This window comes from Actinocrinis sp., assembly GCF_035938995.1.
Taxonomy (GTDB): Bacteria; Actinomycetota; Actinomycetes; order Streptomycetales; family Catenulisporaceae; genus DASZGI01.
Genome location: NZ_DASZGI010000038.1, coordinates 1 through 56,933 on the forward strand (window position 1 = coordinate 1; position 56,933 = coordinate 56,933).

Consider the following 56,933-nt stretch of genomic DNA (forward strand, 5'->3'; position numbering starts at 1 on the left):
CCAGGGCGACTAGACGTGAAGATCAAGATCGAGCGGCCCGATGCCGAGGCCGCACGCGACATCTTCTCCAAGTACGTGCTCTCCGACCTGCCGCTGCACCCCGACGACCTGGCGGAGCACGGCGGCGTCGCGAACGCCACGGTGGCCGAGATGATCCAGCGCGTGGTCGAGCGCATGTACTCCGAGACCGAGGAAAACAGGTTCCTTGAGGTCACCTATGCCAACGGTGACAAGGAGGTGCTCTACTTCCGCGACTTCAACTCCGGCGCGATGATCCAGAACATCGTGGACCGGGCGAAGAAGATGGCCATCAAGGAGTTCCTCGAGACCGGCCAGAAGGGCCTGCGGGTGAGCCACCTGCTGGCCGCGTGCGTGGACGAGTTCAGCGAGAACGAGGACCTGCCGAACACCACGAACCCGGACGACTGGGCCCGCATCTCCGGCAAGAAGGGCGAGCGGATCGTGTTCATCCGCACCCTGGTCTCCGGCAAGAAGGGCGCCGAGACCGGCCGGTCGATCGACACCGTCAGCAACACCGGGCAGTACCTGTAGGCCGGCGGAGGCGGGTGAACTGGCGCGGATAGCCCGAACGGACGTCAACTGGGTCCGCACGGCGCGGCGGGCGTGGCATGAATGTGACACGACCGCCGCGGCCGGAGCCGCAACGGCACGGAAGAAGTGGGCTGTGCGTATGAACAGGACAGAGCATATGAACTCTGCTCAGCACCTGTGAGTCCGGCCGTGTCGCCGCGTCACATCCGTTGCCGACGTGGGACAACGGCGTTCTGCGTCGGCCCCAGTAGGGAGAACTCGTGCAGTTTCCTGGTCCCGAACATCCCTCGCTCGGCTTAGGCTTGTCGTCATGAGCGTACGGCGTGTAATGGGCAGTGAGACCGAGTACGGCATCTCCGTTCCGGGCCATCCGAACGCGAACGCGATGCTGACCTCGTCGCAGATCGTGAACGCCTACGCGACCGCGATGCACCGCGCGCGGCGGGCCCGCTGGGACTTCGAGGAGGAGAACCCGCTGCGCGACGCCCGCGGGTTCGATCTGGCGCGGGAACTGGCCGACGCGAGCCAGCTGACCGACGAGGACTCCGGCCTGGCGAACGTCATCCTGACCAACGGCGCGCGGCTTTACGTCGACCACGCGCACCCCGAGTACTCCACCCCCGAGGTGACCAACCCGCGCGACGCGGTGATCTGGGACAAGGCCGGCGAGTGGATCATGGCGGAGGCGGCGCGCCACGCGGCGACCGTCCCCGGCTCGCTGCCGATCAACCTCTACAAGAACAACACGGACAACAAAGGCGCCTCCTACGGCTCGCATGAGAACTACCTGATGGCGCGGACCACCCCGTTCGCGGACATCGTGCGGCACCTGACGCCGTTCTTCGTCAGCCGGCAGGTGGTGGCCGGCGCCGGCCGCGTCGGCATCGGCCAGGACGGGCGCACGCACGGTTTCCAGATCTCGCAGCGGGCGGACTACTTCGAGGTCGAAGTCGGCCTGGAGACCACCCTCAAGCGGCCGATCATCAACACCCGGGACGAGCCGCACGCCGATCCGGAGCGCTACCGCCGCCTGCACGTGATCATCGGTGACGCGAACCTCTCCGAGGTGTCCATGTACCTCAAGATGGGCACCACCTCGCTGGTCCTCGCGATGATCGAGGACCGGTTCATGTCCGTGGACTTCTCGGTGGACCAGCCGGTGCGCACCCTGCACGAGGTCAGCCACGACCCGTCCCTCAAGCACCTGGTCACCCTGCGCTCCGGGCGCAAGCTGACCGCCGTGCAGCTCCAGATGGAGTACTTCGAGCAGGCCCGCAAGTACGTCGAGGACAAGTACGGCACCGATGTGGACGAGATCACCCGGGACGTGCTGGACCGCTGGGAGTCGGTCCTCGGCCGGCTGGAGACCGACCCGATGTCGCTGAACCGGGAGCTGGACTGGGTCGCCAAGCTGGAGATCCTCGAGGGATACCGCAAGCGCGACGGCATCGACTGGGACAACGCCCGGCTCCACCTGGTCGACCTCCAGTACGCCGACGTGCGCCCCGCCAAGGGCTTGTACCAGCGCCTGGCGGCCCGGGGCCGCTTCGAGCGCATCACCAGCGACGAGCAGATCCGCGCGGCCGTGGACCAGCCGCCCGCGGACACCCGCGCCTACTTCCGCGGCCGCTGCCTCGACAAGTACGCCGACTCGGTGGCCGCCGCCTCCTGGGACTCGGTCATCTTCGACCTGCCGGACCGCGAGTCACTCCAGCGGGTGCCGACGCTCGACCCGCTGCGCGGCACCAAGCAGCACGTCGAGGCGCTGATCGACCGCTGCCGCACCGCCGCCGACCTGGTGCGCGAGATCACCGGCAGCTGAAACCCCACCGCCGTGTTCGCCCTGCGCGTCCGAACGTGTGAACCGTGCACGCGCGGGGAAGCTGTGATCAAAGGCCGGGGCCCCGCCCGGACGGTGTCTATTCGACGCCGTTTGTCGGGACCGCGGCGTAGTGTCTGATCAACAGGCCTCCAGGCCCGGCTCGGGCCGGGAGGCGTTGCATATTGCCTGGCAGGAAAGGGCGGGTAGTCACCGTGGCGACTAAGGACACCGGCGGGCAGGAGCGCGCCTCCAAGCAGACACAGGACGCTGAGGACGAATTCGTCGACGAGACCTCGGAACTGAGGGACCGTCACGCGAAGCTGTCCGAGGACGTCGACGACGTGCTGGACGAGATCGACGAGGTTCTGGAGACGGACGCGGAGAGCTTCGTGCGGGGCTTCGTGCAAAAGGGTGGCCAGTAAATAGCCTCTGGCCTGTAGAAATAACAGAAGCTAATTCGAAGGCTGATGAGCGGGGGGTGAACATGGAAGGCCTTGCGGAGAAGCGCCGCCGGGACCGTGCGGCGGTCAAACCGCTCGAGGAGTTCGTCGTCTCCGGAAGGGCCGGAGGGCGCGGCACGCACCGCAAGCCCTGCCAGAACGCCCGCACCCCCGAAAGTCGCCAGAGGCTGCATGGAGGGCCGCGGGAGTACGACCCGAAGCGGCGTTACGGGATCGGTACCGAGGACGTCGAGCGCATACTCGCGGCGCAGGAGAACAAGTGCCTGATCTGTGATAAGCCGGATCCTGAGCATGTGGACCGCTCACACAAGGCGGGTAAGGTACGGGTCATCCTGTGCTTCAACCGCAACAGGGACTCGGCAACTTCCGGGATGACGTGCGCGTTCTGGTGCGCGCCGCCGACTATCTGATGAGAGGGAGCTCGTGGAGCGGCAAGGGATTGGAAGGAATCCAGGTCGGGACCGGGCGGCCGGCACCGGCCTGATGGGCACGCCCTTCATGAGTTCCGGGACGTCCTCGTTCACCGAGTTCCTCGCCGACTACAACCCCGAGTACCTGCCGGGGCGGCGGATGGACGCGCTGGGCGTGCCGGGCGGAGGCGGCGGCGGTGGTCTCGCGGCCGAGGTGCCGCACGGGACCACGATCGTGGCGATGACGTTTCCCGGCGGGGTCCTGATGGCCGGCGACCGCCGGGCGACCGCGGGCAACCTGATCGCGCAGCGGGACATCCAGAAGGTCTTCCCCGCCGACGAGTACTCGCTCGTGGGGATCGCGGGCACGGCGGGCATCGCGGTGGAGATGGTCAAACTCTTCCAGGTGGAGCTGGAGCACTACGAGAAGATCGAGGGCGTCGAGCTGTCCCTCGACGGCAAGGCCAACCGGCTGGCCACGATGATCCGCGGCAACCTCGGGCTGGCGATGCAGGGCCTGGCCGTGGTGCCGCTGTTCGCCGGCTACGACCTGGAGACCGGCGCCGGCCGGATCTTCAGCTACGACCCGGTCGGCGGCCAGTACGAGGAGCACAACTTCTACTCGGTCGGCTCCGGCTCGATGTTCGCCCGCGGCGCGCTCAAGAAGCTCTATCGCGCCGACCTGGACCAGGTCGGCGCCGCGACCGCCGCCATCCAGGCCCTGTACGACGCCGCGGACGACGACTCGGCCACCGGCGGACCCGACACCACCCGCAAGATCTACCCGATCGTCGCGGTCGTCACCGAGGACGGCTACCGGCGCCTGCCCGAGGAAGAGGTCTCCGAACTCGTCCACGAGATCGTGGACGCCCGTCACCGCCAGCCCGAGGGCCCCCAGGCCCCGCTGCGCTAGCCCCGTCCGCCTGACGACTTCTTTAACGACGAGGAATCGATGACCACCCCGTTCTACGTGTCGCCCGAGCAGTTGATGAAGGACCGGGCCGACTACGTTCGCAAGAACATCGCGCGCGGCGGCTCGGTGGCGGTGCTCAACTACGACGGCGGCATCCTGTTCGTCGCCGAGAACCGCTCGCGGGTGCTGCACAAGATCAGCGAGATCTACGACCGGGTCGGCTTTGCCGCCGCCGGCAAGTACAACGAGTTCGAGAATCTGCGCCAGGCGGGCGTCCGGCTGGCCGACACCCGCGGTTATCTGTACGACCGGCGCGACGTGTCCGCGCTGGGGCTGGCGAATGCTTACGCGCAGACGCTCGGCACGATCTTCTCCGAGCAGGTCGGCAAGCCCTACGAGGTCGAGCTGGTGATCGCGGAGGTCGGGGACACCGCCGACCGGGACCAGATCTACCGGCTGACCTACGACGGCGCGGTCTTCGACGAGTCCGGCTTCGTGGTCATCGGCGGCCCGGCGGAGGCGGTCAGCGGGGTGCTGAAGAACACGTACGCCGAGGGCGCGAGCCTGGGCGAGGCGGTGCGCACCGCGGTGGCCGCGCTGGGCCGGGACGGCAACGAGACCAGGCAGCTGGAGCCGTCCCAGCTCGAGGTCGCGGTGCTGGACCGCAGCCGCAAGCAGGACCGCAAGTTCCGGCGGCTGATCGGCACCCAGCTGGCCGGACTGCTGGCCGACGAGCCGGGCGCCGAGGCGGCGCTCGCCGAGAACGGCGACGGACACGGCTCGGAGGCCGACAGCGGTGCCGCGGCCGGGTCGCAGGGCGATCTGCTCGACGACGTCGATGAGGCGCTGGACGGCGAGGACGGCACCGAAAGCTAAGAAGAAAGGGTCGCGCCAGCGCGGACAGTGTTCGAACAACGCGCGGCGGGATAAGTACCGGATGAGAGTCCACACACTCCCCTAGGGACTTAAGGCGGTGGGGAACCGATGGACCGTCGGATCTTCGGACTAGAGAACGAGTACGGCGTCACCTGCACCTTCCGGGGACAGCGGCGGCTGTCCCCGGACGAGGTGGCCCGGTACCTCTTCCGCCGTGTGGTCTCCTGGGGTCGCTCCTCGAACGTGTTCCTGCGCAACGGCGCCCGGCTCTACCTGGACGTCGGCTCCCACCCGGAGTACGCCACCCCGGAGTGCGACTCCATCGAGGAACTGGTCGTCCACGACAAGGCGGGCGAGCGGATCCTCGAGGGCCTGCTCGTGGACGCCGAGCGGCGGCTGCACGAGGAGGGCATCGCCGGGGACGTCTACCTGTTCAAGAACAACACCGACTCGGCGGGCAACTCGTACGGGTGCCATGAGAACTACCTGGTGACGCGACATGGGGAGTTCTCGCGGCTCGCGGACGTGCTGATCCCGTTCCTGGTCACCCGCCAGCTGATCTGCGGCGCGGGCAAGGTGCTGCCGACGCCGCGGGGCGCGGTCTACTGCGTGAGCCAGCGCGCCGAGCACATCTGGGAGGGCGTCTCCTCGGCGACCACCAGGTCCCGGCCCATCATCAACACCCGGGACGAGCCGCACGCCGACGCCGAGCGGTACCGGCGGCTGCACGTCATCGTGGGCGACTCGAACATGAGCGAGACCACGATGATGCTCAAGGTCGGGGCGACCGACCTGGTGCTGCGGATGGTCGAGGCCGGCCTGGTGATGCGGGACCTGACGCTGGAGAACCCGATCCGGGCGATCCGCGAGGTTTCCCACGACCTGACCGGGCAGCGGCGCATCCGGCTGGCCAACGGCCGCGAGGTGTCCGCGCTGGAGATCCAGCGGGAGTACCTGACGAAGGCGGCCGACTTCGCCGACCGGCGGGACCTGCGCACCGACTCGGTGGCCCGGGTGCTGGACCTGTGGGAGCGCACCCTGGACGCGATCGAGCTCGGCGACCTGGCGAAGATCGAGCGGGAGATCGACTGGGTCATCAAGTACCAGCTCATCCAGCGCTACCAGGAGAAGTACGACCTGCCGATCTCCCACCCGCGCATAGCGCAGCTGGACCTGGCCTACCACGACATCAGCCGGCGGCGCGGGCTCTACTACCTGCTGGAACGGCGCGGGATGGTCGAGCGCACCGCGCGGGACCTGGACATCTTCGCGGCCAAGTCGGTGCCGCCGCAGAACACCCGGGCCAAGCTGCGCGGCGAGTTTATCAAGCGGGCGCAGGAGCAGCGGCGCGACTTCACCGTGGACTGGGTGCACCTGAAGCTGAACGACCAAGCACAGCGCACGGTGCTGTGCAAGGACCCGTTCCGGTCGGTCGACGAACGTGTGGAGAAACTCATCGCGTCGATGTAGCCGCCTTGTAGGGTGGGGGCCGTGCTTCGACAGGCTCGGCTTCTCAGCGGTGTGACGGTGCTCGCGGCGGTGTGCGCGGCGGGATGTAGCTCATCGGGCTCCAGCACGCCTCCGTCCTCCCCGCTGCCGCAGGTGACCGGTGCGGTCGGCCAGCGCGCCGAGATCACGCTGCCTGCCGGGGCCACCGCGCCCACGAAGCTGGAGACCCACGTGCTCGTCCAGGGCAGCGGTGCGGCGCTGGCGTCGGGCGAGCTGGTCGCGGTGGACTACACGGTCATGAACTGGACCGGCGCCAAGATGCTCGGCGACACCTACTCCAAGGACGGCGGCAAGACGCCGAACCAGCCGCAGGTGGTCACGCTCGGCTCCGGAAGCCTGCTGCCGGCCTGGAACTCGGCGCTGAACGGCGCACGGGTCGGCAGCCGCATCGAGGTGGTCGCGCCACCGTCCGCGGCGTTCGGCAGCCAGGGAAGTACGCAATACGGCGTCGGGCCGACCGACGTGCTGGTGTTCGTGCTCGACGTGGACGGCGCTTACCAGCCGACCGCCGACATCACCGGAAAGCAGGGCGTGCAAAGCGATCCGTCGCTGCCCAAGGTGACGGGGGACCCCGGTTCAGGCAGTCCGACCGTCACGATCCCGGTGGGTGTCAAGCCGCCGGCGAACCTTGTAGCGGACACGCTCATTCACGGGACCGGCGAGACGGTGGCCGCTGGCAAGACCCTGATCCTTCAGTACACGGGAGTGGACTGGAATACGGGCACCACCTTCGATTCCTCGTTCACCCGCGGCCAGGCGTTCAGCACGGTGATCGGGGCCGGGAAGGTGATTGCGGGCTGGGACACCGGCCTGGTGGGCAAGCACGTGGGCGACCGGGTGCTGCTCGTCATCCCGCCGGCGCAGGGGTACGGCCCGGCGGGCGGCCAGAAGTCGGCCGGGATCGGCCCGGACGACACCCTCGTCTTCGTCGTCGACATAGTCGACGCGATCTAGCCAGCCGAAGCCCGCTCCGCACGACCGGACCGGCGCGTGCGGAGCGGGCTCATGCCTCACTTCACGCCGAGCAGGTCCACCACGAAGATCAGCGTCTCGCCGGGCTTGATCACCGGCGGCGCGCCCCGGTCGCCGTAGGCCAGGTGCGCGGGGATGGTCAGCCGGCGGCGGCCGCCCACCTTCATCCCGGCCACCCCGCGGTCCCACCCCTTGATGACCCGGCCCTTGCCGAGCGGGAACTGGAACGGGGAGTTGCGGCTCCAGGAGGAGTCGAACTCCTCGCCGCTGGAGTGCGACACCCCGACGTAGTGCACGGTGACGTTGTGGCCGTCCGCGGCCTCCGCCCCGTCGCCCTCCCAGATGTCGGCGACCTCCAGGTCCGCCGGGGGCGGCCCTTCGGGGAAGTCGACCTCAGGCTTCTCCAATGCCATGGCGCGATCCTCTCGTGACGTCCTTGCCAACCGTCTACCCTGCCACAGCTCGGGCCGGGTGCGTGCGGCAGGTCACGAGATCAAGCTCGCGGCCAGCCTTCCGGCCGCGGCGGCGGCGAGGAAATTCGCCCGATCGGCGACCGGTCCGCGGCCCATCGTGGAGAGCGGCACCGGGCTCGCGGCGAGCGCTTCATCGAGGCCGGTGCAGTCGACACGGTGCAGCGTGTGGCGGGGCTTGAGGATCTCGGCCTGCGCGCGCACCCCGTCCCAGAACTCGCCGGGCTCGGCGGGGACCGCGAGATCCGCGGAGGCGAGGGCGACCCGGCCGTAAGCGGTGACGCTGTGGTGGCTCAGCCCTCGGTGGCGCTCGCGGGCGTCGGCCTCGGAGATCCGCAGGGCGCCGACTGGGCGGCCGTCGAGCGCCGCGGCGGCGTTGACCGCCTCACCGCAGGAGACTCCGGAGAAACCCCAGCGGGTGCCGGTGCCGAGGTTGCCCGGGCCCTGGGTGATGATCGTGACGTCGGCCTCGAGGATGAGGCGCGCGGCGAGCAGCCCGGTATGGGTGGTCACCGTTTCGAGGTCACCGCCGAGCGCCTGACCGACCGTCACGGAACCGGCGAGCCAGCCGGCGTCGCGCAGTCCGGCCACAGTTCGGGAGAACCACAGCGGCAGCGCGCCGCCGTCCGTCATGACATAGGCGATGCGCGTTCCGAGGCGGTCGGCGAGGATCGCGGCACAGATGGCGGGTAGCGCCGAGTGCAGGTCCGCGGTGACCACGGGCATCCCGCCGAGGGAATCGGCCTCGCGCAGCGCTTCGTGGTGGGGCGAGTCCTGCTCATCGGCGCCGAGCACGATCGCCTGCAGCGGCGTGTAGCGGGCTTTGACCAAGTGGCCGGGACCGGGCGGCGGGTCGGCCGGGAGCCGGTCGGGGAGCGCGACGACCATCGCGTAACCGCCGGTGCCCAGGCCCATCGTCTGCGCCGTCACGTTCAGCAGGACCCGGTCGCCCACGCGCGGCTCGCCCGTCAGTTCCGGGTATGCCAGCGCCTTGGTGGGGGAGCCGTCGACGTCGACGGTCAACTCCTGCGCGCCGCGCCAGGCCCGTCCGAGGGCGGCGACCCGCCCCTCCCGCCAACTGATCACGGCTGCCTCTCGCCCGGGGAAAACGGCTGCCACACACGCCTGTGAAAAGAGGCTGCCCGACTCCTTGGAAAGACAACAGTGTAGGCCGCCGAGACCGACGCCCGTCCCGTATTGTGGCGTTTCTAAACCGCGCTGCGGCGTCGCGAAACCGGGGCCGGAAGCAGTAGCGTCGGACACGCGACAGCGGTACGGGGCGTACGGCGGCGGGCCGGGCGCTGACGGCGAGGAGGGAACCGGGGATGCCTGCGAGCAAGACGGAACGGCTGGTCAACCTGGTGATCTGCCTGCTCGCCTCGCGCACCTACGTGACGAAGGAGCGGCTGCGCTCCACCCTGGAGCCGTACCGCAACTGCCCCACCGACGAGGCCTTCGAGCGCATGTTCGAGCGGGACAAGGAGGAACTGCGGGAACTCGGCATCCCCCTCGAAGTGGGCACCGTCAGCGCGCTGTTCGAGGACGAGGTCGGATACCGCATCGCTCCGGGGGAGTACGCGCTGCCGGACCTGCACCTGGAGCCGGACGAGGCCGCCGCGCTCGGTGTGGCCGCCCGGTTCTGGCAGCAGGCGACGATGGCGCAGGCCGCCTCCTCCGCGCTGCTCAAGCTCAAGGCCGCCGGGATCGACGTCGGCGGCGGCGCCGCGCCGCTGGGGATCGAGCCCCGGGTGCGCGCCGAGGCTCCCGCCTTCGAGCCCTTGCTGGAGGCGGTGTACGAACGGCAGGTCGTCCGGTTCCCGTATCGCCGGCCGGGGGCGGAGGTGCGGCTGCGCGAGGTCGAGCCGTGGACCATCGACTCCTGGCGCGGCCGTTGGTACCTGGCCGGTTTCGACCTGGACCGGGACGACGCCCGGGTCTTCCGGTTGGACCGGATCACCGGGCCGGTCATGCTGACCGGGCGCGCGCCGTCGCATAAGGTGCCTGATCGGCTGGACGTGCGGGCGCAGGTGGACGCTTATGCCCGCAGCAGCACGGACCTCGGGCCGGCGATCCTGAAGGTGCGCGCGGGGACCTGTTTCTATCTGCGCCGCAGTGCCGTCTCGGTGACTGAGGGCGAGGACGGCTGGGACACGGTGATCGTCACTGCGCGTGGCGACACGGCGGGATGGCTGGCGGAGTACGGCGCGGACGTCGTCGTGATCGACCCGCCCGCGTTGCGGGACGCGGTCGTCGCGGGGCTGCGCGCGGTCGCCACCGGCGGGGCCGGGAACGGCGGCTCCGGCTCTGGTTCTGGTTCTTCGGTGGCGAGATTATCCGCAGGCGCCCGATCGGGGCCGCCGCGCGCGGGCAATGCGGCACAGCAGGAGTCCGGGCGGCTGGGGGTGGCCTCGTGAGCACCGCGGTGGCGCAGGTCGAGCGCCTGCTGAACCTCGTGCCGTATCTGATGCGGCATCCGGGCAGCACCGTCACCGAGGTTGCCGAGGAGTTCGGGGTCGCGCCGAAGCAGATCGCCAAGGATCTCAATGTCCTGTGGTTCTGCGGGCTGCCCGGCGGGTTCGCCGACGACCTGATGGAGGCGCACGTCGAGGAGGGCGGCGCGATCCACCTCGACAACGTGGCCGGCCCGATCGGGCGGCCGCTGCGGCTGTCCACCCGCGAGGCGGTGGCGCTGCTGGTGGCACTGCGGGCGCTCGCGCAGGTGCCCGGGCTCGCCGACCGGGACGCGCTGAACCGGGCGCTGGCCAAGCTGGAGGACGTCACCGGCGAGGCGGCGCGGGTGGCCGAGCGGCTCTCGGTCGAGTTCGAGGTCGGCGATGTGGTGCTTCAGGAGGCCCAGCGCGCCTTAGCCGAGGGCCGTCTGGTGCACCTGCGCTACTACGTCCCCTCGCGCGACGAGGTCACCGAGCGGGACGTCGACCCGATGCGCATCGTGCTGCTGTCGGGGCGGGCCTACCTCGAGGGCTGGTGCCGCTCCTCCGAGGCGGTGCGGGTCTTCCGGCTGGACCGGGTCGTGGGCATCGACGTGCTCGACAAGCCTGCGGAGCCTCCGGCGGACGCGCCCGTGATGGACCTGACCGAGCACTCGCCCGGCTCGGCGCTGCGGGTGGACGAGGACGATCCGCTGGTGACCTTGGAGCTGGCCGCGTCGGCGCGCTGGGTGCCCGAGTACTATCCCTGTGAATCGTCCCAGGAGATCGAGGGCGGCGCGCTGCGCGTGCGTCTTAGGGCCGCGGATCCCGAGCGCATCCTGCGCCTGATGCTGCGTCTCGGCGGCGCGGCGCGCGTGGTCGCGCCCGAGGAGTTCGCCGCTCAGGTACGCAGGACCGCCGCAGAGGCGCTGGCGGCGTATGAATCGGCGCCGCAGGAGACAGGGGCCGCGGCGCGGTGACATACGCCGACGCGGGGCCGCCACAGGCACGGGTGCGTTGCGACGCGTGCGGTCCGCGCGTACTCCCGCTGTCCGCGGTGCGGCTGCTGCACCGGGGCGAGCACTCGGTGTACCTGTTCACCTGCGATCAGTGCGGGCAGCGCAACCGGCGCCCCGCCGACGCCGCGCTTCGGGCTGCCCTCCGCAGCGCGGGAGCTGCGGAACTGAGGGTGCACAGCGCGGCGGACAGCTGATACCGCAGGCTGAGGAACGCGAGCCCTTGGCGCGGCTTGTCGCGACCGTCAGCGACTCCCGGTCGGCGCCGACGAGTTGTCATGACCCGGTAATGTCGTCACCCGTGACGACGTGGTGGATTGTGGGCATCGCCCTGGGTGCGGCCTCGCTCGCGGCGATCGGCTACTTCTCGTTCGGCGTGTTCCTCGCGGTGAAGGGCCTGGCGAAGGAGATCAAGCGGTCCGGAACCAGGCTGGCCGAGGCGGCGGGACCGGTCCAGGACGGCCTGGCCGGGCTCGGCGCCGGCCGGGAAGACCGCGCCGGATCCTCCGGTGCGCACCGTTGACAACAGCTCCGACCTGCTGAAACCTTAAGGCGGCGCGGTGGGCCGACGGCCCCCGCATCGACTGACGCGTAGAAGGGCGCTACACGATGGGCCGGGCAGAATCGTTGGTCCTGATCGTCGTGCTCGGGGCGCTGGTCTTCGGCTGGCGGCGGCTGCCGGGAGCGGTGCGCGATCTGGGTAGGGCGCGCCGTATCCTCAAAGCCGAAGCACAGGCGCTGCGCGACGACGTCCCCCTGCCGCCAAACCGGACCATCACGGCCGATCCGGCGGACGTGGTGGAGCGCCGTACCGGCTCCTGAGCCCGCCTCCGCGTGAGCGGGGCGGCGGCGACCGCGCGACGACGAAGACGGCGACGAGGAACGGGTGGCAGGACTAGTGGCTGGTAGGGCCGGGCGCTCCGCGGACGACGCAGCGCGCATGCCGCTCATGGAGCACATCCGGGAGCTGCGCTCCCGGCTGATCAAAGCGGCGCTGGCGATCTTCATCGGCGGCGTCATCGGCTTCATCGTGCGCAACCACCTGATCGGGGTCCTCGAGCACCAGGTCTGCGACGACATGTCGATCAACGGCATCGGCAAGCGGACCGCGCAGTGCCCGAACGGCGTGCTCACCATCTCCGGCCCGACCACCGGCATCACCCTGGCGTTCAAGATCGCCCTGTTCTCCGGGCTGGTCTTCGCCTCGCCGATCTGGCTCTACCAGCTGTGGGCGTTCCTGGCACCGGGCCTGTACAAGCGGGAGAAGCGGTACGGGCTGACCTTCATAGGCGCCGCAGTCCCGCTGTTCCTTGCCGGGGCCTACTGCGCGTACTTCTTCCTCAGCGCGATCATGAAGGCGCTGCTCGGCTTCAATCCGACCGGCGTGGCCGCGCAGCTGCCGGTCGACACGTTCCTGACCTTCGTCCTGCGGATGATGGCCGTGTTCGGTGTGTCGTTCGTGCTGCCGCTGATCCTGGTGGTGTTCAACCTCCTCGGCGTGCTCAGCGGCGCTCGCATGGCCAAGCACTGGCGCGTCGTGGTCCTGGTGATCTTCGTGTTCGCCGCCATCGCGGTGCCCACCGGCGACCCGATCGGCATGTCCGTGCTGGCCGCCCCGATCTGCGTGCTCTATTTCGGCGCGGTGGGCTTCGCGACCATCAACGACCGGCGCCGGGCCGCCCGCCGCGCCGCCGACCCGCTGGTGAACCTCTCCCCGGACGAGGCCTCTGAGCTGGACCTGAGTCCGGCGCCGGTCGAGCACGCGAGCAGCCTGGAAGACATCTCGTGAACGCGCGGGCCCGCAGCGCGAGCCCGCGGTGATCGCGGCGCCCGCGCTCGTCGTCAATCCCACCTCGGGCAAGGGCCGGGGTGCCCAGTACGGCGAGCAGGCCGAGCGCGCGCTGCGTGCGGCGGGGATCGAGCCGCGGCGCATCGTCGGCCGTGACGCGCACGACGCGGCGAAGCAGGCCCGAGCCGCCCTCGATGCCGGAGCTTCGGCGCTGGTCGTGGTCGGTGGCGACGGCATGGTGCACCTCGGCCTCCAGCTCGTCGCCGGGACCGGAACGCCGCTCGGCGTCATCCCGGCCGGCACCGGCAATGACGTGGCGCGTTACGTCGGGCTGCCGCTCGCCGATCCCGAGGCGGCCGCGCGCATCGTGGCGGCGGGACATGCGGCGAGCTTCGACCTCGGCCGGGTGACCAGCGCGGATTCGGACGAACCGCGCTGGTTCGGCACCGTCCTGGCCTGCGGCCTCGATTCCAAGGTCAACGAGCGGGCCAACCGCATGCGCCGCCCGCGCGGACCGTCCCGCTACACCCTCGCGCTGCTCGCGGAACTGGGGCCGTTCCACGCCCTGCCGCTGGACGTGACGATCGACGGGGCGCACGCGAGCGTCGAGGGCATGCTGATCGCGGTCGGCAACGGTCCGTCCTACGGCGGCGGGATGCGGATATGCCCGCAGGCCGACCCGCGCGACGGCCGGTTCCAGGTCACCGTCGTGCGCAGGGTCAGCAAGGGAACACTGCTGCGGATCTTCCCTAAGGTCTTCTCCGGGCGGCACGCGGAACATCCGGCGGTCGACATACGGCACGGATCGAGAGTCGAGCTGGCGTCGACCGCGCCAGAACCCGTGTCCGTGTGGGCGGACGGCGAACGCGTGGGCACGCTGCCTGCGGTCTGCGAGACCGTCGCGAGCGCGCTGACGGTATTCGTGCCTGTGCCCGCATAGCCGACAAAAGTCGGCGAGGACCGCCGCACAGCTCTGATCAACCCGCGAAAGCAATGTGCCACAACGGGTATCACCGTGCTACGCTACGCATATGAACCAAACAATGACGCAGCGTACTATCACGCAACGTGAACTGAGAAATGAGAGCGCTGCGATCATGGACGCGGTCGAGGCGGGCGAGACCATGATTGTGACTCGTAATGGTGTCCCCGTGGCGGAGTTGGGTCCAATCAGGCGTAAGCCCGAACTCACGACAGAGGAACTGCAGCGGATCTTCGCCGTGAGCCCTCCGCCGGATTATGCGCAGCTCAGGGCTGAGATGGATGAGTACTTCGGCGAGGACCGGGTGGGAGACGAGCGGTGACGGACGTGGAACGAGCGCCGCGAGGCGTGGTCGACACCTGCGTGATTATCGATCTGCCCAAGATTCCCGCGCAATCGTTGCCGATGAGACCGGTGGTCTCCGCAGTCACGACGGCGGAGTTGGCAGCCGGAGTGCAGACCGCGAAGGATCCACTGCAGCGATCCCTTCGAGTCACCCATCTTCTGATGATCGAAGCGAACATGGATCCTGTGCCGTTCGGCGAAGAGGCCGCTCGTGCGTACGGCACGATGGTCGCGCTCGTCGTAGGAGCGGGTCGCGACCCGCGTCCGCGCAAGTTCGATCTCATGATCGCCGCGACTGCCGCATCGCTCGGCCTGCCGCTGTACACGCGCAATCCGGACGACTTCAAGGGCCTCGAGTCGCAGCTGAACGTGGTGCCGGTCTGACGGGAGCGGGCAAGGCCCCGGCAGGGAAAGATCGGCGGTCTGTCGGACGCGTCGCCTAGAATTGAAGGCATGACCTCGCCCGCCGAGCGGTTTGCCGCGGACCGCCGTCGCCAGGCCGAAGAACGCACAGAACTGTACGGCTTCGCGCTGCTCTACTCGTTCGAACTTGACGACTTCCAGCGCGAGGGGTGCGTCGCGCTCGAGGAGGGGCACGGGGTCCTGGTGGCCGCGCCGACCGGGGCGGGCAAGACCGTCGTGGGGGAGTTCGCGGTCCACCTGGCGCTGGCCCGGGGCCGCAAGTGCTTCTACACTACACCCATCAAGGCCCTGTCGAACCAGAAGTACGGCGACCTGGTCAAGCGATACGGGCCGGACCGGGTGGGCCTGCTGACCGGGGACAACTCGATCAACGGCGACGCGCCGGTGGTGGTGATGACCACCGAGGTGCTGCGCAACATGCTCTACGCCGGCTCGTCGGCGCTCGACGGGCTCGGCTACGTGGTGATGGACGAGGTCCACTACCTCGCCGACCGGTTCCGCGGCGCGGTGTGGGAGGAAGTGATCATCCACCTGCCCGAGTCGGTGCAGCTGGTCTCGCTGTCCGCGACCGTGTCCAACGCCGAGGAGTTCGGCGAGTGGCTGGAGACGGTGCGCGGCGAGACGAAGATCATCGTCTCCGAGCACCGCCCGGTCCCGCTCTGGCAGCACGTGCTGGCCGGGGGCAAGCTCTACGACCTCTACTCCGGCGCGGACCCGCAGGAGATCGAGGAACACGGCTCCGACGTCGCCCACGTCAACCCGGAACTCGTGCGCTTCGCCCGGGACGGGGACCGGTTCGGCTACGGGGCCGGACCCCGGGGCGGCGGGCGGGGAAACAATTCAACACTGAGTGGCGGGCGGGGAAACAATTCAACGGGAAACAATTCAACACCGGGCGGGCGCGGGCGTCCCCGACGCGGCAGCGGCCCGCCCAGCCGCGTCGACGTCGTCGAGCGCCTCGACAGCGCCGGGCTGCTGCCCGCGATCACCTTCATCTTCTCCCGGGCCGGCTGCGACGCGGCGGTCCAGCAGTTCCTGCGCACCGGCGTCCGGCTGCTCACCGACGAACAGCGCGCGAAAGTGCGCGCGCACGTGTCCGCCCGCTGCGCCGAGATCCCGCCCGAGGACCTCAATGTCCTGGGATACCACGACTTCGCCGACGGACTCGAGCGGGGCGTCGCCGCGCACCACGCCGGGATGCTGCCCACCTTCAAGGAGATCGTCGAGGAGCTGTTCGCGGCCGGGCTGGTCAAGGCGGTGTTCGCCACCGAGACCCTGGCCCTCGGCATCAACATGCCCGCCCGCTCGGTCGTGCTCGAGGCCCTGGTCAAGTGGAACGGCGAGTTCCACGCCGACATCACCGCCGGCGAGTACACCCAGCTGACCGGCCGCGCCGGGCGCCGCGGCATCGACGTCGAGGGCCATGCGGTGGTGCTCTGGCGGCCCGGCCTCGATCCGCGCGCGCTGGCGGGCCTGGCCTCCACGCGTACGTATCCGCTGCGGTCCTCCTTCAAGCCCTCGTACAACATGGCGGTCAACCTCGTCGGGCAGGTCGGCAAGGTGCGCGCCCGGGCGCTGCTGGAAAGCTCCTTCGCCCAGTTCCAGGCGGACAAGGCGGTGGTCGGCCTGACCCGCCAGCTGCGCCGCAACCAGGAGGCGCTCGACGGCTACCGCGAGGCCATGGCCTGCCACCTGGGCGACTTCGACGAGTACATGGGGCTGCGCCGCGCCCTGGCCGAACGGGAGACCGAGCTGTCCCGGCTGGGCGCCAGCCAGCGCCGGGCGGCCGCGGCCTCGGCGCTGGAAGCGCTCAAGAGCGGCGACATCATCACCGTGCCGACCGGGCGGCGCGCCGGACTCGCGGTCGTGCTCGACCCGGGTCTGGACACCGGGCGCGAGGGGCCGCGGCCCGAGGTGCTCACCATCGAGCGGCAGGTGGTGCGCCTGTCGCTGCTCGACTTCCCCTACCCGGTCGAGCCGATCGCGTGGATGCGCATCCCGAAGAACTTCAACCGCAAGTCGCCGCAGGCCCGCAAGGATCTGGCCGCCACGCTGCGCAACAAGGCGGGCGTCGGGGACGGGAAGCCGGCCCGGGCGCCGCGCCAGCGCTCGGACGCCGCCGACGACGAGCAGATCGCCGGGCTGCGCAAGGCCCTGCGGGCGCACCCCTGCCACGGCTGCGCGGATCGGGAGAACCACGCGCGGTGGGCCGAGCGGCATCACCGGCTGGAGCGGGAGACCGAGGGCCTGGAAAAGCGGGTGCAGGGCCGCACGCACTCGATCGCCCGCACCTTCGACCGGGTCTGCTCGGTGCTCACCGTCCTCGGCTACCTCGACGGCGAGCGGGTCACCAACGAGGGGCGGCGCCTGGCCCGGATCTACTCCGAGCTCGACCTGGTGGCCGCCGAGTGCCTGCGCGAGGGGCTCTGGGACGAGCTGACTCCCGCCGAGCTGGCCTCGGCGGTCTCGCTGCTGGTCTACGAGGCCCGGTCGAGCGAGGATTTCGGGCCGCCGCGGCTGCCCAAGGGCAAGGCGCGCGAGGCGATCGAGCGGACGATCCGGCTCTGGTTCACGATCCACGACCTCGAGGGCGACCACTCGGTCGACTTCCAGCGCGAGCCGGACGCCGGGTTCGCCTGGGCCGCGTACCAGTGGGCGACCGGCCACCGGCTGGACACCGTGCTCGAGGAGGCCGGGCTGCCCGCCGGCGACTTCGTGCGGTGGTGCAAGCAGGTGATCGACCTGCTCGGGCAGCTCGCCAACGCGGCGGCCGCGCTCGCGCCGGAAAACGCCGCCTCCGCGCGGATACGCGACACCGCCCACGCCGCGGTCGACCTGCTGCGGCGCGGCGTGGTGGCTTACTCCTCCGTCGGCTGACGCACCCAGCGGCCTGCGCACCGTCAGCTAACTGCTTCGCTTGCCGTCCGGCCGACAGTTGTGTCGGCCGGACGGCAAGCGCATGGGTATCAGCGGCGACGCGGCCGAACGCGCAGCAGCAGTGACAGGCACAGGGCGATGAAGGCCCCTGCGGCGCCCCACAGCATGCGCGAGCTGGTCAGGCTGAATCCGCTGTTCGCCATGGGGTTCGGCCCCGCCAGCGCGCTGCGCGGGTTGTCCGCGGCCACCACGGCGGGCGTGTGCTCGAATCCGGCGACCAGGACCGGGCTGCTGGCTGGCGGCGCCACGTCGGTCCCGGGCTGCTGTCCGGATCCGGCGCCCGCCGCCGCTCCAGCCGGCGGAGCCTGCGACGGCTTCGGGGAACCGGCTGGGCCGCCGGGAGGAGCCGCGCCGCCTGCCGGATTCGTGCTGGCGCCGACCGACACGTTCACGCCCACGGATGCCGAAGGCACCGGCGGTACGACGTGGTTGGCTGGCGCCGTCTGCGTGTTGTCGACGTCGGCCGGTGCGGAACTCGGCGGTGCTGGCGGCGCGGGAGCCGTGTACGTGAACGTCACCGGGGGATCGTCCGTGTCGGTCGCCGCGGGAGTCGACGGCTGGGCCGGGCTCGACGACGGTTGCGCGGGAGTCGTGCTCGGTGGCGCCGAAGTCACCGTGGACGCGCTCGGGCTGGGCGACGCGCTCGCGCTGGTCGTGCCGGAACCGCTCGGCGAGGCGCTCGGGCTCGTCAAGGTCACCGGGTCGAACGTGGCGCCGGTGATCACCCCGGCGCCGTTCATCTTCAGATGCACCGGGTTCGGCAGGTTCAGGAACTGCTGGCAGTTCAGGTTCGTGTACGACTGCTGCAAGCGCATCGCCAGGAACGCGAACAGGTCGGTGGCCGCGGCGGTGTCCGGGGACGTCTGCGGCACCGTCAGCGCGTGGTCCAGCTCGATCCGGGTGACCCCGACCGTGCTCAGATTGGCGCAGTAGTCGGTCGGCGAGCCGGGAACCTGTACCAGCGGCGGCTGGTCCACCCCGGCGCGGTACAGGTCGGTCTTGGCGTCGTCGGTGGCGCCGTTGGCGTCCAGGACCATCGGGTCGCTCAGCGGCACGAGGGCGACCGGGTTCTGCTGATACGCGGCCGCCTGCAGCTCGTTGAGGCCGAGCGCCGTCGCCTGCGTGCCGTTGTCGGCCAGGTTCGGCGCGGTGAAGGGCAGGCAGTTGAGCGCCGGGTCCACGAAGTGGTCGAGCAGCAGGTTGTCGCTGCCGTTCGCGAGCGCCTGGGGCGACTTGCCGGCCAGCTGCGCCGCCGCGGCGTGCGTGTCCTGGGCGGTGCGCCCGTCCGGCAGCACCAGGTAGATCGTGGTCACGTTGTCGCTCTGGTCCTGGTCCACCAGGCCGAAGTCGCGCGTGGTGAGGCACGGCTGGTGGTCGGCGGCGGTGCCCGGCGGCGGGACGGTGAGCTTCCCGGCGGCGATCGCCGCGTTCGCGGCGCTGAAGAACGCGGGCGCGCCGCAGTACGCGAACTGGCCGAAGGGCGAGCCCGGCTGACCGTTGACGCAGGACGACGCGCCCGGGCCCTGGAGCGTGAGCACGTTGCCGTTGAAGCCGAACCAGAGGGCGACGACAGCGTTCGGCGGGAGCGTCGGCACCACCGGCGCGACGGCGGGGGAGGTGCCCTCGTCGGTGACCAGGGGGTCGTACACGGACAGAGCGCCGGTCGCCGGGTCGAGGACCATCCCCTGCACGAAGGCGGCGGTGTTCGGGTTGCCCTCGTTGCACGTCGTGCCGTCGACGCTGACCAGGTGGTACGGCGTGGCCAGCCCGGTCGCGGTGAGGGGCTGGTCCGGAACCTCGAGGGCGCAGTTGACGGCCGGCGGTGCGGCGGCCGCCTGGCCGTTCCCGGCCGGCGCGGCGACCGCGGCCACGGCCGCGCCGAGCGCCATCACGACCGCGAGCAGCCCGGCCTTGGCCAGGCGGGCGGGTATGTGGGGGCGGGCGGAATCCGCGGCCGGGGCGGCCTTGCGGCGGGAGCCCGGGCGCGGGGCGTCGCTTTCCTGCTGGTCGGCGGCGTGCCGCCGGCGGGTTCCGCGCCGGCCGCCCGGCGCGTTGGTATGAGCGCTCTTTCCCGAGTGCTCTGACATCTACTGGACCCCTTGCTTTACGGGCGTGCCGCCGCCGGGGTGCCTGGATGGTCCACGGCGCCCGGCAGGGTGAGGGTTACGGCCGCCTGGTGCGACCCATACCTTGCCAGTCCGGGCGCTCACGGGAACAGTCTTTCCCCGAAAATATTACGTTCGGATAACCCTTCCGCCTCACCCGTTACGCACCGAATCTCCGTGGTACGCCGCCTGATCAGCGATCCGCCGCCCCGGCCCGGCGATCTGACGGTAGATCACTTGTGCGGACGTCAGATCGCCGGGCTCACCGCCGGGTTTAGATGTACAGCCCGGTGGAGAGGGGGCCCTGAATCGCCGGAGCCCCATCGTCGCCGCCATGTGCCGCGCGGGCCCTGAGCGCGTACAGCTCGGCGAGTGTCGCCGACTGCCCCGCCAGCCCCTCGTCACTGCCGAGCCACGCGGCCGCCTCCTGGCGGGGCAGCGGGCCGACCTCGATCTGGGCCAGGCAGCGGCCGGGCCGCACCACCGCCGGGTGCAGCCGCCCGAGCTCCTCGTTGGTGGTGATCGCGACCAGCACGTTCTGGCCCTGGCCGAGCAGTCCGTCGGTCAGGTTCAGCAGCCGGGACAGCGCCTGCCCGGCGGTCTGCTTCGCCCCGCCGCGCACCAGCTCGTCGCAGTCCTCGAGGATCAGCAGCCGCCACTTGCGCTTGTCCGCGTTCGAGCCCGGCCCGTACGCCGCCCCCATGACGACCTGCAGCAGGTAGCCGGGCGAGCCGAGCAGCGCCTCGGGGTCCAGCACGCAGTCGATCTTGCACCAGCGCTGCCAGGCCAGGCCGAGCGCGCGCAGCGCCGAGGTCTTGCCGGTTCCGGGCGGCCCGTGCAGCAGGAGCAGCCGGCCGCCGACCGTGTCGGGAGTGACCGCCATGAGTCGCTCGAGCTGCACCGCGACGCCCGAAGCGTAGTTGCGCCGCACGTCCTTCCACGCCGGGGCGTCGATCGCGCGCACCTGTCGCTGGGCGTTGCCGTTGGCCACGTGCCAGAAGCCCATCTGGACCGCGTCGTCCTTCTTCCGGACGCGCTTGGCGACCAGCTGCGCGGCCCGTTGCGCGACCTCCTGGGCCAGCTGCGCCGAGATCGCGGTGACGGTCGCCATCCCGTTGCCCTGGTTCCAGCGCGTCAGCTCCAGCGTCCAGCCGTCGCCGACGACGACCTGGATCGCGTAGCTCTTGCGCTCGACGCTGCGCAGCACCCGCCCGCCCTCGGGCAGCGTCCACGCGCCCTTCTTGAACTGGGCGATGTCGACGCAGTGCGCGTACGGCTCGCGGCCGTCGGCGAAGGCGGCGTGCCCGAGGTACTGCGCGATGTCGGCCAGCCCGCCGTTCTCCGTGGTCAGACCCCAAGTCAGCCAGCGGGTGCTCGGCTCGGGCACGTCGGGGATCGCGGGGGCCGGGTCCTCCGGCAGCCGGTCCTGCTCGAGCAGCGTGGAGACCCCGGGCTCCGGGGCGTGCGCTTCGGTGGCGCGGGCCTGGTCAATCCTCTCCGCGGTGTGGTTCAGCTCCTCCGGTGCGATGGTCATGGCATTAATGATCAGGGCTCGGATGCCCCGCATCCACCTGATTTTCCGAAACGTGACGGCACCGGACCGCAGATGCAAGGCGCGCCTGCGTTCTCTCCTCGCAAGTGATGACTGAGGGTGGGGTGGTGACGACTTTCCGGATCGGCGAGGCGGCCGATCGCGGTCCTCGCCGCTCTCCGCGAACGCCGGCTCGCGGTCCGGTGGCGCCGTGTCGCACGGTGAACCGCGGGCGACTCACCGCGACGCCTGTCAGCGTGATCGTTGCTGATTCTGCACCGTGTGTCGCGTCCCGTGTGCGCGCTGTTCATCAACCTCCGACCGGCAATTACTTTCCGATCTGAAGATTGGTCTAGACCTTGACGGCGGCTTCGGGAGGGCGCACAGTGGGCTTTTGACGGTGCTGGTTTCTCGATCGAGTGCGGCGATCAAACGAGCGAGATAGAGGTGATCGGCCGTGCGGCGCCAAGCCCGCCGTCTGGCCCGTCAGATGTGGACCACAGTCGGCCCGTTGTCGGGCCTTGTCGCTGAACGGCCTGCGCGGCTGTTGCCCGGGCCGCTCGATCGATTCGTCATCACCGTGCTGCCGAGCCCGACCGCCGTGGCCGACGCCCGGCGGCTGACCATGAACACCCTCGACCGGTGGGGACTGGCCGAGCGCGCCGCCGACGCGGCCGTGGTGGTGAGCGAACTGGCCGGCAACGCCTTCAGGCACGGTCGCGCCCCGGTGCGCCTGGTGCTGCGCTGCGAGGCGTCCGCCTTAGGACCCGCCGCGGCGTGCAGCGTCCGCGACGCCGGCAAGTGGAGCGGCGCCGGCATCCCGGACCGCGCCGCGCTGGAGGCCGCCATCTGCTCCGAGAGCGGGCGGGGGCTGTACATCGCCCGGGAACTGGCCGACTCGTTGACGGTGCGCACCGCCCGCTACCGTCCGGGCACCGTCGTCACCGCGACGTTCACCGTGCGCCACAGCTCACACTGAGACGGCGCCGAGTCGCTGATCCTGTCCGGCAACCTCACCGCGAAGTACTACAGCACCAGCGTTGACTACGGCGTCTTCGACAACGACCCGACGGACGTGTCGGCGATCGAGCGTGTCTTCAACGCCGACTACAAGCACAGCTCGGTGACCCCCGGCGACGGCGACAACCTGCTGTGGTCTCCCACCGACGCCGAGTCGCGCCTGCTGTCGGTCGTCAACCGCGCCACCACCACGCTCGACGTCGATGAGGAGGAGTTCAGCGACACCACTCTCACCAACGCGATCGCGGCCCGGGCCGCGGCAGGCGTCACCGTGCGCGTGGTCGTGGAGCACCCGTCCTCGTACTCCTCCGAGATCTCGAACGTCGACTCGTCCGGCGGCTCGGTGGTCGGCTACTCCAGCAGCACCGGAACGTATATCCACGCCAAGGCGATCGTCGCCGACTACGGCCTGTCCACCCAGCAGGTCGAGGTCGGCTCGATGAACTTCTCCGCCAACTCGGTCGGCAGCAACCGCGAACTCGGGATCATCCTGACCGACCAGGGCGTCGCGGACACCGTCGAGAACCAGTTCAACAGCGACTTCTCGAACGGCACGCCGCAGTAGCCACACCCTGCCGCGCGGTTGAGCGGTACTAGAGAGCCGAGCATCACGGCGGCCCGGGTCCCGGCGCGGACCCGGACCGCCGCACGCAGATTTCGGGCAGCTCGGGCTCGCGCGGGAGCAACCGAGACGCTTCGGGCGATCTCCGGGCGCTGGTACGTCGGTACCACAGGACTCCGGCGGCATGTAACTTGGGTGGGTGAGCATCTTCTTCGACCTGTTCAACCCGAACAACCGCAACCGCACCGAAGAGCTGCGGCGGTTGGAGAACACGCGCGAGGAGGAGGCACAGGGCGAGCCCGGACGCGGCCCGATCGACCTGAAGTCCGGCATGGTCGTCATCCGCCCGCCCGCCAAGAAGCCCGAAGCGGCACCGGCGCGGGAAGAAGCCGATTCCGCCACCGACGCCGATGACACCGACCCCGATGACACCGCCCCTGATGACGAGGACGCCGCCGCCCCCGTCGAGGGGGACGGCGGCGCCTGATCGCGTCCGTCGCCCGGCGGCCGGTCGTCAGGCCGCCATCACCTGCGCGCCGGATCCGGCGGTCGCCGGGGTGAGCGCCAGGCCCAGCACCTCGCGGACGTCGGAGACCAGGTGGATCTCCAGCGCCTCGCGCACCTCCTCGGGCACGTCGTCCAGGTCCGGCTCGTTGCGCTTCGGCAGCAGCACCGTGGTCGCCCCGGCCCGCTGCGCGGCCAGCAGCTTCTGCTTGACCCCGCCGATCGGCAGCACCCGCCCGGTCAGCGACACCTCGCCGGTCATCGCCACCTCGGCGCGCACCGGCCGGCCCGACAGCAGCGACCCGAGGGCCGTCACCATCGTCACGCCCGCGCTCGGGCCGTCCTTCGGGACCGCGCCGGCCGGCACGTGGATGTGCACGCCGCGCTCCTTCAGGTCACCCACGGGCAGTTCCAGCTCCGCGCCGTGCGAGCGCAGGTAGGACAGCGCGATCTGGGCTGACTCCTTCATCACGTCGCCCAGCTGCCCGGTCAGGCTCACCCCGGTCGACCCGGTCTCCGGATCGGCCAGCGAGGCCTCCACGAACAGCACCTCGCCGCCCGCGCCGGTCACCGCCAGCCCGGTCGCGACGCCCGGCACCGCGGTGCGCTCGGCAGTCTCCGGGGTGTGCCGCGGCCGCCCGATGTAGTCGCGCAGCGAGTCCGCGCCGACCGTCACCGGCAGCTCGATGCTGGATGCGGCCGCCTTGGCCGCGATCTTGCGCAGCACCCGCGCTACTGCCCGCTCCAGGTCGCGCACGCCCGCCTCGCGGGTGTACTCGGCCGCCAGGCGGCGCAGCGCGTCGTCACCGAACGCGACCTCGTCGCCGGTCAGGCCGGCCCGGTCGAGCTGGCGGCGCAGCAGGTGGTCGCGGGCGATGACGACCTTCTCGTCCTCGGTGTAGCCGTCGAGCCGGACCAGCTCCATCCGGTCCAGCAGCGGCCCCGGGATCGACTCGAGCACGTTGGCGGTGGCCAGGAAGACCACGTCGCTCAGGTCCAGCTCGAGCTCTAGGTAGTGGTCGCGGAAGGTGTGGTTCTGCGCCGGGTCCAGCACCTCGAGCAGCGCCGCGGTCGGGTCGCCCCGGTAGTCCGCGCCGACCTTGTCGACCTCGTCCAGCAGGATGACCGGGTTCATCGTCCCGGCCTCCTTGATCGCGCGCACGATCCGGCCGGGCAGCGCGCCGACGTAGGTGCGCCGGTGGCCGCGGATCTCGGCCTCGTCCCGGACGCCGCCGAGGGCGACCCGGGTGAACTTGCGGCCCATGGCCCGGGCGACCGACTCGCCGAGCGAGGTCTTGCCGACCCCGGGCGGTCCGACCAGCGCCAGCACGGCGCCGGAGCGGCGGCCCTCCACGATGCCGAGACCGCGGTCCGCCCGCCGCTTGCGCACGGCCAGGTATTCCACGATCCGGTCCTTGACGTCGTCCAGGCCGGAGTGGTCGGCGTCCAGGACCTCGCGCGCGGCCTTGATGTCATAGGCGTCCTCGGTGCGCTCGTTCCAGGGCAGCTCGAGGACGGTGTCCAGCCAGGTGCGGATCCAGCCGGCGTCGGGAGCCTGCTCGCCGCCGCGCTCGAGCTTGTCGACCTCCTTGAGCGCCGCCTCGCGCGCCTTCTCGGGCAGGTTCGCGGCCTCGACCCGGGCGCGGTAGTCGTCCTTCTCGTCGGCCGGGCGGCCGTCGAGCTCGGCCAGCTCCTTGCGGATGGCCTCCAGCTGGCGGCGCAGCAGGAACTCGCGCTGCTGCTTCTCCATGCCTTCGTTGACGTCCTTGCGGATGGTCTCGGTGACGTCCAGCTCGGCCAGGTACTCGCGCGCCCAGGCCAGCACGGTCTCCAGCCGCTTGGCCGGGTCCTCCGTCTCCAGCAGCTCGACCTTCTGCTCGAGCGTCAGGTACGAGGCGTATCCGGCGGAGTCGGCCAGCGCGGACGGGTCCTGGATCTGCCGGACGACGTCGATCACCTGGAACGCGCCGCGCTGCTGCAGGATGCGGACCGCCAGCTCGCGGTAGGTGTCGGCCAGCTCGCGGGCGTGCTGGGTGATGGCCGGCTCGGGCAGGATCTCGGCCAGCACCCACAGCGCCGCGCCGGGCCCCGTGGTGCCGCGGCCGATCCGGGCCCGGCGGGTGCCGCGCAGGACCGCCACGGCCTGGCCGCCGCGCAGCCGGCCGGTCTGCTCGATGACGGCGAGCGTGCCGTAGTTCGCGTATTTCCCGTCGGGGCGCGGCACCAACAGGAGCTCGGGGGATTCGGACTGCTCGGCGCGGGCCGCGTCGATCGCGGCGCTGACCTCGCGGTCGGTCAGGTCGAGGGGGACCACCATGCCCGGGAGCACGACCGCGTCGTCGAGCGGCAGAACGGGCAGGGCTCGGGTGGTCGGGGCGAGGGCCACGGTCAGCTCCTAGCGTCGGCGGAACTTGAGTCTGCCCTGCTCAACTTCCGCCGCGCCGTAACTGTTCCGGAACCCTGTTCGCTGTCAGCGAGCAGGCGGGTTCGTCGCGATCGCGGCGTCGATCTGCGCGGCCATGTCCAGGTCGCGGGCGGTCACCCGGCCCCCCACGTCGTGCGTGCTGAGCGCGAAGGTGAGGGTGCGCCAGCGGATGTCGATGTCGGGATGGTGCTTGGCCTGCTCGGCGAGCACGGCGACCACGTTGACCACGTGGATGGCCGCCGGGAAGTCCTCGGCGTCGTAAGTGCGGCGGATCGCCCCGCCGTCGAAGGTCCAGCCGTCCAGTCCCTTCAGCGCGCTTTCCACTGCGTCGCGGGAGAGGGGTTCAATCTGCACCGTTGCCTCCTGAGGTCGATTCGTCGGTCGCTGGGAGCGTTGGGACTGGTCGCTGGAGCTCTGTGACATTAGATGCTGAGTCGTTCGGTGCTGCTTGATCGGGCTCACCGTCCCGGTGGACGGCCACCGGCTGGATCGACACGGCGTTTTGGGCCGCCCACGTGCGGGCGTGGGCGATGCGGGCCGGGACCGGCGGGTGCGTTCCGGCCATCGCGAGCTCGAGTCGGCTCGGCCGCAGGTCGGCGACGCCGCGCACGGCCAGCGTGCGCCAGGTGGAGACCATGGCCGCCGGGTCGCGCGTCACATCCAGCGCGAAGCCGTCCGCGCGCGCCTCGACTCTGCGGCTATAGGCGTTGTACAGCGGTGTGCCGAAGCCGCCCAAAACGGTCGCGAGGGCGACGACCAGCGCCAGTGAGCGCGGGTCGGATGCCGCCCGCCAGGGGCCGGAGCCCGTCGCTGCGGCCGGGTCGATCCCGGCAGCGGCGAGCAGCCCGGTCCAGCGCAGCGCAGCGGCGAGGACCAGGGTGAGCACGGCCATTCCGGCGGCGCCGACCGCCGTCCCCGCCACGACGTCGCGCCGTTTGGCGTGGCCGAGTTCGTGCGCCGCGATGGCGGTGATCTCCTCGGGGGCGGCTTGGTCCACGGTCGTGTCCCAGACGACGATGCGTCGCGTACGGCCCATGCCGGAGACGTAGGCGTTCATCGAGTTGGTGCGCCGCGAGGCGTCGCTGACCAGGATGTCGCGCACCGCGACGCCGGTGGTCGCGGCGAGGGCGAGCAGGCGCTCGCGTAGCGGTCCGGCCGGCATGGGGGAGAACCGGTTGAACACGGGCTCGAGGACGATCGGAACCAGGAAGGAGACCAGGAAGACGAAACCGGCGGCCGCGGCCGCCGCGGCGAGCCACCAGGTGCCGGGCAGCGCCCGCATCAGCCCGTAGAACCCGGTCGAGACCCCCGCCAGCAGGACAACGCCGATGAGGAAGCCCTTGACCGCGTCGAGCCAGAACAGCCGCCAGGACCGGTTGGACAGCCCCCAGGACCTGTTGGCGATCTCGAACCTGGCCGCCAGCGGCAGGCCGACCACGCTCAGCACGAGGTCGAGCGCGACCGCCCCGAGCGCGGCCGTCGCGGCCCAGCCGCCACCGGCTATCCGGCCGGCCGCGTGGATCAGGTGCGCGCCGAGCGCGGTGAATCCGAGGACGCACACCGCCGCCAGGTCGATCGCCGCCGAGACGATGCGCAGCGGGAGCATCGCGCGCTTGCGCCGCCGCGACCGCTCGATCTGGGCCGGGGTGAAGTCGTCCTCCAACGCGTATTGCACGCCGCCCATTCTCTCGCCGGAGGCCTCCAAATGCCCCTCTTCGGCGTAACCGGAGCGGCGGAAAAAGCTCGTGCAGCGCCGAACGCGCCCGCTCGTCGGCCACCGCGCGGCTTGACGCGGTTTCGCTGTGAAAGATCACAGTGCCGCGCGGTAAAGTTACCGTCAAGTAGCTACCCGCTTGTGACGTTTGGGCATGGTAGGGCCCCACGACTCGCCTTACGATCCGACCCATGACTGGTGACGCGGAACAGCCGCAGGGCGATTTCGACTACGACGTCCTGGTCGTCGGCTCCGGCTTCGGCGGCTCGGTGACGGCGCTGCGGCTCACCGAGAAGGGCTACCGCGTGGGCGTCCTCGAGGCGGGCCGCCGGTTCGCCGACCACGAGTTCGCCGAGAACTCGTGGCACCTCAAGGAGTTTCTGTTCGCCCCGGGGCTCGGCATGACCGGGATCCAGCGCATCCACCGGCTCGACAACGCGCTGATCCTGGCCGGCGCGGGCGTCGGCGGCGGCTCGCTGGTCTACGCGAACACCCTCTACCGGCCGCTGCCCGCGTTCTTCCGGGACCGGCAGTGGCGGGACATCGCCGACTGGGAGGCGGAACTCGGTCCCTACTACGACCAGGCGCAGCGCATGCTCGGCGTCGTGACATATCAGCGCACGACGCCCGCCGACGTCGAGTTGCGGCGCGTCGCGGAACAGATGGGCGTCGGCGGGACGTACCACAAGGCTCCCGTGGGAGTGTTCTTCGGCACCGGCGACGAGCCCGAGGGCACCTCGGTGCCCGACCCGTTCTTCGGCGGCGCCGGACCGAGCCGCCGGACCTGCACGCACTGCGGCGAGTGCATGACCGGCTGCCGCCACAACGCCAAGAACACCCTCGTCAAGAACTACCTCTACCTCGCCGAGAAGAACGGCGCCGAGATCCATCCGCTGCGCACCGTCGTCGACGTCGTCCCGCTCGACGGCGGCGGATACCGGGTGACGGCCGCCGCGACCGGCAAGCGCTCGAAGAAAGCGCGCCGCGTCTACACGGCCGAGCAGGTGGTGTTCTCGGCAGGGGCCTACAACACCCAGAAGCTGTTGCACCGCCTGCGCTTCACCGGCCGCCTGCCCGGCTTGTCGACCGCGCTCGGCGAACTCACCCGCACCAACTCCGAGGCCCTGCTCGGCGCCTCCGCGACCGACGACCGGACGAACTTCTCCGAAGGCGTGGCCATCACCTCGTCGATCCATCCGGACGCGAATACGCACATCGAACCGGTGCGCTACGGCCGGGGCAGCAACTCGATGAGCCTCCTGCGCGTGCCGCTGACCGACGGCGGCGGCCGGATTCCGCGACTGCTCAAGGCGTTCGGCGAGATCGCGCGGCATCCGCGCTACGCCCCGCGCCTGCTCACGACGCACAAGTTCGCCGAGCGCACGGTGATCCTGCTGGTCATGCAGTCCCTGGACAACTCGCTCAGCGCCTACCCGCACCGCACCCTGTTCGGCCGCGTCAAGATCAAGAGCCGACAGGGGCACGGCGAGCCGAACCCGGACTGGATCCCGGCCGCCAACCAAGCAGCCCGGCTGCTCGCGGACAACATCAAGGGAGTCCCCGGCGGTACGGTCGGCGACCTGTTCGGCATGCCGCTGACCGCGCACATCCTCGGCGGCTGCGTCCTCGGCGCCGACCCTCGGACCGGTGTCGTCGACCCCTACCATCGGGTCTTCGGATATGAGGGCTTACACGTCGTGGACGGCTCGGCAGTCCCGGCGAATCTGGGCGTGAACCCCGCGCTGACCATCACGGCGATGGCGGAGCGGGCGATGGCGATGTGGCCCAACAAGGGCGACGCAGACGCCCGCCCGCGCCCCGACGAGGCCTATCGGAAGGTCGTCCCGGTCGCGCCGCACCATCCGGCGGTGCCGGAGGCCGCCCCGGGCGCGCTACGCCTCCCGATCGTCGGCGTGTCCTGATAACGCCGGTTGCGCCGACGCTGACGCTGACACGGTGGCCGTCTGTCCCGGCTCCGGCGGCGGGAAGTCATCGCCCAGCCTGAAGGCGAACTGCGACGGCCCGTTCTCGCGCAGGTAGACCAGCCGCTCTTGGGCCTCCGCGACGGTGGGCCGGTGCCCGGCCGGCACCCACCACAGCGCCGTCACCGCCTCGTCGAGCCGCTCGAACCACTCGCGCCGCCGTCTCAGCACCGCGCGATGGCCGTCGCCGTACACGAAATCGAACAGCGCGAGCGGGCTCGTCCACACCGAGGCGTTCACGATCAGCCACTCGTCGTCGAAGATCCGCAGCGCCGTCGCGTCCGAGCCGCTGTCCGAGACGAGCCGCCACACGAAGCCGGGCGCGGCCTCCGCGAGCGCGTTGACCCGCTCGAGCCCGGCGACGAAGTCCGCCAGCCGCGGCGAGTCGAGGGGTTCGAGGAGCCGCGCGATGTTCACCTGGGCGAGTTCGAAGGCTTGGTCCACCGGCTCACGGTAACTTCCGCCCCGGTTCCGCGCCCCTGAATATCGGTTCGGAGGTGGACCGCGGCCGGCACCGTCCCCGGCTACGCCGCCGATCCCTCCGGAGCGCTGCGCTCCTCGACCTTCTACTTCAAGACCCTTTCAATGCCGGATCGCGGACGGTCCGATCTGGCATGATGCGAGAAATCCGGCGCGGAGCCCCGGCGCCGGACGGTCCGATGGGAGGACGCGCAATGCCCCGAGCCGAGGCCAACGGCATCGAACTCGAGTACGACACCTTCGGCGACCCGGCGGATCCCACCCTCCTGCTGATCATGGGCCTGGGCACGCAGCTGACCGGGTGGCCGCCGGAGTTCTGCCGGCTGCTGGCCGGGCGGGGCTTCCACGTGGTGCGGTTCGACAACCGGGACATCGGGCTGTCCACCCAGTTCGACCACCTGCCGACCCCCGACCTGTTCGCGATCATGACGGGCGACGCGTCCACCGCGCCGTACCTGCTCGAAGACTTCGCCCACGACGCGGCCGGGCTGCTCGACGCGCTCGGCGTGGACCGCGCGCACATCGTCGGCGCCTCGATGGGCGGCATGATCGCACAGGAGTTGGTGATGAAGTACCCCAAGCGGGTGCTGTCGCTGTGCTCGATCATGTCGACCACCGGCGACCGCGCGGTGGGCCAGCCGAGCGCGGCGGCGATGGCGGCTCTGCTCCTGCCCGCCGCTACTGACCGCGCTGGCGCGGTCGAGCGGGGCGTCAAGGTGCTCAAGGTGATCAGCTCGCCCGGGTATCCGCCGACGGAGCAGTGGATGCGCGAGCGGACCGGCGAGGGCTACGACCGCGCCTACCGCCCGGCGGGCGGCATGCGCCAGCTCGCGGCGCTCGTCGCCTCCCCGGACCGCACCCCGGCGCTGCGCGAGGTGACCGTGCCGACCGTCGTGATCCACGGCGAGGCGGACCAGCTGGTCGACGTCAGCGGCGGCAAGGCGACCGCGGCGGCGATCCCGGGGGCCGAACTGGTGCTGTACCCCGGCCTGGGACACGACCTGCCCGAAGCGCTGTGGACGCCGATTATCGACGTCATCGCGCGCAACGCCGCCCGCGCCGGCTAAGCGTCCGCGCAGACCCTCACGCCGCCCGCAGGATCCTCGACCGACCGACCGAACGCGGCCCGGTCTGGCAGACTCGATCTCCATGACGTCTCCAACGCCGCAGCAGCAGGATCTGCAAGAGCCGAACGAGTGGTTCGCGTCGCTGCCGAAAGTGGCGCTGTCCGCGAACGCGGTCCTGCGCGACGAGTCCGGGTGGATCGCCTTGGTGCGCAACACCTACCGCAACGGCTGGTCCCTTCCCGGCGGCGTGGTGGACGACAACGAGCCTCCGGCGGCGGCCTGCGCGCGCGAGCTGGAGGAGGAGCTGGGTTTCCGCGTCGCCGAGGTCGGGCCGCTGCTCGCGGTGCAGTGGGCGCGGCGCTCGCCCGGCAGCTCGATGCAGTTCCTGAGCCTCACCTTCGACGTCGGGGTGTGCGAGGACCCGGCGGATCTGGTCGCGCAGCCCGATGAGATCGCCGAGATCGGGTTCTTCCCGATCGACAAGCTTCCCGACGGCACCCGTCCGTTCATCGCCCGCCGACTGCGCGCGATTCATAAGGCAGAGGGCGCGTTGGTCTACCTCGAAGAGACGGCCGCGGCTTAACGGGCACGGTGTTAATAGGCGCTGTGTAGCGGGCCCGTTGTGGTGGCTGGGGCTCCGGTTCAGTCGCCGGAGTTGCCGTTGCCGCCGCCGTTGGTGGGGCTCGCCTGTACGGCCTGGCCGTTCATCCCGGTCCCGGCGATGAGGGTGGCGATCAGATTGCCGTCGCCGTCCGGATCGCGTCGTACCCGGGCCCACACGACGGCGCCCGGGACCAGGTCGGACGGCGAGAACGGCTGCGCCTGCGTGCCGAACTGGGTCTGCGAGTTGACCTGCACGGTCACGGTCGCGCCCCGGGTGGTGGTCGCCGTGAACGAGGTGTTGCCGACGTCGATGACGGACAGCATCGTCAGAGTTCCGCGAGCGGTGGTCATCGGCATCTGAGATGGCTGGGTCGAGGAGCCGTTACCGCCCGAGCCCATGTCGGTGCCGGAGCTGGGGCCGGACCCCATGTTCGGCGAGGAATCCGTACTCGAACTCATCCCCGGGTTACCGGCACTGGCGCCGGCGCCGCTGCTCGCGCTGGGGCTCGGCGCCATCGTCGGCGGCACCGCAGCCGTCGCCTGCGTGCCTCCGGAAGGTCGCGTCGCCGCATACACGCCGGCGCCGAGTCCGACCACGAACAAGACCATCCCGACGAACACGACCGTCGAGCGCAGCTTTCCCCTGCCACTCGGCGGCGGAGGGGTCACGCCGCCGACCAGCCTGGTCGGCTCGGTCCCGTATTCGTACCCGTAGCCCGGGCTGTATTCGTACTCGTGGATCGGAGCCGTGGCCTCGTAGCCGTCGGCCTCCTGCTCCGCCATCCGCCGCGCCCGCAGCGCGTCGAAGTCCGCGAGCGGATCCTGTCCGGCGCGCGACGCGCCGAGGCCGCGCTCGTCGTGATTCGACACGGAAGATACCTTCTCCACTCGACAAACTCTGACCTGGCAAGTGCACCGCGCACGCCGTAAGCACGACGTCAGCGCGCTGCATCAAAGGATCAAAGGCACGCAGCGCGCTGCGCTTTCCCGCCGGCATCCCGTAGGCACGAAAACGCTTTGCGGTCGGTTCACCGTTGTGTGACCCTGATCCGGCACGGCCGCACTGCGGCCCGGTCGATGGAGTGATCCGCCCCCCGTGCTGAGCTGAGGACCACGCCGGGCGTCCAGCCCTGACCTCGACTTCCGCGCCGTTCCGGCCCCGCTCCTCCGAGCAGGTGGTCGGCGTCGCGCCCGTCCTCGCATCCAAGCTCGCCCTTTCCGGCTTCGGATTCCCACGCATCCTCCGCATCGCCGGGGGAGTGCGACAAGGTCACGCTGCGCGTTCCGGCGTCCCGCCCCGCATCCACCACCGGCGAAGGACGCACCGTGCCCCGTACTTTTCTCAAAGCCCAGTCGCTCGCGCACCACTACGACGGCGAGACCCTCTTCGCGGGGGTGGATCTCGTCCTGAACCCCGGCGACCGCGTCGGCCTCGTCGGGCCGAACGGCGTCGGCAAGTCCACCCTCCTGGCCATCCTCGCCGGGCGCCTCAAGCCGGTTCCCCGGCGCGGTCCTGCTCGTCACCCACGACCGAGCGCTGCTCGACCGGGCGGTCACGCGGATCATCGAGCTCGACGGCATCCACGAGGAACCGCAGTACTACGAGGGCGGATACACCGCCTACCGCGAGGAGAAGGCGCACCGCTGGCGGACGCTGCTGCTCGACTTTGAGGCGCAGGAGAAATACCGCAGACGCCTGGAGGCCGACATCGAGCGGACGAAGGACCAGGCTGACAGCACCGAACAGGCGACCAGGAACGACAAACTGCGCCGCTACGCCAAGAAAGTCGCGAAGAAGGCCAAGGCGCGCGAGCGCCGGCTCGAACGGCAGATCCAGTCGATCCGGTGGATCGAGCAGCGCGCGTTGGCCGACGAGGCCGACCCGGACGCAGGCGTCGCCGTCCGCGGTGAGGTCGGCATGCTGCCTCAGACCCATGACACGCTGCGCACCGGCACGACCGTGCTCGACTTCTTCCGTAGCCGCGTTCCCGTATACGCCGAGGACGCCGAGCGGCTCCTCGACGCCCATCTGTTCGGGCCGCACCAGTGGACTGCACGGCTGAGCGACCTCTCCGACGGCGAGCTGCGCAGACTGTTGCTGGCCGTCCTGGTCAACAGCCCGCAGCGGATCCTCGCTCTCGACGAGCCGACCAATTACCTCGACTTCGACGCGCTCGACGTGATCGAGGAAGCGCTGCGGGCCTATCGCGGCACGCTGCTGATGGTCACGCACGATCGCTACTTTGCCGAGCGCATCGGGATCTCCCGGCACTGGAGGTTCACCGGCGGCCGAGTCGTCGACGACTGTGTGATCGGTGCTGTGTAATCGGCGCCATGTGACCGGTGTTGTGTGACGGGCGCTGTGTGACCGGCTAGGTCCCCGGGCGCACCGGACTCCACGGCAGCGGTGAGGAGAGCACCATCGTCGACGACGGCTGGCCGTGATCGGCGAGGCGGTCGATCAGCGCCTCGAATTCGGCCATCGACCCGACCGCGATCCGCAGCAGGCAGCAGGCGTCCCCGGTCAGCCGGTGCACCTCCAGGATCTCGGGGCTGCGCTCGATCGTCTCGGGGTGGCGCAGCAGGCAGCGCGGGCCGTAGCAGGCCATCCGCACAAGCGCGGCGACGGTACGTCCGGCGCGCACGGGGTCGACGTGCGCGTGGTACCCGGTGATCACGCCGGCCGCTTCGAGCCGCCGCACTCGCTCGGCAACGGCCGGCGCAGAGAGGTTGACCCGCCGCGCCAGCTCGTTGAAGGACAGCCGCGCGTCCTGCTGCAACTCGTCGAGCAGCCGCCAGTCGATCTCATCTGGAAAGTCCAACCTGACTGACACCTTGCAATCGTAAATCGAAAATGGCCGCGACGCCCACAACGGCCATTCCGCGTCTTCGCTCGCCGTAGTTCCATGGAGAGGTGTCAGTGAAGACCGCACCCGTACATCTGTCCGCTGAGTCGTGTCCCCGTGTCGCTGAGAACGGGGCCAACGAGTACGAGGACTATGCCGAGCTGCGCGCCCTGCTCCAGCTGCAGAACCCCCGAACCGACGCCCCCGCCGAGCTCTCGTTCCTGATCGTCACGCAGGTGATGGAGCTCTACTTCACCCTGCTGCGCCACGAGTGGGAGCGGGCGCGCGCCGCGATCCTGGACGGCGACGTCCGCACGGCGGTGCGCACGCTCCGGCGCGGCCACGGCGCCCAGGACGCGCTGACCGGCGCCTGGGAAGCGCTGCGCACCCTCACCCCAGCCGAGTTCGACGCGTTCCGCGAGTCGTTCGGCATCGCGTCCGGCGTCCAGTCCGTGCAGTACCGGCACCTCGAGTTCCTGCTCGGCGCCCGCCACCCGCACGCGCTTGCCGTCCACGAGCGGACCCCCGACCGCCAGGCCGAACTGCGGGCGCAGGCCGAGGCGCCGTCGCTCTACGACGCGGCGCTCCGGCTCCTGCACGCCCGGGGTTTCGCGATCCCGAGCGAGCTGCTGCACCGCGATCACGTGATCCAGTACGTGGGCGACGATCGGGCGGTGGCCGCGTGGCAGGCTGTCTACGAATCCGAGGCCGGACACGCCGATCTGGTGGACCTCGCCGACGCGCTGTTCGACACGGCGGAGCGGCAGGTGCGCTGGAAGCAGCGTCACCTGCTCATCGTGTGGCGCGCGATGGGCGACAAGCCCGGCTCGGCCGGCACCTCGGGCGCCCAGTGGCTGGAGCGCGGAGTGCACCGCAAGTACTTCCCCGACCTGTGGACGCTGCGCGACGGCTTCGCCGCGTGACCGTTTACGGGGTGAGCGCGTGCACGTTGAACATGATGAACAGGGGGAGCGCGGCGAGGATCAGCAGGGCCGCCCCGGCGATCTGCTCGACCGTCCCGTAGGCGATGTTCGGCTCGTCGCAGGTGCGGATGTGCGGGACCGGGCCCTCGGCGACCAGGACGTCGAGCACGTCGCCGACCTTGTAGCGGTCCTCGGGGGTGCGCGCGAGCACGATGGTCTCGCGCCGCAGCGCCTTGTCCCACTTGAACTCGACCACGATGCGCGCGGCGTCGAGCGGGAACGACTGCCCGGCCGGGTGCTGGGGCACCACCTCGATGATGTGCGCGACGGCGGTCGTGCCCTCGGACAGAAGCCGCCGGGACCTGGTCACCTGGAGACGGCACAAAAGCGTCCCCCCGATCGCGCTGGTGATGCTGAATCCAACGGCGATGGCAAACGCGACGACATGACCCGCCGCCACGGTCGGCCTCCCGGAACAGCGAGCTAAAGGGGGCTGGAACACCGAGAATTCGGCGTCTAGAACGACAGGTTAGCGCTCCGCGGGCCCTACCACACACGCATCATGTGTTTTACAGCGAAGTCTTATCTGCCGGTCAGGATCCCCGCTCCAGGCGCGCGCCAGGTGCACCCGGAGCGGGGCCGGCGCAGTCCCGGCGCATCCCGTGGAGTGGGGCGGGAGCGCGGGCCGCGCGTCGAGGCCGACCAGGCTCGGACGAGCGCGGCCTCGCCGTCAAGGGTAGCCGTCGCGGCGGCCGCTACGGCGGGGATGTGGGGCGCTCCCGGACTGTTTTGCAATCCCGCCATGGAAGTTTTGCCGTTCTCTGTTGCCGTCATGCCCCGCGCTGGCCGGGGCCGGTGGGTGCTACCTTTGCGCTATGCGGATGGCTGTTCAGCATCAGGGTTGGTGGCGCCCCTAACCGGGCGGCACCTGATCATCCGCGTATTCCCATCTACCGCGGCCGCCCGAAGCCGGGCGGCCGATTCGCGTTCGCGTGCCTCGGCGCCCGGCCGGGCGGCCATGACCTGAAGAGGGCCGACCGATGCCGCGACGACTGACTGGATTCACCCCCTCGGGCGAGCTGCACCTGGGCAACTATCTCGGCGCGATCCGACCGATCCTGGCCGGTCAGGATCGCGCCGTTCGCTCCGGCCGAGACGCCGGACCAAGCGACACCGTGGTGTTCATCTCCGACCTGCACGCGCTGACCCTGGACCATGATCCGCAGCAGGTTCGGCGACGCACACTCGAATTCGCCGCGCTGCTGCTCGCCGCCGGTGCGGACCCGGACCGGTGCCTGTTCCTCGTTCAGTCGCACGTGCCGGAACACGCCGAGCTTCACTACCTGCTGGAATGCGTCGCCGGTTACGGCGAAGCGCAACGCATGATCCAGTTCAAGGAGAAAGCGCGCCGCCAGGAACAGGTCCGCGTGTCCTTGCTCACTTATCCGATCTTGATGGCCGCCGACATCCTGCTCTACGACACCGACGAGGTGCCGGTGGGCGAGGACCAGCGCCAACACGTGGAGCTCGCCCGGGACGTGGCTTCGCGGTTCAACGCGCGCTACGGGCAGACGTTCACTGTGCCGCGAGCCGTCAACCCGCCGGTCGCCGCGCGCATCATGGACCTGACGACGCCGAACGTCAAGATGAGCAAATCAGCCTCCTCCGCTGCCGGTGCGCTGCGGTTGCTGGACGAGCCCGACGCGTTGCGGCGCAAGGTCATGCGGGCGGTCACCGACACCGGCGGCGACGTCGTCTACGACGTCGAAGGCAGGCCAGGCGTGTCCAACCTGCTTGACATCCTGGCCGCCTGCACTGAGCAGCAACCGGCACAGCTGGCTGACGAATTCAACCGCTACAGCGACCTCAAGCAGGCGACCGCTGACGCCGTTGTCGCGACCCTGGCCCCGGTGCGCGAGCGCTATCTCGACATCGTGGCCAAGCCGGACTACATCCGAGAGGTCCTACGCGACGGCGCCGCGCGGGCCCGCACATACGCTGGAGAGAAGCTGAAGGCCGCGAAATCGGCATTAGGACTGCTGCCGGTATGAACCCGGTCGGTCACGGTTTCACAGGTAGGCAGGCGAGGATCACGACCGCCTCGACGAACAGGGAGGCGAGTCCGAGCGGCTCGAGCCAGTTGCCGATGTCGACGGAGGAGGCGGGCAGTCCGGTGGTGCGGCTCAAGACATAGCCGACCATCGCAGCCGCCGCGAGCAGCGCCGCGGCCGCGTGCAGCAGATCGTGGTCGCGCCGCATCAGCAGCTGCGCGATGACGATGCTGGAGGCAATCAGGGCGATGTACAGGCCGCCCAGGTACGGCGTCTCGCGCAGCTTACTCTGCAGGTCCAGCAGATGGATGAGGGCGAGGGCGAGCAGCCCGAGCACGATCACGGTGCGGCGCACCGCCTCGTACCCTGCGGTTGGTGCGGTCGCGACGTCGCGGCCGGAAGTCGTGATTGCCATCGCGGAATGTCTCCTCGGTTGCGCCATGAGCCCGACAGATGAACCAGGTGAACGAGGGAACGCGGGACAACGCCCGCTGCCGACGCGCGCGGATCCTGCGCGCTCCGGCGAATGTGCGCGGCACACCGAGGAAACGGGTACAGGCCGCACGTGGTTCACCCGTGGCGGTCGGCTCGAAACGCCGTGACCCGCTCGAGGTCGGGAAAGAGAGCGCCCCGGCTCAGCGTGGGGGTAGCGAGCCGGGGCGGTGCCGGGGGATGTGGCCTCCCGGCGTGACCAGGTGGGGGGATACCTGATCGGCAACAGTGTGCCACGCCTTTCGTATGGCGTCGGTAAAAACCGTGTCCCAACCGGGTGGCGAATCCGGCGATCCTCGCGCGGACGCCCTTTTCCGGTCAAGGATTCCCGGTCTGAGCGCCTGTCCTGGCGTCTGACGAGCCGTCGACTACGGCAGCCGCCAGTCGACCGGCTCGCCGCCGATCTGCCCGAGCAGTGCGTTGGCCCGGCTGAACGGGCGGGAGCCGAAGAATCCCCGGTCGGCCGACATCGGGCTGGGGTGCGCGGACTCGACGCAAGGCACCGACGGGCCGAGCATCGGCTTCAGGTCGCGCGCGTCGCGGCCCCACAGGATCGCCACCAGCGGGGTCCCCCGGTCGGCCAGCGCCGTGATCGCCTGCGCCGTCACCGCCTCCCAGCCCTTGCCCCGGTGCGCCCCCGGCTTGCCGGGCGCCGTCGTCAGGGCCCTGTTGAGCAGCAGCACCCCGCGCTCGCTCCACGGCGACAGGTCGCCGGTGGACGGGGGCGGGAAACCGAGGTCCTGGCCGTACTCCCGGAAGATGTTCACCAGGCTCCCGGGCAGCGGACGCACGTTCGGCGCGACCGAGAAACTGAGGCCCACCGCGTGTCCCGGCGTCGGGTAAGGGTCCTGACCGACGATCAGGACCCTGACCGCGTCGAAGGGTTGCTGGAACGCTCGCAGCACATTCGGCCCGGCCGGCAGGTACGTGCGGCCCTCGGCCACCTCCGCCCGCAGGAAGTCGCCCATCGCGGCGATCCGGTCCGCCACCGGCTCCAGGGCCTTGGCCCACCCGGCTTCCATGATCTCGTTCAAGGGTCGTCCGGCCATGGGGCATCACTGTACCCGCACCGGACCGGGCTCTGGGCCGCGTCTACGCGATCCGCGGTCGCGGCCAAGTGCCCAGCCCGGCCGGGTTCCCCCGGGAATCAGAACACGTCGAGGTCCGCCGCGGCGGGCGATCTCGCGCCGCCGCGGCGGACCTCGGCCAATCGAATCAGACCTCGGTGCCGGCGTCGCCGGGCGCTGCGTCTTCGGGTGTTGCGTCGCCGGGCTCGTCCGCCGCCAGGATCTTGTACAGCGCCTGGCGGGCCTTCACCAGCACGGCGCGAGCCTCCTCGCGCTGCGCGGCCGAACCCACCTGGGACACCTGCTTGTAGGCCAGGAAGAGCTGGCCGATCAGCTCGCGGTGCCGGGCGAACTCCTCGAACCGGCCGCCTGGTCCGCCGACGGCGTCCTCCCAGATCCGGGAGAGTTGGTCGGCGTGCCGCTCGGCGTACTCGCGGCCCGCGTCGGTCAGCGTGAACAGCTTGCGGCCGCCCTCGCCGACCGGCTCGATCAGACCCTCGTCCTCGAGCTGCGCCAGGGCCGGGTACACCGAGCCGGAACTGGCCCGCCACATCCCGTCCGTGCGCTGCTCGATCTCCTGGATGATCTGGTAGCCGTTGCGGGGCTCCTCGGCGAGCAGCGCGACGATCGCCGCGCGCACGTCGCCCCGTCCCGCCCGGCCGCGTCCACGGCCGCGCGGGCCGAAGCCCGGTCCGGGGAAGAACTCGGGGCCCGGGCCGCCGAAACCGAATGGTCCGAAGGACCCCTCCGAGCCGAACGGTCCGCGCCGGAAGCCGCGGCCGTGGCCATGGTGCTCGTGCGGGCCCTCGTGTGGCTCGCCGCCCCGTTCCCAGCGGTTGCGCCGCTCGTCGCGGTCGCCCTCGTGGCCGCCGCGCTGGCGCTTGCCGCGCTCGGGGCCACCCTTAGAAAGGTCAGAGTAAGTCATGATGATCTCCCTCGTGTATCGAGAACCGTTCTCGATGTCTCAACGATATATCGCTAACTGTCGGAACGCAAGTACCCCGTACGCCGTGGTCCCGATACCGTGGTGCGCGTGACCGTCCTCGACCCGCGGAGCCCGGCAACGGCCCCCGGCCCGCACATACGCACGTTCCACCCGAGACGCGGGCGGATCGGGGCGGCCCGCGCCGACGCGCTGGCCAGGCTGTGGCCGCGGTGGGGATACGACATCGACCCGGCGGGCACCGCCTTCGACGCGGAAGCGCTGTTCGGCCGCGTGGCGCCGCTCGTCCTGGAGATCGGCTGCGGGATGGGGGAGGCCACCGCGGCGATGGCCGCCAACGACCCGGGCCGCGACTACCTCGCCGCCGACGTGCACACCCCCGGCCTGGCCAACCTGTTGGCCCTGGCGGAGCGCGAAGGTCTCGGCAACGTGCGCGCGGCCCGCGGCGACGCCGTCGAACTGCTGCGCGATCTGATGAAGCCGGACTCGCTCGACGCGGTCCACGTCTTCTTCCCGGACCCGTGGCCCAAGGCCCGGCACCACAAGCGGCGGATCATCCGGCCGGACGTCGTCGCGCTGATCCGCGAACGGCTGCGGCTCGGGGGAGTGCTGCACTGCGCCACCGACTGGGCGCCCTACGCCGACGACATGATCAGGGTGCTGCGCTCAGACCCCGGCCTGCGTGACCTGCACGCCGGTTTCGCCCCGCGGCCGCCGCACCGCCCGGTCACCAAGTTCGAGCGGCGCGCCCTCGCGGCCGGCCGGGGCATCTTCGACCTCGTCTTCGAACGGCGCTAAGGCGCCGGGCCAGCCCCTCCCCCTCAGTACGCCGGACTAGTCAACGCCTCCGCCAGCTGCACCCGCACCTCGCACACCGCGGGCTTATTGGACCAGCGCGCCAGCGTGCGCACCAATCGGCCGAGGTCGGTTCGGACGGTGGCCGAGTCCACCGCGACCGCCGCGTCCACAACGTCGGAAGCGAGCCGGCAGGCGCTCTCCACGTCCCCCGCCGCCGCCTGGGACAGCGCCAGCCGGGCACCGAAGCGGGCAAAGGTGCGACCTGAGGAGCGCGGAATGCGGGCGAGCTGCGGATCGAGGATCTCGGCCGCCGCCGACGAACGGCCCAGATCGTGGTAACACCAGCCGCGGATCGCTTCCGCGAAGTCAGGCGTATGCGTCGGACCCAACGTCAGCTCGCCCGGGGCCTCGGCGTCCGCCGCTCGCATGAGCTCTGTTCCCTGGTCGAGTGAGCGTTCGCAGGAGGCTCGGTCGCCGGCCAGGGCGTGGCCCTGCGCCTCCTGCAACGCGGCCAGCGCGCGAATCCGCGGGCTGACCATCCCGCAGTCCTGCGCTCGCCGCGCCAGCGCGATGGTCTGCGGGGCGTCGTCGCGGTACGACGCGATCACGGCGCGGCGGACGAGGGCGTTGGCGGCCATCTCCCGATCACCGGTCGCCTCGGCCATCTCCACCGCCCGGTCGGTCCACCAGAGCGCTGCCCGTGCGTCGTCGCATTCCTGGGCGAGCCAACCCACGAACTCGGCATGGCGCGCGGCGAGCAGCAGGATCCGGTCCCGGCGACCGCCGGCTGCGGTGGCCAGTCCGCGCAGCACACAGAACTGCGCGACGACCATCGGCAGCACGACGGCTGGGCTCGTCGTCTGGCCCATTCGACGCAGGTGGCCGAATGCGGACACGTACGAGTCCAGCGGCTGGCGCGCCGCCGCGGCCGCCGCGCGCGGTCCAGGTGTGGCGACCATCGCCCCGAGCAGCGAAGCGCCGCCTGCCGCAAGGGCCTGGCGCCGGCTGAGCACCGTGAGCCGGAATGTGCCGTCGTCGGCCAACTGCATGTCCCACACCTGACCTTCCTCATCCATGGGCACCGCATCTACGGGCACTGCGTCGCCGGTCGGCCGGTCGGCGGACCGCGGGCGCGTTGCCGGCACGAGCGCAGCGAGCGCGCCATCAGCCTCCAGCGCCGCGTCGCAGTACCGCGCGACCTCCGCGGTGGGCGGTTTGACGCCGGACTCGATCCGGCTCAGATAGCCCTTGCTGTAATGCACCCGCACGGCCAGCTGCGCGAGCGAGACGCCCGCCGCGCCGCGCCGGCGCCGCAGTTCGACACCGAAGGATGTTCCCGGTCCGGTCATGGCAGCCCTCGTGTTTCCCGTTGACCGTCCGGGAAGGCGGCGGTCAACCCCCTCCGCGCGGCCCGGACGGGACGCACGCTGATGTTGGTGGCGCAGTGCGAGCGACGCGCGGTGATCGCAGCAGCGCTCTGATGCGGCGAACGGTGTGCGGACGGCGCGTGATCGACAAGCTTCGAGCACGTCAGTCCTTGACTGATCCCGTGCGCTGTACACGGTGTCCGATTTCAACGCCGTGTCCGATTTCGACGTTACCGCTGGTCGGACCTACGGCCCAGAGGCTGAGGGCTAAGGCTTAAGGGTTAGGGAGGTGTTGAGGGCGTGGGCAACCCGCCCGCTTCACGCGGAACGCATCTGGCGGCTGTTCCAACACCGACGTACGAGAAAACAAGCGCGAGCCCAGAAGCGTCGACATGGAACGCGAAGCCTGATAACTCACCCAGCGGACCAAGGGGCAGAGCCGCACGCATCATCCGCCGTGTCACCCTAGGGCGCTTGGCCGTGCTCGTCCCATGCCTGGTCGCGATGGCCTGGGTGGTGCGCGACAGCCAGATCGACGGCTACGTCGGCCTGCCGGTCAACACGCTCGGCCAGATCGTCGGAGACCTGCTCCTCGCCGTGATCGCCGGCCCCGTAGCAGTCGGGTACCACCTAGCACAGCACACCCGCCCCCACCCGATCGGCGACCTCCCGACCCGAATCGCGAGCGCAAAGCACCGCATCCAGCTGCTCGACGCTACCGGCTGCCTGCTCTCCTGGAGCAACGTCCCCGTCCGCGGCACCTCCCGCACCGAGCGAGAATGCACGCGCGACCGAATCATCGGCGCGCTCCGCGAAGCACTCGAACGCGACGTGGCGATAGAGATCCTGATGCCCGATCCGGGAATCGCCCAGCCCAGAGTCCTGCGCGCCCTCGGATTCACCGCGGCCGCGCACCGAGAGCTGTCGGAGACCGCACGAGCAGAGCTGGAAGCGCTCTACGACGCGGTGCCCCACGGACGCCTCGACATCCGCACCAGCCAACGATGGCCAACCCTGGCCCTGGTCCGCTGCGACGCCCGGATGTGGGTCACCCTCCCCTCAGACGGGATGCCGGGCTCATCCCCGCTCTATCTCGAATTCGGCGCCCGCTCGCACAACGCCCGGGCACTCGCGGCGCACTTCAACGAGCTGTACCGATCAACCGGACAATTGCGCTGATCAGGTGTGCTCCATCGGGAGGAAATCGAAGGCGCCCCTGCGGACAAGCGACGTCGCCCGTTCGGGCAGTCTTTCGCCGGACGTCGGCCGAACTCAGCCAGCTGGCCTGCGGAAGCTCGACGTGGCGGCAGTGTGAACGTAGTCTGATGTACACCCGACCGGTGACCCGCATCCCAGGCCGACTTCAGCCGGACGCGATTTGAGGACTGCACAATGCCGTAATCTTTTGCGCCAATGCAGACTCGGGAACGCGACTCGCCGACGGTCGGCGGCTGGTGGGCATCCGGAGAGGGTGACGGTGATCCGACGAATCAGCGTCCGGGGGGGCGCGCGGCAGTCAGTGCGGCAGTTAGCCGTTGAGGAATCCGGATCGCCTCACGGCGCCGTGGTGTTTCTTCTGCACGGCACGCCCGGCGGGAGACGAGGGCCGAAACCCCGGGCCATCCACCTGCACCGCCAGAACATCCGCCTGATCAGTTACGACCGACCCGGCTATGGGGAATCCGACCGCGATCACGGACGCCGGGTGGTGGATGCGGCGGACGACGTTGAGGCGATCGCCGACGCGCTGGGCATCGATCGGTTCGCCGTCATCGGCCGTTCGGGGGGCGGACCCCACGCGCTGGCCTGCGCGGCGAAACTGGTCCCGCGGGTGACCGCTGCGGCCGCCCTGGTGAGCCTCGCGCCGCGCGATCCGGTCAGCGAGCGGGAGGGGTTCGACTGGTTCGCCGGGATGACCGCTGACAACCGGCGAGCCTACCGGCTGGTCGAAACGCACCCGGAGCGCCTCGACGGGCTCCGGGAGGAGCGATCGGGCGCCGTCGGTTCCGACACGGCCGCGCTGCTTCCCATCCTCGACGAGGGACTGCACGCGTCCGACCGCCGGATCATCGGCGCGATCCGGTCGAAGTTCGACGAGACGTACCAGGCGGCCTTGAGCAGGACCGAGAACTGGTACGGCTGGCACGACGATCTGATCGCCCTCGGAGACCTCCACGGCTGGGGGTTCGACGTCCGGGAGATCAAGATCCCCGTTCTGCTGTGGCACGGAGCCGAAGATCATTTCACGCCGGTGTCGCACTCGCGATGGCTCGCCGAGCACATCCCCACCGCCGTCACCTCCATCGAGACCGGCGCCTCGCACTTCTCGGCGGTGGAGAGGCTGCCCGAACTGCTCCCGCGGGTGCTCGCGCTGGCCGACTCCGCGGTCTTGTCCCGCTGAGTGGTCAGCGCGGCCCACGTCATGGGCCGCGCCAAACCGTACCGCCTCAGATCTCGCGCGGTTCGAGGATCCGTTCCGCGTGCTTGCCGCGCCGCATCTCGTGGACGTCGGGATGGTTCTCCCCGAGGAATTCGGCCAGCGAGCGGATACCTTCCTGTACCAGGCCCGCGGCTTCTCCCTCCCGATCGAGCCTGGCGAGGTCGAGCCCGAGGTTGACCCGACAGCGCAGGCTGTCCGGGTGGTCCGGCCCGAGCCGGGTGACGAGGACGTCGAGGGTCTCGCGGTTGAGGTCGGCCGCTGCCCGGTGGTCTCCGGCGTCGGCGAAGCCGTTCGCCAGATTCATGGCCGCCGCCCGGGTGTGCGGATGCTCGTCTCCCAGCGCGAGGCGCAGTCCGTCGAACGCCCGCTGCGCGCATTCGCGCGCTTCGTCGAACTTCTGGTCCCTGCGCAGGTACACGGCGAGGTTGTTGACACACGCGAGGGTGTAGGGGTGTGCCGCGCCACCTTCGCGTTCGATGACCTGGAGCGCCGTCGACAGCGTCTTGAGGGCGCCGGCGTGATCGCCCGACGCGCTGAGCACGGCGGCGTAGTTCACCTTGCAGATCACGAAATACGGATTCGACTCCGAGTGGTAAAGGCTGTCGTAGCCGTCCAGTGCCTTCTCGATGAGGGTCTTGGCCTCGGCGACGCGACCGAGCGCCAGCTGTGAGACGGACAGGTTCATCGTCGCGTTCAACGTGTCGGGCGCGACTTCGCCCACGGTGTCGGCGAAGTCGCGCTGCGCCGCTTCGAGCCGGGTGATCGACAGCTGATACTCGCCGATCTCTCGCAGGTCGCGGCCGAGCAGGGCCTGGGAGAGCAGCGTCCACTTGTGGCGCTCGCCGAGTTCGGTGCGGCGCGCCGCCAGGGTCTGCTGGTCGAGTTCGAGCGCCTTGGCGTAGTCGCCCAGCAGCCGGTGGTCCACCGCCAGGTTGTTCGCGATCGAGAGGACGCGCGGGTGCGTGGAGCCGAACCGATCCTCGAAGCTGGCGTAGGTCGCGCGATCCATTTCGAGGGCCTTCTGGTACTCACCGAACGCCCGCAGATCCGCGGCGAGAACGCTCGCCGCCATGAGCGTGTGCGGATCATTCGGCCCGAGCAGGGCGCGGCGCTCCGCCAGCGTGGCCTCGTCGAGCTCGCGAGCCGCCCTGAAGGAGCCTTCCGACCTGAGGATGTTCGCGAGGTTGTAGCGCAGCCGCAACTGTCGGAGGCGCAGGGGACGGATGTCCGCACCGCCGTCGAGTCCTTCGTGGATCCGGGCCTCCCAGATCTTGTCGACCGCCCGGCCGAAGACCCGTCCGTTCGCCAGTTCGCCGTTCTGCCACAGATAGCGGACCCGGTCCACGAGCACTTCCCACGCCTTCGGCTCGGCGGAGTGGATCATGTCGGTCGGATCCAGGTGGGGCCAGATCTGGTCATAGCGCGGCCATTGCTTCGGATCGTCGACCGCCGCCTCGTCGGTGGGGCGCGCGGCGGCGAGCACCCGGTGCGCGTCCCTGCGCACCGCGTCAAGCTGTTCGATCGTCAACCGGTCCCGCACCACGGCTTGAAGGAGCCGGTGCACGTGGATCGACTGGCGCGCCTCGTCGTTCTTGATCAGGGCGAGCCGGCCCAGCTCCCGGATCAGCCCGTGGCGGTAGAGCGAGTCGCTGAGGGTCTCGTCCAGGTCCGCCAGCACGGCGGCCATCTCATCGCTGACGACGAGCTGCTTGGCGATCTCCGAGTCGAAGACAGAGCAGAGCTCGAAGAGCCTGGCGGCGGCGGGTGAACGCTCCCGAAGCCGTTCGAGGGCCAACGACCACACCCGCAGCACGCTCTCCGGGTAGTCCGAGGGCCCGGTCTCTGAGAGAACCTTGCTCGGCTGCTGGAGCAGCAGGTCGAGATAGGCGTCGACCGGCGTGCCGGTCTCGGCGATCCAGGCGCCGGCTCCCGCCACCGCCAGCGGCAGGTCGCCGAGTGCTTTGGCGAGGCGGTTCGCGTCCTGCGCGCTCATCTCGTGCACCCGGTGTCGCAGGTGGCTGATGCTCTCCTCGCGGTCGAACACGTCGACGTCGAGCGCGTTGGCCACGTCGTTCCACGCCCGCTCGCGGGAGGTGATCAGCACGTGCCCGGTACCGCGCGGGAGGAACTTCTCCAGATCCTGCGGCTTGACCGCGTTGTCGAAGATCAGAAGCCAGCGGTTGTGTGGCCGCCCTGCCTGCAGCGCCTCCACCACGCCCTCGAAGTTGTCGGGCGGCTCGAGACGCAGCCCGAGTCGGTCTGCGAGGCGGAGCAGCGCGGTGTCGATGAACGAGGGCTGCTGCGCGTTGATCCACCAGACCACGTCGTAGTCGGCGCGGAACCGATAGGCGTACTCAACGGCGACCTGTGTCTTGCCGACGCCACCCATCCCGTGTAAAGCCACCGGCAACAACACCGATGTGCCGCTGGACCTCAGCTTCTCTCTCAGCTGTTCGATGTCGTCATCGCGTCCGGTGAAGTTGGCATTGCGGCCCGGCACATTCCAGATCTTCGGAGACTGCGCGGGGAAGCGCGCCTGAAGCCGCAGCGGCCGGTCCTTGGGCCACTGAGGCGGTTGTCCCAGCGCCCGGAGCACCTCGTTGGCGGCGTCGGCCTCGGTCAGCCCCCGGAGCGTGGCCGAGGGTGCGCTCGTGAAAGGCTCGTCGGGTCGCACGTCCCCGACGAACAGTCCGAGGAAAGTGGCGTCGCCGGGAAGTTCGGCGAGAGCGCGCGCATTGCGCGCGAACTCCATGGCGCCTCGGGATTCGACATAGTCGTTGGACACCACGGCCACCGTCGCCTTCCCGGCCGAGGGCTGCGCCGGTCCGTCCGCGGCGTTGACCGTGTGCACTTCGAATCTGGCCTGGCGCAGCACGGCGGCAATCCACTCGCCCCACATCACGTTCTCGGGCACGTATGCGACTGTGGCTTGCTGGTGCGGCTCGATGCGCTGGGAGAACTCGCTGAGGACCCGCTTGCGCTCCTCTTCCGGGATCTCCGGGAGTGATGTCACCTTTCCCGCGGTCAGTTGCGCGGTGAGCTGCTCGAATGCAGACAGGAGGGAAAAGCGCTGCCCTGGCGGATCACCGAAGACGGCCAGCACCTCTTCGTATGCGTAGAACGGGCGGTACGGGATTTCGACCGCGCTCCAGTAGGCCGGCCGGTCTGCGTCGCCGATGTGTTCCGGCATCCGGTCGAACCGCCTGCGCGCGACCTGTCGCCTGAGGTCGGCCTTCTGCTTCTCCGACTCGTCCACGCGCATCGGGACCGGGAAGATCTTCACCTTGTCCGGGTGCCTTAAATTGATCGCCCGGGCGACCTCCGCGGCCCCGTCTATGCTCTGGCCGCTCAACGTGAAGCAGTCGACGAGCACGTCAGGCAGATGGACGGTGCAGATGTCGGCCACGTCGCTGAGTCCGGTACGGCTGTCGATCAGGACGTAGTCGTACTCGGCCTTCATGTCCTCCCGCAGCGCGTTGAAGAAGTCGTTTCCGCCCAGCCGGGAGTAGAAGTCCTCCCAGTCCAGCGACGTGACCGATTCGACGTAGTCCTGGTTCTGCAGGCCGGCCGGCAGGAAGTCGAGCGACCCTCCCCGCGGGAACGGCCACCTGACCGATACCGCGTTCCGGCTGGCCCGGGCGAAATGCCGATGCCAGTCCTGAGGGCGCGAGTTCAGCTTGGCCGCTTCGAGCTCGTACTCCCGGATGAGCTCGACCACCCCGGACGCGGCGGCCATCGTCCGTACGTCGAGGAAGGGGAGGAAGAACCGCTGGAGCCCGGGTGCCTCCAGATCCCAGTCGGCGGCCAGCACCTTGTAGCCGTTCGAGGCCAGGATCCACGCGACGTTCGCCAGCGCCATCGTGCGTCCGGTTCCACCCTTGTACGAGTAGAACGTGATGATCGTGCCGCCGCGTGACTCAGTCATCGGATGTCCTTGTCGCCGGGTCCGGAGTCCGGACCCATGATCGTGGGGCGGGCCGACGGGTCTCTCGGCTCCGGGTAGACACGCCCATACCGTAGGTACCTGCGCGAGGCGTCGGTGACCAGAATCGGGAAGAGCTTGCTGAAATCCTCCAGGGAGGTGATGCCGTCGACGGCGCGATGGGCGGCCTCGCCCCTCGACGTGGCTCCCGCGGCCGCGAGCTCGGCGGCGACGGCGGACAGCGGTTGGCCGAGCCGCTCGGAGATCGGCTCGGCCTCGCCGGTCACGAAGACCGGCAGCGCCCATTTCGGAAGCCGGCTGATCGCGCCCTCGAGTCGGGTCCGGCCCTCGGCCGTGCTGGCCAGCCAGGGGTCGATCAGCAGGACGCCCGGTGCTTCGACGAAGGGATCCCCCTTGTCGCCAAGCGAGGAGATCCTGCTGATGAAGCCGAACCGGGCGGCGATCGCGGCGGCGTCCTGGGCGAGCGTGAGCTCCTCGCGCACCCCGAACGGCCGCCAGTGCGCCGGCGTCGGGCCATAGGCCGGGCGGCCGCCCGCCTCCGCTGCCGCCACGTCCGGCGCGGCGATGACGATGGCGAACGCGGGCCCGTCGCTGTCCTGCGGGAAGTCCAGCTCGCGGTCCTCGACCGGGGCGGTGATCCCAGGACCGACCCGGCGCTGCTCCGCGATTGCCACCACGCACTTGGCGACCTCGGCGACCACCTTCTGGTAGTCCGCCCGGTGCCGGGTGAGGTTGTACATGGTCTGCAGACCGTCCTCCGCGTAGTTGCCGATCGCGAGATGAGCGGCCGGTACGTCTACGCCGGTCGGGTAGTTGTATCCGGGAGGCAGGGGAGTCCAGCACACCGGCACGACATGCCGTCCCGGGTCGGCGACGCCCTGGGCGAGCAGGCGGCGGAAGAATACGGTCCACTCTCGGCCGGCGGACACGCTCTTGAAATAGCGTGGGGAATACAGCGGTACCAGCACCTCGGCCCGCCCCAGAGCCGTGCGGACCCGGGCTTCCCGGTCGAGGCCCACGGCGAGGAAGCGGTCGCAGAAGCCGATGCCGAGTTCGGGGAGGCCACGCGCCTCCGTCACCGCTTCGGACAGGTCCCGGAAGAAGTCGTCGACGACGGCGTCGGCGTCCGGGTCGCTCTCCCTCCGCGGCGGTGGCGTGCTGGCATAGCTGAGAAAGAAATACCCCCCGTGCTCGGCGCCGAAGCTGTCGTCCCCGCGAGTGGGATTTCCGGTCATGGCACCTCCTCCTGGAACACATTGCGTAGCTTGCGGTCATCGAGCTCACGGGATTCGACCCGGCAGGCGTAGAAGGTGTTCGCGATGCGCCGAGCCAGCCGCCAGACGACCTCCTTGTACGCCTCTTCTTTGCTGGTCGCCAGCAGGCCGTGGACACCGCGCTCGAGGTACTGCGGCTCCGGAAAGCCGGGACCCGGGGTGAATCGCTGAATCCGGTCGGCGACCTTCGGCACCCAGCCGCTGTAATTGGGCGCCCACACCACCGGGATGATCGCGGAGTCGAATCTCATGGTCCCCTGATTCGACCGAACGATGGCGCGTCCGCTGAATCCGTGCCATTCCTTGCCGCAGAACTCGCTCTCGAAATACGGCGCCGACGTGAGTGCGACGAACACCTGGCACCGGCCGAGAGCGTCCATCAGGCTCGGCGCCCACCGGTCGCCACCGCGCATCCCGCGGTCGATGAATCCGTATTCGGCTCCGGGCCGCCGCGCCACCAGCGGATTGAGTTGGTCGATCAGGTCGTTGAACAGTCTGAGCACGAATTCGTCGGTGTCGCGGGCCTCTGCCAGGTCGGAGCCCTCGCCCCGGTGGTAGCTGAGGAAGAAGATCGGCGCGAGCGGATCGCCGTCCCCCAGTACCGCAGCGGGCATGCCCCAGCCTCCCCTGACCGTCGCCCCTGAATAAGAACGAGAATACGTCGCGCGGCGCCGTTTGGTAGCCGTTTGGACGGTGTTGCGGCGCCGCGTGGATCTGGCGGACGGGGACCTGTCGCCGAGGTCACGGACTCGGCATCCGACTCAGCGAGTCACCCGCCCGCTCGACGAGCAGGCGCCCCTCCTCGGTGAGCTTCCCCGAGCCGAGCAGCGTCGCGATGGCGTTCCCGGTGTGCACCCGCCATGTGGCGAACTTGTCACGTGCTGCGTCCAAGCCCGCTCCGGCAGGCCGGATTCGCGTCTGGACGTGCCAGTACTCCGTCACCGCGATGTGCGCGAGGGTGCCGTGAAGGAACTGGCGCAGCGGACGCTTCTCGTCACGCCAGGGCGCGTAGTAGAGCGTCCGGTCCCGTCTGTCGTAGAGCTCTATGAAATCCAGCAGTCCATTGAGCTTGATGTGCTGCAACTCGTGGACCAGGAGCAGCGCGAGGGTGTCCGGGGTGTCGGGGCGCGCGATTCCGGCCGAGCCGAACACATTCCACGTGCTGGCGCTGCGCGCGCGTCCGTCGGGATCGGCAGACAGCGGCACGATCGTGCGCAGCAGGGCTCGGAGGCTCGCGGCATGGTGGGGGAGGTGCTCGTCGAGAAACGCGACCGACTCGGCGAATGCGGAACGCCAGGCGACCACCTCGTCCGGCTCAAGGCGGCCCGCAGCCGGCCATCCGTAACAGTCGCGGTAGGGATCGGAGTCGTCGAGTGTCATCGAGACGCCCTCTGCCTCCAGCCGAGGCAGTGGTCGCCAGTTCCGATCAACCCGATCCGGTGCAGCCAGGTCGACCTCGTATACGCGGCCGTCGTCGGCCTCGACGACGAGTCCGTCCAGAGCGGTTGTCACGACGGCTGATGTCGCTGCGGGGGCACTCAGGGTTCCGACACTGGGGAAGTAGAATTCCCCGTCCCGGGGCCGCATCGTCAGCTGTTCGGTCAGGCCCCCGTACGCCGCGGCGCTGATCGCCATCGCTTCGAGCGGCCCCCAGTCCTGATCCCGCTTCGCGGCGTCAGCGGCGGGGAGGCCGGCGGCCCAGACGCGCAGATGCGGATGGTAGAACACCCGCGAGACAGCGTGCGCAGATCGTTCCTCGATCCGGACGAGTGCATCCCAGGCCCGCTCGGCCGCCGGTTCGCGGGGCGCGGCAGCCTGGGCCGCCTGGGCGACGACGACTCGGTTGATCCAGTTCTGGAGAGCCGCGAGCGACTCAAGGCTCTCGGGCGCATCGATACCCTCGATCATGTCGCGCGCGAACCCTTCCGGCACACCGTCCGGGAGGGCTGGCCCGAACGTGGGAACACTCTCCTCACGACCGGGTATCTTCTCCACCAACGTCCGCAAGTCCTCGCAATACACGGACGGATTGTCGAATCCGTTCTGCTGGCTGTATCGGTGCGGGTAAAAGCCGCCGCGGCACCGGCGCACCACCGGACAGGCCCGGCACGTGCCGGACAGGCCCTCAATCCCCGAACTGCGCGCGGCGAAACCCGCATGGCCTGTCGCGGTGTCGACCGTGTGCTCGAACACGTTGAAACCGGTCTCGGGTGCGCCCGGATACGCGATTTTGAGCGAGTCGACCTGCTCGTACGTTCCGTCGGTCTCGATGACCACGAGGTCGACGACCTCCGCGCCCAAAGCCTCAGTCAGGCTTCGGCCGCCGTGCGCCGTGTGCTCCAACGAGGTGAACATGCGGATGGGGACCGGGCGCCCGTCTGCGAGCCAGCGCTCGTAGACCGCGACCAGCCAGTCCCCGTACTCGGCCGGTTTGTCCTGGTACCTGGCGGGCGGGCTGGTCCACGTCGCATGGGGGAGGAGAAAGTCCAATTCGGGAGGTTCCTCCCGTAACAGCATCTCGTAGACTGATATCGGGTCATTGCGCACATCGATCGTGCACAGGATTCCGGCGTAGAGATGGCGGTACTCCTGCTTGCGAAGCAGACTCAGGCCGTTGAGCACGTGGTCGTGGCTGCTGCGGCCGTTCGCGAATCTGCGGTGCAGGTCGTTCGCCCGACGGCCGCCGTCCAGCGAAACGCCGACCTTGACCCCGTGCCGGTCGAAAACCTCACAGAACTCTGCTGAGAGCTGCACGCCGTTCGTGTGCAGGCGTAAGTCGATCTCGGCGGCCGGGGCGAGCACGGTGCGCAGGATGCGCAAGGTCTCGTCCATCCGACGGGGTCCGAGGAGCAGTGGCTCGCCGCCATGGAGGATCACCCGCACGCCGGACAGCCCGTGGCGCTTCGCGTGCTCGGCGATCCGCTCCGCGGCACGGGCCACGGTCTGCCCGGCCATCGCCACCGGTCGGTCACGCCAGCTCTGATCTGCGTGTTCGTAGACATAGCAGTGATCGCACGCGAGATCGCACCTGCTGTGGACCTTGACGACGAACTGCGTGATCGCGAAATCTGGGAGGGCGTGCTCGGCGATCAGGCGGCCGGGCGGGGCCGACACCGTCGTTTCTACAGGGACGCGTTGAATGCGGCGACCAGAACGGCAGGCGCGTTCTCGTCCGGCACGACCCACCGCTTCGCCAGCGCGTTGAGATCGGTGCGGGCGGCGATGTCCTGCAGGCGATGCTCGTGTCGTAGCAGTGCTTCGGCGGCGGTCCGGTTTGTGGGCGCGTCCGGCATTCTGCCCCTCCCGGGTAATCAGGTCGTGGGACGCGCCGACTGGGCGAGCCCGCCTACATCAGAACCGGTACTTACCTTCCATCCTAAGTCAACAGATGCGGGGCGTCATCACCCATTTGAATCTTCCGACCTCGGGTATGAGCGTGACGGCTGCATGCGCAAGCTCGCTGCCGTGGTTCCTGGCGCGCGATGTGACTTCGGCTCGCGGAGATCGCGGAATCGGCTCGCCGCCTCAAGCCTTCTCGGCCAGCGTCGTCTGGAGCCGCCGGACGGGGCTGGTCAGGCCGTATCGCTTGGAGAGTTCGTCGAGCGCGCCGGGGTCGGCGGGGGTGGTCGGCAGGCGGGAGTCGACGGGTTCGACCGCAGCGTCGGCGCGCACGTTGACCACTTCTGGCGCGACTTCGAGGTAGGCGCGGGCGGCGACGAGTTTCGTGCGCACAGCGGGTTTGAGCGCTGACGTCGGGTCGTCGACTGCCGCCTGGAGACCGGCGAGGCTTCCATAGGCGGAGATCAGCGTCGCGGCGGTCTTCTCGCCGATGCCTGGGACGCCCGGCAGGCCGTCGCTGGGGTCGCCGCGCAGCGCCGCGAAGTCCGCGTATCCGCGCCCGGGAATCGCGTATCTCGCACTGAGTGCGGCTTCGTCGACGACCTCGAGCTTCGCGAGACCGCGGGCGATGTAGAGGACTTGCACGCCTTTCGCGTCGTCCACGAGCTGGAACAGGTCGCGGTCGCCGGTCACCACCTGTACCGGGCCGTCGTGCGCGGCGGCGTAGGCGGCGATCGCGTCGTCGGCCTCGAAGTCGTCCGCCCAGCCTCGGGCGATGCCGAACGCGTCGAGTACTTCTTCCAGCACCGGCACCTGCGGCGAGAGCGTGTCGGGGATCTCCTCGGCCATCCCGGGGCCGGCCACGGCCGCGCCGTCCGCTCCGGTCGCCGCCCCGACGACGCGGTGCGCCTTGTACGACGGGATCGCGGCGACCCGGAACGCCGGGCGCCAGTCCGCGTCGAAGCAGGCGATCAGCCGGTCCGGGCGGTGGCCGGAGACCAGCAGCGAGATGAAGTCGAGCGTGCCGCGGATCGCGTTGACCGGCATGCCGTCCGGCGCCTTGATCGAGTCGGGCAGGCCGAAATAGGCCCGGAAGTAGAGCGTCGGGGTGTCCAGGAGCATCAGCCGTTCAGCCACCGGCCCAGCTTCCCACAGCCGGTCAGAGGAAGGTGCGACCCTCGCCGCGGTACGTCGGCACCGTCGCCTTGACCGTCTCGCCCTCGATCAGGTGCAGCTCGGCGAACCGCTCGCACAGCTCACCGGCCTTCGCGTGCCGGAACCATACCCGGTCGCCCAGCGCCAGGTTGTCCGCCGCCGCCCCGAGCAGCGGCGTCTGCACCTCGCCCGCCCCTTCCTGCGGGTCGAAGCGCAGGCCTCGGGGCAGGTACGGCTGCGGGAGCCGGTCGCGGCCTGGCGGACCCGACGCGACGTAGCCGCCGCCGAGCACGGTCACCGCACCCGGACCCGGCCGCCGGACCACCGGCAGCGCGAACAGCGCCGCAGGTCGCCCGGTCACGTTGCGGTACCCGTCGAACAGGCGCGGCAGGAAGAGTCCGGAGCCGGCCGCGATCTCGGTCACCGCGTCCTCCGCGGCGGTCCGCTCGACCGAGCCGGTGCCCCCGCCGTTGACGAATTCGAGCTGCGCGATCTCCTTGACCGCCGCGACGATCGCCGCACGCCGCTCGACCAGCTCCGCCGCGCTGCCCCGCTGCATCGCCCGCACCGCGAGCCCGCGCAGCGGCCGCCCGGGCGGCGCGTCTCCGACCCCCGCGATCTGCGCTTCGTACCCCATCAGCCCGACCAGTCGGAACCACTCCCGGTCGGCCGCCTCTCGCGCCACTGCAGTCACTGAAACGGGTGAATGCAGCGGCGAGCGGCGCGCGCCTACGCGCACCCGGCCGCCCAAAGGCTGCCAGGAGGTGTCGATGTCGACGCACACCCGGATGGGCGATGCCTCAGGGACCTCGGCGACGGCCTTCTCGATCAGGTCCAGCTGCTCGATCGAATCGATCATCAGGGTGACCGCGTCGGCTGCCGCGTGGTTGGCGGCGAGCCTGCGCAGGGCCGCGCGGTCCACCGTCGGATACGCCACCACGACGTCGTCGAAGCCTGAACCGGCGAGCCACAGCGCTTCGGGCAGGGTGAACGCGAGGACTCCCGCGAATCCGTCCAGCGACAGCACCGCGCGCAGCACCTCGCGGCTGCGCAGCGACTTCGACGCGACCCTGATCTGCTTCCCGGCGGCCCGCCTGACCAGCTCGGTCGCGTTGAACCTGAGAGCCGCCAGGTCGACCACCGCGAGTGGGGGATCGAGGTGCGCTGTCGCGTGGTTCAGGCGGTCCAGGTGACTCACACTCCGAACCCTTCCATACCTCGGTGTGCCCTGGTAAGACCGATTCGATCCCGGAAAGGTCTCGACCTGGTGACCCCGCGCGCACCCGTCCGACCTTGCGCTGTCAGGCCGTCCGCGGGTGCACTAAGGTGCAAACCGATCAATGACTCCCGCGCGGCGGCGGGGGACGGAAAGGTTGGGGGCGGTCAGCATCGCGAGCCAGAACCCAGAGTCGCCGCCGCCCGGCCAGGCGCCCGCTCCGGAGCCCGGGACCGCAGCACAGCCGCCTACTCCGGCCCCTGCGCCTTTGAGCGCGCCCGATCTTACGCAGGCTTCTCAGCCCGGCACGACCGGCGGCACGCCCCCGTATGCGCAGCCACAGCAGCCAGGAACGCCGCCCCAAGTGCCGATGGCGCCCAGCGTCGCTGCGCCTCAGGCGCAGTACGGCTACCCCGCGCCCGCGCCGCAAATGGGCGGTTACGGGTCCGCTCCCGGCATGCAGCCCGAATATCCGGCATTCGCTCAGCCGCAGGCATACGCTTACGGTCCGCCCCCCGATGGTTTCTGGCCTCCGGTCATGCAACCACTGGCCCCTCGTGTCTCCACGAGCGCCGTTCTCACAGCGCTCGCGCTCCTAGGTGTGGCGATCCTGGTTTTCGTCGGCGCGGTCGCCTTGGCCACGCCCACCGGCGGCACCGCTGCACGCCCTTCCACCGGCGTAACTGCCCAAGACGAGGCGCTGCGTGCACTGTGGCGGACCGCGTCGGCGAATGACCTGCTGCCCGCGACGCTTAACCGCGAAGGAACCGAGACCTATATCCGCCTCGGCGTCAATCCAGACGAGACCTGCACCGGCTTGCCTTCCGCGTTCACAGCGGCCCTAGCGCCCGCGACCTGTTCGCGCGCGATCGAGGCGACTTATGTCGACCGGACTCAGACCATCAGCGCGACCGTCGGTATCGTCGTCCTCTCCGGCTCGATCAACGACCGGCTGCACCTGTTCCAAAGCTGGGCGCCGGACTCGTACGCCATGAAGGACGCGATGATGCCGCACGTCTACCCGGTCGCGGGCACCCTCGCGGCCCAGTTCAGCGACGCGCAGCGGGTCACCTGGCAGGGCCAGGTCTCCTCCGACGGCACGTACCTCGTCTACGCGGTCACCGCCTTCACCGACGGACGCACCGGACCCGACGCCGCGGCCCGCGCCGCCGCCTCCGGA

At 70.1% G+C, this 56,933-nt stretch carries 53 protein-coding genes and 2 pseudogenes (1 of these 55 running past the window's edge); 32 read left to right on the plus strand and 23 right to left on the minus strand.

What is annotated here, in order from left to right:
* The 8 genes and pseudogenes from VGZ32_RS02300 to VGZ32_RS02335 all read left to right on the plus strand — a co-directional run.
* Nucleotides 1-552, plus strand: a pseudogene (locus tag VGZ32_RS02300) (proteasome ATPase); the annotation flags it as partial.
* A gap of 310 nt (nt 553-862) precedes the next feature.
* Nucleotides 863-2,374, plus strand: coding sequence for a depupylase/deamidase Dop (gene dop, locus VGZ32_RS02305; RefSeq protein ID WP_326884091.1), 1,512 nt, complete (start codon nt 863-865; stop codon nt 2,372-2,374).
* A 212-nt stretch (nt 2,375-2,586) separates the two neighbouring features.
* A complete protein-coding gene (locus VGZ32_RS02310) occupies nt 2,587-2,796 on the plus strand; it encodes a ubiquitin-like protein Pup (RefSeq protein WP_326884092.1) in 210 nt (69 codons plus the stop codon).
* A 62-nt stretch (nt 2,797-2,858) separates the two neighbouring features.
* Nucleotides 2,859-3,245, plus strand: coding sequence for an endonuclease domain-containing protein (locus VGZ32_RS02315; protein WP_326884165.1), 387 nt, complete (start codon nt 2,859-2,861; stop codon nt 3,243-3,245).
* Nucleotides 3,246-3,333: 88 nt separating this feature from the next.
* The gene (gene prcB / locus VGZ32_RS02320; RefSeq protein ID WP_326884093.1) at nt 3,334-4,158 is read left to right on the plus strand and encodes a proteasome subunit beta; all 825 of its coding nucleotides are present in this window, start codon (nt 3,334-3,336) and stop codon (nt 4,156-4,158) included.
* Between the two features lie 39 nt (nt 4,159-4,197).
* Nucleotides 4,198-5,034 (plus strand): proteasome subunit alpha, encoded by an 837-nt coding sequence (gene prcA / locus VGZ32_RS02325; protein WP_326884094.1) that lies wholly within the window; start codon nt 4,198-4,200, stop codon nt 5,032-5,034.
* 108 nt (nt 5,035-5,142) lie between these two features.
* A complete protein-coding gene (pafA, locus tag VGZ32_RS02330; protein ID WP_326884095.1) occupies nt 5,143-6,504 on the plus strand; it encodes a Pup--protein ligase in 1,362 nt (453 codons plus the stop codon).
* Nucleotides 6,505-6,525: 21 nt separating this feature from the next.
* Nucleotides 6,526-7,497: an FKBP-type peptidyl-prolyl cis-trans isomerase gene (locus tag VGZ32_RS02335; RefSeq protein WP_326884096.1), complete on the plus strand. Its 972-nt coding sequence runs from the start codon at nt 6,526-6,528 to the stop codon at nt 7,495-7,497.
* A gap of 56 nt (nt 7,498-7,553) precedes the next feature.
* Here VGZ32_RS02335 and VGZ32_RS02340 read toward each other — a convergent pair whose 3' ends face one another.
* On the minus strand, nt 7,554-7,928 hold the full coding sequence (locus VGZ32_RS02340; RefSeq protein WP_326884097.1) for an FKBP-type peptidyl-prolyl cis-trans isomerase: 375 nt from the start codon (nt 7,926-7,928) through the stop codon (nt 7,554-7,556).
* A 72-nt stretch (nt 7,929-8,000) separates the two neighbouring features.
* Nucleotides 8,001-9,071, minus strand: coding sequence for a DUF3866 family protein (locus tag VGZ32_RS02345; protein WP_326884098.1), 1,071 nt, complete (start codon nt 9,069-9,071; stop codon nt 8,001-8,003).
* A 239-nt stretch (nt 9,072-9,310) separates the two neighbouring features.
* Between VGZ32_RS02345 and VGZ32_RS02350 the strand changes: the two genes are divergently transcribed.
* The 10 genes from VGZ32_RS02350 to VGZ32_RS02395 all read left to right on the plus strand — a co-directional run bounded on the left by VGZ32_RS02350 (nt 9,311) and on the right by VGZ32_RS02395 (nt 17,846).
* A complete protein-coding gene (locus tag VGZ32_RS02350; protein ID WP_326884099.1) occupies nt 9,311-10,399 on the plus strand; it encodes a helix-turn-helix transcriptional regulator in 1,089 nt (362 codons plus the stop codon).
* The gene (locus VGZ32_RS02355) at nt 10,396-11,394 is read left to right on the plus strand and encodes a WYL domain-containing protein (RefSeq protein ID WP_326884100.1); all 999 of its coding nucleotides are present in this window, start codon (nt 10,396-10,398) and stop codon (nt 11,392-11,394) included. Before VGZ32_RS02350 ends, VGZ32_RS02355 begins: the two co-directional genes overlap by 4 nt.
* Nucleotides 11,391-11,627, plus strand: a complete 237-nt coding sequence (locus VGZ32_RS02360; RefSeq protein ID WP_326884101.1) for a hypothetical protein — start codon at nt 11,391-11,393, stop codon at nt 11,625-11,627. The genes VGZ32_RS02355 and VGZ32_RS02360 overlap by 4 nt, the downstream gene beginning before the upstream one ends.
* Nucleotides 11,628-11,719: 92 nt before the next feature.
* Nucleotides 11,720-11,953 carry a hypothetical protein gene (locus VGZ32_RS02365; protein ID WP_326884102.1) on the plus strand — a complete coding sequence of 78 codons (234 nt, stop codon included), beginning with the start codon at nt 11,720-11,722 and terminating at the stop codon, nt 11,951-11,953.
* Between the two features lie 86 nt (nt 11,954-12,039).
* Nucleotides 12,040-12,252 carry a twin-arginine translocase TatA/TatE family subunit gene (locus VGZ32_RS02370; RefSeq protein ID WP_326884103.1) on the plus strand — a complete coding sequence of 71 codons (213 nt, stop codon included), beginning with the start codon at nt 12,040-12,042 and terminating at the stop codon, nt 12,250-12,252.
* A 118-nt stretch (nt 12,253-12,370) separates the two neighbouring features.
* Complete coding sequence (gene tatC / locus VGZ32_RS02375) at nt 12,371-13,219, plus strand: twin-arginine translocase subunit TatC (RefSeq protein ID WP_326884104.1); 849 nt, start codon at nt 12,371-12,373, stop codon at nt 13,217-13,219.
* Between the two features lie 28 nt (nt 13,220-13,247).
* Complete coding sequence (locus tag VGZ32_RS02380) at nt 13,248-14,159, plus strand: YegS/Rv2252/BmrU family lipid kinase (protein WP_326884105.1); 912 nt, start codon at nt 13,248-13,250, stop codon at nt 14,157-14,159.
* A gap of 91 nt (nt 14,160-14,250) precedes the next feature.
* Complete coding sequence (locus VGZ32_RS02385) at nt 14,251-14,523, plus strand: type II toxin-antitoxin system prevent-host-death family antitoxin (RefSeq protein WP_326884107.1); 273 nt, start codon at nt 14,251-14,253, stop codon at nt 14,521-14,523.
* On the plus strand, nt 14,520-14,930 hold the full coding sequence (locus VGZ32_RS02390) for a type II toxin-antitoxin system VapC family toxin (RefSeq protein WP_326884108.1): 411 nt from the start codon (nt 14,520-14,522) through the stop codon (nt 14,928-14,930). The genes VGZ32_RS02385 and VGZ32_RS02390 overlap by 4 nt, the downstream gene beginning before the upstream one ends.
* Nucleotides 14,931-14,999: 69 nt before the next feature.
* Nucleotides 15,000-17,846, plus strand: coding sequence for a DEAD/DEAH box helicase (locus VGZ32_RS02395; RefSeq protein ID WP_326884109.1), 2,847 nt, complete (start codon nt 15,000-15,002; stop codon nt 17,844-17,846).
* An 89-nt stretch (nt 17,847-17,935) separates the two neighbouring features.
* On the opposite strand, the gene VGZ32_RS02400 is transcribed toward VGZ32_RS02395, so the two are convergent.
* Complete coding sequence (locus VGZ32_RS02400; RefSeq protein ID WP_326884110.1) at nt 17,936-19,993, minus strand: hypothetical protein; 2,058 nt, start codon at nt 19,991-19,993, stop codon at nt 17,936-17,938.
* Nucleotides 19,994-20,285: 292 nt separating this feature from the next.
* Nucleotides 20,286-21,545: a DUF5925 domain-containing protein gene (locus VGZ32_RS02405; RefSeq protein ID WP_326884111.1), complete on the minus strand. Its 1,260-nt coding sequence runs from the start codon at nt 21,543-21,545 to the stop codon at nt 20,286-20,288.
* A gap of 454 nt (nt 21,546-21,999) precedes the next feature.
* Between VGZ32_RS02405 and VGZ32_RS02410 the strand changes: the two genes are divergently transcribed.
* The 3 genes from VGZ32_RS02410 to VGZ32_RS02420 all read left to right on the plus strand — a co-directional run bounded on the left by VGZ32_RS02410 (nt 22,000) and on the right by VGZ32_RS02420 (nt 23,611).
* Nucleotides 22,000-22,521 carry an ATP-binding protein gene (locus VGZ32_RS02410; RefSeq protein ID WP_326884112.1) on the plus strand — a complete coding sequence of 174 codons (522 nt, stop codon included), beginning with the start codon at nt 22,000-22,002 and terminating at the stop codon, nt 22,519-22,521.
* 96 nt (nt 22,522-22,617) lie between these two features.
* Complete coding sequence (locus tag VGZ32_RS02415) at nt 22,618-23,127, plus strand: phospholipase D-like domain-containing protein (protein ID WP_326884113.1); 510 nt, start codon at nt 22,618-22,620, stop codon at nt 23,125-23,127.
* A 196-nt stretch (nt 23,128-23,323) separates the two neighbouring features.
* Nucleotides 23,324-23,611: a DUF6191 domain-containing protein gene (locus VGZ32_RS02420; protein ID WP_326884114.1), complete on the plus strand. Its 288-nt coding sequence runs from the start codon at nt 23,324-23,326 to the stop codon at nt 23,609-23,611.
* Nucleotides 23,612-23,638: 27 nt separating this feature from the next.
* Here VGZ32_RS02420 and lon read toward each other — a convergent pair whose 3' ends face one another.
* The 3 genes from lon to VGZ32_RS02435 all read right to left on the minus strand — a co-directional run bounded on the left by lon (nt 23,639) and on the right by VGZ32_RS02435 (nt 27,728).
* The gene (gene lon / locus VGZ32_RS02425) at nt 23,639-25,945 is read right to left on the minus strand and encodes an endopeptidase La (RefSeq protein ID WP_349263459.1); all 2,307 of its coding nucleotides are present in this window, start codon (nt 25,943-25,945) and stop codon (nt 23,639-23,641) included.
* Between the two features lie 153 nt (nt 25,946-26,098).
* Nucleotides 26,099-26,407 carry a 4a-hydroxytetrahydrobiopterin dehydratase gene (locus tag VGZ32_RS02430; protein ID WP_326884117.1) on the minus strand — a complete coding sequence of 103 codons (309 nt, stop codon included), beginning with the start codon at nt 26,405-26,407 and terminating at the stop codon, nt 26,099-26,101.
* Complete coding sequence (locus tag VGZ32_RS02435; RefSeq protein ID WP_326884118.1) at nt 26,397-27,728, minus strand: M48 family metallopeptidase; 1,332 nt, start codon at nt 27,726-27,728, stop codon at nt 26,397-26,399. The genes VGZ32_RS02430 and VGZ32_RS02435 overlap by 11 nt, the downstream gene beginning before the upstream one ends.
* 230 nt (nt 27,729-27,958) lie before the next feature.
* On the opposite strand from VGZ32_RS02435, the gene VGZ32_RS02440 reads away from it, so the two are divergent.
* A complete protein-coding gene (locus VGZ32_RS02440; RefSeq protein ID WP_326884119.1) occupies nt 27,959-29,689 on the plus strand; it encodes a GMC family oxidoreductase in 1,731 nt (576 codons plus the stop codon).
* On the opposite strand, the gene VGZ32_RS02445 is transcribed toward VGZ32_RS02440, so the two are convergent.
* On the minus strand, nt 29,660-30,193 hold the full coding sequence (locus tag VGZ32_RS02445; RefSeq protein WP_326884120.1) for a DUF3291 domain-containing protein: 534 nt from the start codon (nt 30,191-30,193) through the stop codon (nt 29,660-29,662). The genes VGZ32_RS02440 and VGZ32_RS02445 overlap by 30 nt on opposite strands.
* A gap of 230 nt (nt 30,194-30,423) precedes the next feature.
* On the opposite strand from VGZ32_RS02445, the gene VGZ32_RS02450 reads away from it, so the two are divergent.
* Both VGZ32_RS02450 and VGZ32_RS02455 read left to right on the plus strand, forming a co-directional pair.
* Nucleotides 30,424-31,296 carry an alpha/beta fold hydrolase gene (locus VGZ32_RS02450; RefSeq protein ID WP_326884121.1) on the plus strand — a complete coding sequence of 291 codons (873 nt, stop codon included), beginning with the start codon at nt 30,424-30,426 and terminating at the stop codon, nt 31,294-31,296.
* A gap of 82 nt (nt 31,297-31,378) precedes the next feature.
* Nucleotides 31,379-31,879 carry an NUDIX domain-containing protein gene (locus VGZ32_RS02455; RefSeq protein ID WP_326884122.1) on the plus strand — a complete coding sequence of 167 codons (501 nt, stop codon included), beginning with the start codon at nt 31,379-31,381 and terminating at the stop codon, nt 31,877-31,879.
* Between the two features lie 59 nt (nt 31,880-31,938).
* Here the strand turns inward: VGZ32_RS02455 and VGZ32_RS02460 are convergent, their stop codons facing one another.
* Complete coding sequence (locus VGZ32_RS02460; RefSeq protein WP_326884123.1) at nt 31,939-32,769, minus strand: hypothetical protein; 831 nt, start codon at nt 32,767-32,769, stop codon at nt 31,939-31,941.
* 525 nt (nt 32,770-33,294) lie between these two features.
* Between VGZ32_RS02460 and VGZ32_RS02465 the strand changes: the two are divergent.
* Nucleotides 33,295-33,348: pseudogene (locus tag VGZ32_RS02465) on the plus strand (hypothetical protein); the annotation flags it as partial.
* Nucleotides 33,349-33,388: 40 nt separating this feature from the next.
* Here the strand turns inward: VGZ32_RS02465 and VGZ32_RS02470 are convergent.
* Nucleotides 33,389-33,835, minus strand: a complete 447-nt coding sequence (locus VGZ32_RS02470) for a hypothetical protein (RefSeq protein ID WP_326884167.1) — start codon at nt 33,833-33,835, stop codon at nt 33,389-33,391.
* Between VGZ32_RS02470 and VGZ32_RS02475 the strand changes: the two genes are divergently transcribed.
* Entirely contained in the window at nt 33,818-34,225 is a 408-nt protein-coding gene (locus tag VGZ32_RS02475; protein WP_326884166.1) for an AAA family ATPase, read from the plus strand. The genes VGZ32_RS02470 and VGZ32_RS02475 overlap by 18 nt on opposite strands.
* Before the next feature lie 46 nt (nt 34,226-34,271).
* Here the strand turns inward: VGZ32_RS02475 and VGZ32_RS02480 are convergent, their stop codons facing one another.
* A complete protein-coding gene (locus VGZ32_RS02480; protein ID WP_326884125.1) occupies nt 34,272-34,721 on the minus strand; it encodes an Lrp/AsnC family transcriptional regulator in 450 nt (149 codons plus the stop codon).
* 98 nt (nt 34,722-34,819) lie between these two features.
* On the opposite strand from VGZ32_RS02480, the gene VGZ32_RS02485 reads away from it, so the two are divergent.
* Complete coding sequence (locus VGZ32_RS02485; protein WP_326884126.1) at nt 34,820-35,668, plus strand: tryptophan 2,3-dioxygenase; 849 nt, start codon at nt 34,820-34,822, stop codon at nt 35,666-35,668.
* Nucleotides 35,669-35,672: 4 nt separating this feature from the next.
* Here VGZ32_RS02485 and VGZ32_RS02490 read toward each other — a convergent pair whose 3' ends face one another.
* The gene (locus VGZ32_RS02490) at nt 35,673-36,128 is read right to left on the minus strand and encodes a hypothetical protein (protein ID WP_326884128.1); all 456 of its coding nucleotides are present in this window, start codon (nt 36,126-36,128) and stop codon (nt 35,673-35,675) included.
* A gap of 580 nt (nt 36,129-36,708) precedes the next feature.
* On the opposite strand from VGZ32_RS02490, the gene trpS reads away from it, so the two are divergent.
* On the plus strand, nt 36,709-37,719 hold the full coding sequence (trpS, locus tag VGZ32_RS02495; RefSeq protein ID WP_326884130.1) for a tryptophan--tRNA ligase: 1,011 nt from the start codon (nt 36,709-36,711) through the stop codon (nt 37,717-37,719).
* 10 nt (nt 37,720-37,729) lie between these two features.
* On the opposite strand, the gene VGZ32_RS02500 is transcribed toward trpS, so the two are convergent.
* The 3 genes from VGZ32_RS02500 to VGZ32_RS02510 form a co-directional block, all read right to left on the minus strand.
* Nucleotides 37,730-38,134, minus strand: coding sequence for a hypothetical protein (locus VGZ32_RS02500; RefSeq protein WP_326884131.1), 405 nt, complete (start codon nt 38,132-38,134; stop codon nt 37,730-37,732).
* 445 nt (nt 38,135-38,579) lie between these two features.
* Entirely contained in the window at nt 38,580-39,260 is a 681-nt protein-coding gene (locus VGZ32_RS02505) for a uracil-DNA glycosylase (protein WP_326884132.1), read from the minus strand.
* Nucleotides 39,261-39,426: 166 nt separating this feature from the next.
* Nucleotides 39,427-40,203 (minus strand): PadR family transcriptional regulator, encoded by a 777-nt coding sequence (locus tag VGZ32_RS02510; protein WP_326884133.1) that lies wholly within the window; start codon nt 40,201-40,203, stop codon nt 39,427-39,429.
* Between the two features lie 108 nt (nt 40,204-40,311).
* On the opposite strand from VGZ32_RS02510, the gene trmB reads away from it, so the two are divergent.
* A complete protein-coding gene (gene trmB, locus VGZ32_RS02515; protein ID WP_326884134.1) occupies nt 40,312-41,019 on the plus strand; it encodes a tRNA (guanosine(46)-N7)-methyltransferase TrmB in 708 nt (235 codons plus the stop codon).
* Nucleotides 41,020-41,042: 23 nt separating this feature from the next.
* Here trmB and VGZ32_RS02520 read toward each other — a convergent pair whose 3' ends face one another.
* On the minus strand, nt 41,043-42,368 hold the full coding sequence (locus tag VGZ32_RS02520) for a helix-turn-helix transcriptional regulator (protein ID WP_326884135.1): 1,326 nt from the start codon (nt 42,366-42,368) through the stop codon (nt 41,043-41,045).
* Nucleotides 42,369-42,860: 492 nt separating this feature from the next.
* Here VGZ32_RS02520 and VGZ32_RS02525 point away from each other — a divergent pair, with 492 nt between their 5' ends.
* Complete coding sequence (locus VGZ32_RS02525) at nt 42,861-43,565, plus strand: hypothetical protein (RefSeq protein WP_326884136.1); 705 nt, start codon at nt 42,861-42,863, stop codon at nt 43,563-43,565.
* Between the two features lie 340 nt (nt 43,566-43,905).
* On the plus strand, nt 43,906-44,787 hold the full coding sequence (locus VGZ32_RS02530; protein WP_326884137.1) for an alpha/beta fold hydrolase: 882 nt from the start codon (nt 43,906-43,908) through the stop codon (nt 44,785-44,787).
* Nucleotides 44,788-44,833: 46 nt separating this feature from the next.
* On the opposite strand, the gene fxsT is transcribed toward VGZ32_RS02530, so the two are convergent.
* From fxsT to VGZ32_RS02565, 7 genes are all read right to left on the minus strand, one after another.
* Nucleotides 44,834-48,751, minus strand: a complete 3,918-nt coding sequence (fxsT, locus tag VGZ32_RS02535) for an FxSxx-COOH system tetratricopeptide repeat protein (RefSeq protein WP_326884138.1) — start codon at nt 48,749-48,751, stop codon at nt 44,834-44,836.
* Nucleotides 48,748-50,004 (minus strand): TIR-like protein FxsC, encoded by a 1,257-nt coding sequence (locus VGZ32_RS02540; RefSeq protein ID WP_326884139.1) that lies wholly within the window; start codon nt 50,002-50,004, stop codon nt 48,748-48,750. The genes fxsT and VGZ32_RS02540 overlap by 4 nt, the downstream gene beginning before the upstream one ends.
* Complete coding sequence (locus VGZ32_RS02545) at nt 50,001-50,657, minus strand: TIR-like protein FxsC (protein ID WP_326884140.1); 657 nt, start codon at nt 50,655-50,657, stop codon at nt 50,001-50,003. The genes VGZ32_RS02540 and VGZ32_RS02545 overlap by 4 nt, the downstream gene beginning before the upstream one ends.
* 127 nt (nt 50,658-50,784) lie before the next feature.
* Complete coding sequence (locus tag VGZ32_RS02550) at nt 50,785-53,157, minus strand: FxsB family cyclophane-forming radical SAM/SPASM peptide maturase (protein WP_326884141.1); 2,373 nt, start codon at nt 53,155-53,157, stop codon at nt 50,785-50,787.
* 8 nt (nt 53,158-53,165) lie between these two features.
* Nucleotides 53,166-53,336: a hypothetical protein gene (locus VGZ32_RS02555; RefSeq protein WP_326884142.1), complete on the minus strand. Its 171-nt coding sequence runs from the start codon at nt 53,334-53,336 to the stop codon at nt 53,166-53,168.
* Between the two features lie 232 nt (nt 53,337-53,568).
* A complete protein-coding gene (locus tag VGZ32_RS02560) occupies nt 53,569-54,519 on the minus strand; it encodes a 5'-3' exonuclease (RefSeq protein ID WP_326884143.1) in 951 nt (316 codons plus the stop codon).
* A gap of 22 nt (nt 54,520-54,541) precedes the next feature.
* Nucleotides 54,542-55,735, minus strand: a complete 1,194-nt coding sequence (locus VGZ32_RS02565) for an amino acid deaminase/aldolase (protein ID WP_326884144.1) — start codon at nt 55,733-55,735, stop codon at nt 54,542-54,544.
* A 619-nt stretch (nt 55,736-56,354) separates the two neighbouring features.
* Here VGZ32_RS02565 and VGZ32_RS02570 point away from each other — a divergent pair.
* Nucleotides 56,355-56,933, plus strand: partial view of a hypothetical protein gene (locus VGZ32_RS02570; protein WP_326884145.1) — the 5' portion only. It continues 117 nt past the right edge of the window; 579 of the gene's 696 nt are visible here — the first part of the coding sequence; it begins with the start codon at nt 56,355-56,357; the stop codon falls past the right edge of the window.

Coding starts and splice junctions, on each gene's coding strand:
- VGZ32_RS02545 (WP_326884140.1), bottom strand. CDS start 50,657: ATGCCCGCTGCGGTACTGGGGGACGGCGATCCGCTCGCGCCGATCTTC.
- VGZ32_RS02370 (WP_326884103.1), top strand. CDS start 12,040: ATGGGCCGGGCAGAATCGTTGGTCCTGATCGTCGTGCTCGGGGCGCTG.
- VGZ32_RS02315 (WP_326884165.1), top strand. CDS start 2,859: ATGGAAGGCCTTGCGGAGAAGCGCCGCCGGGACCGTGCGGCGGTCAAA.
- VGZ32_RS02450 (WP_326884121.1), top strand. CDS start 30,424: ATGCCCCGAGCCGAGGCCAACGGCATCGAACTCGAGTACGACACCTTC.
- pafA (WP_326884095.1), top strand. CDS start 5,143: ATGGACCGTCGGATCTTCGGACTAGAGAACGAGTACGGCGTCACCTGC.
- VGZ32_RS02365 (WP_326884102.1), top strand. CDS start 11,720: ATGTCGTCACCCGTGACGACGTGGTGGATTGTGGGCATCGCCCTGGGT.
- VGZ32_RS02475 (WP_326884166.1), top strand. CDS start 33,818: ATGCTGCCTCAGACCCATGACACGCTGCGCACCGGCACGACCGTGCTC.
- VGZ32_RS02440 (WP_326884119.1), top strand. CDS start 27,959: ATGACTGGTGACGCGGAACAGCCGCAGGGCGATTTCGACTACGACGTC.
- VGZ32_RS02350 (WP_326884099.1), top strand. CDS start 9,311: ATGCCTGCGAGCAAGACGGAACGGCTGGTCAACCTGGTGATCTGCCTG.
- VGZ32_RS02505 (WP_326884132.1), bottom strand. CDS start 39,260: ATGGCCGGACGACCCTTGAACGAGATCATGGAAGCCGGGTGGGCCAAG.
- prcB (WP_326884093.1), top strand. CDS start 3,334: ATGAGTTCCGGGACGTCCTCGTTCACCGAGTTCCTCGCCGACTACAAC.
- VGZ32_RS02500 (WP_326884131.1), bottom strand. CDS start 38,134: ATGGCAATCACGACTTCCGGCCGCGACGTCGCGACCGCACCAACCGCA.
- VGZ32_RS02400 (WP_326884110.1), bottom strand. CDS start 19,993: ATGTCAGAGCACTCGGGAAAGAGCGCTCATACCAACGCGCCGGGCGGC.
- VGZ32_RS02385 (WP_326884107.1), top strand. CDS start 14,251: ATGAACCAAACAATGACGCAGCGTACTATCACGCAACGTGAACTGAGA.
- VGZ32_RS02520 (WP_326884135.1), bottom strand. CDS start 42,368: ATGACCGGACCGGGAACATCCTTCGGTGTCGAACTGCGGCGCCGGCGC.
- dop (WP_326884091.1), top strand. CDS start 863: ATGAGCGTACGGCGTGTAATGGGCAGTGAGACCGAGTACGGCATCTCC.
- trpS (WP_326884130.1), top strand. CDS start 36,709: ATGCCGCGACGACTGACTGGATTCACCCCCTCGGGCGAGCTGCACCTG.
- VGZ32_RS02395 (WP_326884109.1), top strand. CDS start 15,000: ATGACCTCGCCCGCCGAGCGGTTTGCCGCGGACCGCCGTCGCCAGGCC.
- VGZ32_RS02405 (WP_326884111.1), bottom strand. CDS start 21,545: ATGACCATCGCACCGGAGGAGCTGAACCACACCGCGGAGAGGATTGAC.
- VGZ32_RS02455 (WP_326884122.1), top strand. CDS start 31,379: ATGACGTCTCCAACGCCGCAGCAGCAGGATCTGCAAGAGCCGAACGAG.
- VGZ32_RS02540 (WP_326884139.1), bottom strand. CDS start 50,004: ATGACCGGAAATCCCACTCGCGGGGACGACAGCTTCGGCGCCGAGCAC.
- fxsT (WP_326884138.1), bottom strand. CDS start 48,751: ATGACTGAGTCACGCGGCGGCACGATCATCACGTTCTACTCGTACAAG.
- VGZ32_RS02340 (WP_326884097.1), bottom strand. CDS start 7,928: ATGGCATTGGAGAAGCCTGAGGTCGACTTCCCCGAAGGGCCGCCCCCG.
- VGZ32_RS02555 (WP_326884142.1), bottom strand. CDS start 53,336: ATGCCGGACGCGCCCACAAACCGGACCGCCGCCGAAGCACTGCTACGA.
- prcA (WP_326884094.1), top strand. CDS start 4,198: ATGACCACCCCGTTCTACGTGTCGCCCGAGCAGTTGATGAAGGACCGG.
- VGZ32_RS02470 (WP_326884167.1), bottom strand. CDS start 33,835: ATGGGTCTGAGGCAGCATGCCGACCTCACCGCGGACGGCGACGCCTGC.
- lon (WP_349263459.1), bottom strand. CDS start 25,945: ATGGTGGTCCCCCTCGACCTGACCGACCGCGAGGTCAGCGCCGCGATC.
- VGZ32_RS02510 (WP_326884133.1), bottom strand. CDS start 40,203: ATGACTTACTCTGACCTTTCTAAGGGTGGCCCCGAGCGCGGCAAGCGC.
- tatC (WP_326884104.1), top strand. CDS start 12,371: ATGCCGCTCATGGAGCACATCCGGGAGCTGCGCTCCCGGCTGATCAAA.